The organism is Paracoccus homiensis (assembly GCF_900111675.1).
Taxonomy (GTDB): Bacteria; Pseudomonadota; Alphaproteobacteria; order Rhodobacterales; family Rhodobacteraceae; genus Paracoccus; species Paracoccus homiensis.
In genome coordinates, this window is record NZ_FOHO01000002.1 from 1 (window position 1) to 57,671 (window position 57,671).

Sequence of the window (57,671 nt, forward strand, 5' to 3'; positions counted from 1 at the left end):
GCCCTTTCCGGGCTTTTGCATGACGGGATGACGATCTCGGCCGGGGGGTTCGGTCTTTGCGGGATTCCCGAGCTGCTGATTGATGCGATCGTGGACAGCGGCGTCAAGGACCTGACCATCGCAAGCAACAATTGCGGCGTCGACGGCTTTGGTCTGGGCAAGCTGCTGGACACTAGGCAGATCAGGAAGATGATCAGCTCTTACGTCGGTGAGAACGCCGAATTCATGCGTCAGTACCTGTCGGGCGAGCTGGAGCTGGAATTCAACCCGCAGGGCACGCTGGCCGAACGGATGCGCGCCGGCGGCAGCGGCATCCCGGGCTTTTACACCAAGACCGGCGTCGGCACCCAGATCGCCGAGGGCAAGGAGGTCAAGATCTTTGACGGCGAGGAATATATCCTCGAACGCGGGATCGTCTCGGACCTGGCGATCGTGAAGGCGTGGAAGGCCGACGACACCGGCAATCTGGTGTTCCGCAAGACCGCGCGCAACTTCAACCCGCCCGCCGCCATGTCCGGCCGCATCTGCGTGGTCGAGGTCGAGGAAATCGTCGAACGCGGCAGCCTGGACCCCGATCACATCCACCTGCCCGGCATCTATGTGCATCGCATCATCCAGGGCGATCACGAAAAGCGCATCGAAAAAGTCACCACCCGCAAGCGTGAGGAGGCGTGATCATGGCCAATGAAATGAAAGGCTGGGATCGTGACCAGATGGCCGCCCGCGCGGCCGAGGAACTGGAAGACGGCATGTATGTGAACCTCGGCATCGGGATCCCGACGCTGGTCGCCAATTACACCGGCGACAAGGACATCACGCTGCAATCGGAAAACGGCATGCTGGGCATGGGCCCCTTCCCCTATGAGGGCGAAGAGGATCCCGACCTGATCAATGCCGGCAAGCAGACCATCACCGAATTGTCGCGCACCTCGTATTTCGACAGCGCGACCAGCTTTGGCATGATCCGCGGCGGCAAGATCGCGGCGGCGATTCTGGGCGCGATGGAAGTGGCCGAGAACGGCGATCTGGCGAACTGGATGATCCCCGGCAAGCTGGTCAAGGGCATGGGCGGCGCGATGGATCTGGTCGCGGGCGTCAAGCGCGTGATCGTGGTCATGGACCACACCAACAAGGCCGGCGAATCCAAGCTGCTGAAGGAATGCACCCTGCCGCTGACCGGCAAGGGCGTGGTCAATCGCATCATCACCAATCTGGGCGTTCTGGACGTGGTCGAGGGCGGGCTGAAGATCGTCGAGACCGCCGATGGCGTGACCGAAGCCGACCTCCGCGCCGCCACCGAAGCCACCATCGTCACCTGACCGGCATGATCACAACCAAACGCAAACGGGGGGCAAAGCCCCCCGTTCGCTGTTGTAGCTTTGAATACAGGCATCCCGATGACACCCGACCAGATACAGCAGCTGTTTACCCGCGACGATGGCAGCTATCTTTGCGCGCGCTGGGGTCGCCCCGTCGCGCCGGTGATCTTCGGCCTTGCCGATGAAAGCCTCGATATCTTTCGCGCGGCGCTGAGGGCGGGCTTTGCCCATGCCGGACATCCGGTGATCGATACCGATCCGGACATGGGCAGCAACCTGATGCTGTTCTTCATGCGCGATTGGGACGAATTGACCGGCGTTCCGGATCTGGATCAGCTGACGGGCATCCCCGACCTGCCCGCGCGGCTGGCGGGGCAGGCTGCCGATCAGTACCGCCTGTTCCGTTTTGACACAGATGGCAGCATCCGGGCCTGCCTGTGTTTTCTGCGCATGTCGGGCGCGCTGGCCAACGCCCATCCCGCCGAACTGGCCGAGGCGCTGACCATGCGCAGCTTGCTCAGCTTTGCCCGCGATATCGCCCCATCGCAGGATCTGGCCGCGCTGATCCGGGCGGCCTATGACCCGGTGCTGCCCGCCGTCGCCACAGATCCCAGCCACGCGCTGCGGCTGTCGGCCCGCCTGTCCGCACAGACCTGACATCGACGGTCGCGCCGACCGCGCGCGCAGTGCGCCCCCGGTCCAGCGACAGCGACCGGACCGGGCCATGCCCGGTCCGCCCCCCCTTGGCGCGAACACCCCGCCAACGATAGGATGCCGACATGAGCCATGCCCTGACCCTGCGCGTCTATTACGAAGACACCGACCTTGCCGGGATCGTCTATTACGCCAACTACCTGCGCTTCATCGAACGCGCCCGCACCGAATGGCTGCGCGATCTGGGCATCGATCAATCCACGCTCAAGGCCGAAAGCGGCCATGTCTTCGCCGTCCGCCGGATCGAGGCCGATTACCTGCGCCCGGCCCGTTTCGATGACCTGCTGCAGATCGACAGCCATCTGCATGCCATGACCGCCGCACGCGTCATCATGGATCAGACTGTCAGGCGCGGCGATCAGACCCTGTTCACGGCGCGTGTGACCATCGTCTGCCTCGATGCCGCGGGCCGTCCCGCACGCCTGCCGGCCGCGTTTTCGCAGGCCATCGGGACAGTGTGACCGGAAGGTCAGCCGCGTGCGGCATCGGCGCGTCGCCCACGGCATTGTGTTGCACTGGGGGCTGATACAGCCTTTAAGAACAGGCTAGAAGGCCCCCGAAAACCGGCCCCCGTGACGATGAGGCAGTGACCATGGAACCCATTCAGGCCGCCGAGGCCCTCGATTTCTCGCTGTTGGCGCTGTTCGCCCGCGCTTCGCTGACCGTCCAGATCGTGATGGTGCTGCTGATCGTCGCCTCCTTCTGGAGCTGGGCGATCATCATCCAGAAATTCCTGACCTTCGCCACCGCCCGCCGCGAAGCCGCGCGTTTCGACCGCGCCTTCTGGTCGGGCGAGCCGCTGGACGATCTTTACGACCGCCTCAGCGACACGCCCTCGGGCGCGTCCGAGCGCATCTTTGCCGCGGGCATGACCGAATGGCGCCGCAGTCATCGCGACGATGGCGCGCTGATCCCGGGCGGGGTATCGCGGATCGACCGGGCGATGAATGTCGCCATCCAGCGCGAGGAAGGCCGCCTGTTCCGGGGCCTGTCCTTCCTGGCCACCGTCGGCTCGACCGCGCCCTTCATCGGACTTTTCGGCACCGTCTGGGGGATCAAGACCGCGTTCGAGGGCATCGCCATGTCCCAGAACACCAGCCTCGCCGTCGTCGCCCCCGGCATTGCCGAGGCGCTGCTGGCAACCGCGCTTGGCCTTCTGGCGGCGATTCCTGCGGTGATCTTCTACAACAAGCTGTCGGGCGATGCCGAACGCGTCACCGGCAATTGGGAGGCTTTCGCAGACGAGTTCTCGACCCTGCTGTCGCGCCAGCTGGACGGCGAGGCCTGATCTCATGGCCGATGTCGTCAAACGGGTCTCTCGCAAGGGTCGCGGCCGCCGCCGCAACGCCCCCATGTCGGAAATCAACGTCACACCCTTCGTCGACGTGATGCTGGTCCTGCTGGTGATCTTCATGGTGGCCGCGCCGCTGATGACGGCAGGCGTGCCGCTGAACCTGCCCAAGACCGCGGCGACCGCCGTTCCCAGCGAACCCGAAGAGCCGCTGGTGATCTCGATCCCGACGGCGGGGGCGATCACGCTGATGAACGAGCCGGTTCAGGACGACGCCATCGTTGCGCGCCTGCGCACGGTTCTGGAAGAACGCCAAAGCGACAAGATCTTCCTGCGGGCCGACGGCCAGATCCCCTATGCCCGCGTGGTGCAGGTGATGGGGGCGCTGAACGCGGCGGGCTATACCAATATCGTTCTGGTCACCGATACCGGTGGCCCGCGCCTGGATGGTTGATCCATGGAAGAACGCGAAGGTCGCATCGGTTACTGGGTCTCGGGGGGGGCGCATCTCGCGCTGATCCTCTGGGCGCTGCTGGGCGGGGTGCTGTTCCGGCCTCAGCCCTCGGCCCCGGTGCGCACGACCGAAGTCGCCACCATGAGCGGCGCCGAATTCGAGGCCTATGCCGCCGCATCGCGCGGGGCCGGTCCGGTCAGCGCCGATGCGACCGCCGCACCCGCGATCCCCGAACCCGCGACCGAGGACGGCAACAGCGACGCCCCCGCCACAAGCGATGCGCCGGCGCCGCAATCCACGGCCCAGGCCCTGCCGCCGACACCCGCGCCCGAACCGCGCCCCGACCTGTCGGATTTCGCCGCGCAGGAACCGGTCGCCGTTGCCAGCGATCTGCCGCAACCTCAGCCCGCGCCGGACAGCCCTGAACAGGTGCCCGCCGCGCCGCAGGCCGCCGCCCCGCCCAGCACGGCCGTTCAGCCCACCCGCCCGACCGCGCCGGTGCAGGATCAGGCCGCGACGCCGGTTGCGCCGCGTTCGGCCCTGGCGCTGGATGGGTCCGCACGTCCGCGAAACCGGCCCGACGGGCTGGTCGCGAATTACCGCGCCCGCGTCGCGGAACAGGAAGCCGCGCGTCAGGCCGCCGCCGATGCCGCTCGCCAGCAGGCCGAGGCCCTGGCCGCAGAGCAAGCCGCCCGCGAAGCGGCCCAGCAGGCCGCCGCCGAACAGGCCGAGCAGGCACGCCAGCAAGCCGCCGCACGCGCCGCCGAAGCCGCCCGCCAGGCCGAGGCCGCCGCCCGCGCCGAGGCAGAGGCAGAGGCAGAGCGTGCCGAAGCAGAGCGTGCCGCCGAGGCAGAACGCCAAGCCCAAGCCGAAGCGGAAGCAGAGGCCGCGCGTCAGGCAGAAGCCGAGGAACAGCGCCGCGCCGAAGAAGCCCGCGCCGCGGCCGCGCGTGAGGCCGAAGCCGAGCGTCAGGCGGAGGAGGAACGGCAAGCCGAGGCCGCACGCCGCGCCGAAGAAGAACGCCGCATCGAGGAAGAACGCCGGGCCGAGGAAGAACGTCAGGCCGAAGCGCGTCGCGCCGAGGAACGTCGGGCGGCGGAAGAAGCCGAGCGACGCGAAGCCGAAGCCCGCGCCGAAGCGGAACGCCAGGCCGAAGCGGATGCCGAAGCCGCCCGTCGGGCAGAAGCCGAAGCCGAGGCCGCCCGTCAGCAGGCGCTTGAAGACGCGCTGCGCGAAGCCCAGCAGGGCACGGCAGGCGCCGATGGGCAGGATCAGGCCTCGACCGGGGACACGACCGGCGGCAATCGCCAGCGGATCGAAGGCGGCAGCGGCGCGTCGGCCACGCAGGACGCGCTGGGGGCCGCGCTTGGCGAGGCGCTGTCCGGCTCCGGCTCGGCCCCGGCCCAGCCGACACCCGACCCGTTGCAACTGAACCCAGTGCCGATCACGCCGACGCCGCTGCCGGACCCCGATCAGCGGTCCGACGCAACCGGAACCACCACTGGGGCTGCGCCGCTTGGCCAGCCCCTTTCGCTATCTGAACGCGACGGTTTCCGCCGCGCCATCGAACAATGCTGGAGCCTTGGCGCGATGTCGGTCGAGGCGCTGAACACCTCGGTCTCGGTCGCGTTCCAGCTTGGCCCCGATGCCCGCCCGATCCTGGATTCGGTCCGTCTGGTCAATTCGGCCAATGGTTCGGATTCAGCCGTGCAGAACGCCTATGAGACGGCGCGCCGCGCGATCCTGTCCTGCGGTCGCAGCGGCTATCCGCTGCCGGCCGACAAATACGGCCGCTGGCGCGACGTCATCGTCGATTTCCGCCCCGGCGGCATTTTCGTGAATGACGGCTAGGGAAAGAACCCGACTTTTGCCCGACAGCCGTTCCGTCTAAAGAGGATACCATGTTTCGTAAGCTGACCCTCGCACCGCTGACCCTTGGCCTTGCCCTTGGCTTCGGCACCCTGACCGCCCTGCCGGCCACCGCGCAGGATGGCCCCCTGCGAATCGAGATCACCGATGGCGTGACCGAACCGCTGGCGATCGCGATCCCCACCTTTCATGGCGGCGAAACCGCGGCCAAGGTGCGGCAGGTCGTGGCCGCCGATCTGACCGGCACCGGCCTGTTCCGCGAAATCGCCGCAGACAGCCACAGCATCACGCGCGACAGCTTTGACGATCCGGTTGCCTACGAGGACTGGCGCGCCGCCGATGCCGCCGGCCTTGTCACCGCCGAGGTGCAGGAACTGGGCGATGAGATCAGCGTCAAATTCCGCCTGTTCGACGTCTTTGCAGGCCAGCCGCTTGGCGACGGCATGCAGTTCGACGCCCGCGCCAGCGACTGGCGCCGCGCCGCCCACAAGATCGCGGACCAGATCTATACCCGGCTGACCGGCGAGGATGCCTATTTCGACAGCCGCGTGGCCTTTGTGCAGGAAACCGGACCCAAAGACGCGCGGATCAAGCGGATCGGCGTCATGGATTACGACGGCAAGAACATCCTGTGGATGACCGACAGTTCGTCCCTGGTCCTTGCGCCGCAATTCTCGCCCGATGGTCGCAAGCTGCTTTATACCAGCTTTGACAGCGGCTTCCCTCAGATCCGGGTGCTGGACGTGGCCTCGGTCAGTTCGCGCGCCCTGACGCAGGGCGGCGACAGCATGGCCTTTTCGCCGCGCTACAGCCCGGATGGGCGCTGGATCGTCTATTCACTGGAAAAGGGCGGCAATACCGACATCTATCTGATGGATGCGGCCACCGGCGCCCAACGCCCGCTGACCGATTCGCCCTCGATCGAGACCTCGCCCAGCTTCAGCCCGGATGGCCGTCAGGTCGTGTTCGAATCCGACCGTTCGGGCACGCCGCAACTGTATGTGGTGGGCATCGACGGGGGTGAGCCGGTGCGCATCAGCTTTGGCGAGGGGCGCTATGGCGATCCGGCCTGGTCGCCCAAGGGCGACATGATCGCCTTTACCAAGCAGATGGGGCAGCGGTTCCATATCGGGGTGATGTCCTCGGACGGGACCAATGAAAAAACGTTGACCGATTCTTTCCTTGACGAAGGTCCGACCTGGGCACCCAATGGCCGCGTCGTGATGTTCACAAGGGTCACGCCGGGTGGCAATGGTCAGCCCCGGCTGCATTCGGTCGATATCACCGGTCGCAACATGCGGCCCCTCACACTGGATTTCGCAGCATCGGACCCCTCCTGGGGCCCCGTGCTGCCGTAAGGATGACGCCATGAACGCAAGATTGCCGCTTGTCGCCGCCTGCCTTCTGGGGCTTGCCGCCTGTGCGCAGCCGCCGCAGGCCCCCACGCAGATCGTGAACGACCCCTATGCAAATACCGGCGCGGGGGCGCTGTATCAGGGCCAACTGGCCGGCGGATCGTTGTCCGGCGAGGCTTCGGCCGAATATTTCCGCAGCCAGGTCGGTGACACGGTGCTGTTTGGCGCTGAACAGACCACGCTTGGCGCCGACGCCCGCGCGACCCTGGCGCGCCAGGCCGAGTGGCTGAACAAGCACGCGACCTTCTCGGCCGTGGTGCAGGGCCATGCCGAGGAAACCGGCACCCGCGAATACAACCTGGCCCTGGGCGCGCGCCGCGCCAGCGCGGTGCAGGAATATCTGGTGGCCCAGGGGGTCCCGGCCTCGCGCATCCGCACGCTGAGCTTTGGCAAGGAACGCCCGGCCGAGGTGTGTTCGGATGAAAGCTGCTATGCCAAGAACCGCCGCGCCGTGACCGTGGTCAGCGACAGCGGGGCAGGATCGTGATCCGCCGGGCAGTCACGGCGCTGGCGCTGATCGCCACCGTCGCGCTGCCCGCCTTCGGGCAGCAGCCGTCGCTGGCCGATCTGCGGTCCGAGCTTTCGGGCCTGCGCAAGCAGTTGCAATCGCTGCGCAGCGAAATGGTCGCCTCGGGTCAGGCCGGATTTCAGGCTGCGGGCGGCGACAGCGCCATCGACCGGATGAACACGATCGAACAGCGGCTGATGCAGCTGACCGACCGCACCGAGCAGTTGCAGAACCGCATCAACCGCATCGTCGAGGATGGCACCCGCCGCATCGGGGATATCGAGTTTCGCCTGTGCGAGATGGATGAAAGCTGCGATCTGGCGGCCCTGACCACGCCGGAACTGGGCGGGCTGGCGCAGGGCGGGGCGAATGTGCCCCCGGCCCTGCCGCCGCAGACCGTGCCGGACAATCCCGGCGCGGCCTCGGAATCCGAACAGGCCGATTTCGATGCCGCGAATGCCGCGCTGAATGCCGGTGATTTCGAACGCGCCGCCGATCTGTTCGGTCAGGTCGCCGACAAGCATGCCGGTGGCCCCCTGACCGCCGAGGCGCTGTATCTGCGCGGCGCATCGCTGGACAGCGCCGGTCGCGACAAAGATGCGGCCTCGGCCTGGCTGGAAAGCTTTGCCGCCGATCCCGACGGCACCCGCGCCGCCGAAAGCCTGCTGGGTCTGGCCCGCGTGATCGCCGCCGATGGCGATCCGGTCGCCGCCTGCCTGTATCTGGGTGAAATCCCCGCCCGGTTCCCCGGCACCGATGCCGCGACCGAGGCCGAGCGTCGGATGGTCGTCATCGGCTGCGGCGAACAGCAGCTTGGCTCTTCGGGCGGCGATCCGATGCTGTCACCCGATCAATTGCCCGATGGCGATTTCGGTGATCTGGACCCCGAGGCCGAAGCCGATCTTGGCATCTATCAGTGACGGACGCCGCCGCGCGGATCCACGCCACGCTTGACCGCCTCGCGGGCGATTGTCCGGCGCTGGGGGTTGCCGTTTCGGGCGGCGGCGATTCGATTGCGTTGATGCATCTGCTGGCCGATTGGTCCAAGGGCCGCCGGATCATGGTGGCGACCGTGGATCACGGTCTGCGCCCCGACAGCGCGGCCGAGGCGCAGACCGTTCATCGTGCCGCCACCGCGCTTGGCCTGCATCACACCACCCTGCGCTGGCAACGCGACAATGCTGAGGGAAACCTGATGGCACAGGCCCGCGACGCGCGGCTGCGGCTGCTGTCGGGATGGGCGCTTCGGCACGACCTGCCTGCCGTTGCGCTTGGCCATACACGCGACGATCAGGCCGAGACGCTGATGATGCGGCTGGCACGCGGATCGGGCATTGACGGGCTTTCCGGCATGGCCGAACGCCGTCAGGCCTTTGACGTGACATGGCTGCGCCCGATGCTGGGCGTCGGGCGGCAGGATCTGCGCGACTGGCTGGTGGCGCGTCAGATCGACTGGATCGACGATCCCAGCAACGAGAACGAGGATTTCGACCGCGTCCGCATCCGCAAGGCCATCGCCGCGATGGGACTGGACGCGCAGGCCCTTGCCCGCGCGGCCGATCATATCCGCGATGCCCGTTCCGCGCTGTCCCATTACGCCGCCAAATCCGCCGACAGCGCCACAGCCCGGAACGGCGCCTTGACCCTGCCCCGCGATGCCTTTCGCGACGCCCCGCCCGAAATCGGCCGCCGCCTTCTGATCGCCGGATGCCGCTGGATCACCGGGGCGGATTATCCGCCCCGCCGCGCCACGGTGCAACATGCGCTGGCCGCCATTTCCGCCGGCAGCCGGGTCACGCTGGATGGTGCGATCGTCACACCCAGCGGCGATCGGCTGCGACTGGCCCGCGAACCCGCCGCCGCGCTGCGCAGCGACCCGTCCCCCGGTCCTTTGTGGGATAACCGCTGGCGGATCACCGGCCTTGCGCCCGGACAGGTGATCGCCGCCATCGGCACCGCACCCCTGCCCGACCTCGACTGGCGCAGTTCGGGCCTGCCACGGGACGAGGCCGCGGCCAGCCCCGGCATCTGGCAGGACGGCCGATTGCAGGCCGCCCCGCTGCTGCGCCCGGTGCGACATATCAGCGTCACCCCCCTCAGGGGCGCGGCAGATTTCCGCAGTCTGGTCATCTCTGATTGAACCTGCCGGGATAATCCCTATTTTCTAACCAAACCGAATACCGCCGGAGGACCCGTCTTGGGCAACGCACGTAATCTGGCCTTCTGGGTCGTTCTATTCCTGATGATTCTGGCGCTGTTCAATTTGTTCAGCGACGGAACCGCGAACATGAACAGCCGCCAGATCAGCTATTCCGACTTTGTCCAGCGTGTCGACAATGATCAGGTTTCCGCCGTCACCATCGATGGCGAGGATATCCAGATCACCGGCACCGACGGCCAAAGCTATATCACCGTCCGCCCGCAGGGCGAAGAGATCGCCGACCGCCTGATCGATCAGGGCGTCGATGTGAAGGTGGTCAAGCAGCAGCAATCCGGCTTCATGTCGCTGCTGGGCGTGTGGCTGCCCTTCATCCTGCTGATCGGCGTGTGGATCTTCTTCATGAACCGCATGCAGGGCGGCGGCAAAGGCGGGGCGATGGGCTTTGGCAAGTCGCGTGCGAAGCTGTTGACCGAAAAGCACGGCCGCGTGACCTTTGACGACGTGGCCGGCATCGACGAAGCCAAGGAAGAGCTGGAAGAGATCGTCGAATTCCTGCGCAACCCGCAGAAATTCAGCCGCCTGGGCGGCAAGATCCCGAAGGGCGCGCTGCTGGTCGGCCCTCCGGGCACCGGCAAGACGCTGCTGGCCCGCGCCATCGCAGGCGAGGCCGGCGTGCCGTTCTTTACCATTTCCGGGTCCGACTTCGTCGAGATGTTCGTCGGCGTCGGTGCAAGCCGTGTCCGCGACATGTTCGAACAGGCCAAGAAATCGGCCCCCTGCATCGTCTTCATCGACGAAATCGACGCCGTGGGCCGTGCGCGTGGCGTCGGCATCGGCGGCGGCAATGACGAACGCGAACAGACGCTGAACCAGCTGCTGGTGGAAATGGACGGTTTCGAGGCGAATGAAGGCATCATCATCGTCGCCGCCACCAACCGCAAGGACGTGCTGGACCCCGCGCTGCTGCGTCCGGGCCGCTTTGACCGTCAGATCCATGTGCCCAACCCCGATATCAAGGGCCGCGAGAAAATCCTGTCGGTGCATGCCCGCAAGGTCCCGGTCGGCCCCGATGTCGATCTGCGCATCATCGCCCGCGGCACCCCCGGCTTTTCGGGCGCCGATCTGATGAACCTCGTGAACGAGGCTGCGCTGACCGCCGCGCGGATCGGCCGCCGGTTCGTCAGCATGGAAGATTTCGAGAACGCCAAGGACAAGGTGATGCTGGGCGTCGAACGCCGCAGCATGGTCCTGACGCCGGAACAGAAGGAAAAGACCGCCTATCACGAGGCCGGTCACGCCATCGTCGGATTGTCGCTGCCAAAATGTGATCCGGTCTACAAGGCCACGATCATCCCGCGCGGCGGCGCACTTGGCATGGTGGTCAGCCTGCCCGAAATGGACCGCCTGAACTTCCACAAGGACGAAGCCAAGCAGAAACTGGCGATGACCATGGCCGGCAAGGCCGCCGAGATCATCAAATACGGTGAGGAAGGCGTCAGCAACGGCCCCGCCGGCGACATTCAGCAGGCATCCGGCCTGGCCCGCGCCATGGTGATGCGCTGGGGCATGTCCGACAAGGTCGGCAATATCGACTATGCCGAGGCGCATGAGGGATATTCGGGCAATACCGGCGGCTTCTCGGTGTCGGCCGCGACGAAAGAGCTGATCGAACAGGAGGTTCATGACCTGATCGAGCAAGGCTATGTCGAGGCCCGCCGGATCCTGATCGAGAAAGAGGCCGAATTCGAACGCCTGGCCCAGGGGTTGCTGGAATACGAGACGCTGACCGGCGAAGAGATCGGCAAGGTTATCCGTGGCGAGCAGCTGGGCGGCGATGACGATACCCCAGGCAGTTCGATCCCCTCGGTGACGTCGGTGCCGAAATCCGGCAAGCCCGCGGATCCGGGCGGCGACCCCGCCCCGGCCTGATGACGACCCTGCCCCCGGCCCCGCGCCGGGGGTTTTCTTTTGCGGTCACGCACTCGGGCAAAGGTGGCACTTGATCCCGCGACACGGGCAGTGCATGTCGCAGGGCAACATGGCCAATCTTGATGACATCACCGACATGACCACGCTGCGCGCCGAAATCGACGCGCTGGACCGGGACTTGATCGCGCTGTTCGCCCGCCGTCGTCAGATGATCGACTGCGCCGCACGGATCAAGCAGACCCAGGACCTGCCCGCCCGCATCGACTGGCGGGTCGAGGAAGTGGTGATGAATGCCCGCCGGAACGCCGATGCCGCGGGGCTTGACCCCGACCTGTTCGAAGCCATCTGGCGACGACTGGTCGATGCCGCCATCGAACAAGAGGACCGCCAGTTGAAAGGATCTCGTCCATGACTGCCACGCTGATCGACGGCAAGGCCTTTGCCGCCAGTTTGCGCCAACGTATCGCGACCCAGGTCGCCACGCTGAAGGAAAAGGGGATCACCCCCGGTCTTGCGGTGGTTCTGGTGGGCGAAGATCCCGCCAGCCAGGTCTATGTCCGCTCGAAGGGCAAGCAGACCCTTGAGGTCGGCATGAACTCCTACGAGCACAAGCTGCCCGAGGACACGCCCGAGGCCGATCTGCTGGCTCTGATCGACAGGCTGAACAACGATCCGGCGGTGAATGGCATTCTGGTGCAACTGCCCCTGCCCCGCCATATGGACGAGGCGGCGGTCATCAACGCCATCGACCCGGCCAAGGATGTCGACGGGTTTCACATCCTGAATGTCGGGCTGCTGGCAACCGGGCAGAAGGCCATGGTGCCCTGCACCCCGCTTGGCTGCCTGATGATGCTGCGCGATCAGCTGGGCAGCCTGTCGGGCAAGCGTGCGGTCGTCGTCGGTCGGTCGAACATCGTCGGCAAGCCGATGGCGCAGCTGCTACTGCGCGACAGCGCCACCGTCACCATCGCGCATTCGCGCACCGCCGATTTGCCCGACCTGTGCCGACAGGCGGATATTCTGGTCGCCGCTGTCGGCCGTCCGCATTTCGTGCAGGGCGATTGGGTGAAACCCGGTGCGACTGTCATCGATGTGGGCATCAACCGGACCGATGACGGGTTGGTCGGCGATGTCGATTTTGCCGCGGCACGCCAGATCGCGGGGGCAATCACCCCGGTTCCGGGCGGTGTCGGCCCGATGACCATTGCCTGCCTTCTGGCCAACACGCTGACCGCGACCGCGCGGGCGAATGGCCTGCCCGACCCTGAAGGGCTGACCCCCTAACCGTCGAACAATGTGGCCTGCCCCGGCTGAACCGGGGCGGCCAGACCCAGATGCCGCCAGGCGCGCGGCGCAAGCTGGCGTCCGCGCGGCGTTCGCGCGATCAGACCCTGTTGCAGCAGATAAGGCTCGATCACCTCTTCGATGGCGTCGCGACTTTCCGAAAGTGCCGCCGACAGGGTTTCGACCCCGACCGGCCCGCCACCGTAATGTTCGGCCATCAGGGTCAGATAGCGCCGATCAGCACCGTCCAGCCCCAGATCGTCCACGCCCATCCGGGTCAGGGCCGCGTCCGCGATCTGCCGGGTCAGGCGGCCATCGCCCTCGACCAGGGCGAAATCGATCACACGGCGCAGCAATCGCCCCGCGATTCGCGGCGTACCACGCGCCCGGCAGGCAATTTCGCGCGTCCCCTCGGGGTCGGCATCGATTCCCGACAGGCGCGCGCCCCGCTGAACGATCAGGTCCAGCTCCTCGATCTCGTAGAATTGCAGACGGGTCGGGATCCCGAAGCGATCGCGAAGGGGCGTCGTCAGCAACCCCAGCCGGGTGGTGGCGCCGACCAGGGTAAAGGGCTGCAACTCGATCCGCACGGTGCGGGCGGCAGGACCTTCGCCGATGACCAGATCCAGCTCGAAATCCTCCATCGCGGGGTAAAGCACCTCTTCGACGGCGGGATTCATGCGGTGGATTTCGTCGATGAACAGAACATCGCGGGCTTCCAGATTGGTCAGGATCGCCGCCAGATCGCCGGCTCGCGCCAGCACCGGCCCCGAGGTCATGCGGAAATTGACCCCAAGCTCGCGCGCCATGATCTGTGCCAGCGTCGTCTTGCCCAAACCGGGCGGGCCAAAGAACAGCGTGTGATCCATCGCCTTGCCGCGCATCTTGGCGCTTTCGATAAAGACGCGCAGATTGGCCCGCGCCTCGGCCTGACCGACGAATTCGGTCAGGGCCTGCGGGCGCAGGGCACGATCCTCGCTGTCGCTGTCCATCGGCGCGGCGCGCAGGGTGGGGTCGGGTTGGCTCATCCATGCCCCCAGGGGCCGGGGGCGCGACCAGTCATGGCGCGCAGCCGGGCGATCCGCTGTTCGGTCGGGGGGTGGGTCGCGAACAGCTTGTCCATGCGCAGGCCATGCAGCGGGTTGATGATGAACATCGCCGCCGAGGCCGGGTTGCGTTCGGCAGGGACATTCAGGCTGCGCCCGGCAGCCGTCGCGATCCGTTGCAGCGCCGAGGCAAGCGCATCGGGATTGCCACAGATTTCCGCCCCCTCGCGATCGGCCTCGTATTCGCGGGTGCGCGAGATGGCCATCTGCACCATCATCGCAGCCAGGGGCGCCAGCACCATGGCCAGTATCGCGCCGATCCCGCCGCCGCGATCGTCACGACCGCCTGTGAACAACATCAGGTTGCCCATCATGGCGATGGCCCCGGCCATGGTCGCGGTGACCGTCATGGTCAGCGTGTCACGATTCCGGATATGCGCCAGTTCATGGGCGATGACCCCGGCCAGTTCGTCGCGGTTCAGCGCACGCATCAGGCCCTGCGTCACGGCGACGGCGGCGTTTTCGGGATTGCGGCCGGTGGCGAAAGCGTTGGGCTGTTCGGTCGGCAGAAGATAGACCTTGGGCATCGGCAGGCCCGCGCGACGGGCCAGATCGGCGACCATGTGATACAGATCGCCGCCGTCCTGCGGCCCCAGTTCGACGGCGCCTTGCTGGCGCAGGACCATCTTGTCGCTGTTCCACAGCGCGAACATGTTGCCCGCCCCTGCAAACAGCAAGGCAAAGATCGCGCCCCCGGATCCGCCCATCATCCAGCCCAGCAACATGACGATCGCGGTCAGACCCGCCATCAGCATGAAGGTGCGTGCATTTCCGGCCATCGCTTTTATCCTTTCGGCGCCAGCAGCCTCAGCGCTGCGCGGATCAACGCGGCCGTCTGGGCGTCGGGTTCCCTGGCCTGAACCTCGGCCACCACGCTTGCCGCTTCGGATTGAGCGTATCCCAGATTGACCAGCGCCGACAGGGCGTCAGCCGCCGCGCGCGCCGAGACTATGCCACCGTCGGATGAGGGGTGCGCCTCGGTGCCGGCCATCGAGGCCGGCGCCGAGGCGGCGGCTTCGCCGGGCTCGATGCCCGGCGAAGCCGCACCCCCCGCATCGACCGTCAGATCGCCGCCAAGCGCCATGATCGACGGCCCCTTGTCCTTCAGTTCCAGAACGATCCGCTGTGCCAGCTTGGGGCCGACACCCTGCGCCTTGCGCACCGCCGACCAATCGCCAAGCGCAATGGCACGCGACAACCCGTCGGCGCCCAACGTCCCCAGAATGGCCAAAGAAACCTTGGCCCCCACCCCCTGCACGCTGGTCAGCAGCTTGTGCCATTCCTTTTCCAGCAAGCTCTGAAAGCCGAACAGCTGCAACAGATCCTCGCGCACCAGAAGATCGGTATACAAGGCCACCGCCTGACCCGCCGGCGGCAATCCGGCCGAGGTCCGTTCGCTGACATGAACGACATAGCCCACACCGCGCACGTCGATCAGCACGTGATCCCGCGCCCGGTGAAGAATGATTCCCGCGATCCGACCGATCATGCCGCACCCCTTCCCGTCGCCACGCGACGCCTGTTCTGTCCCTGCATGTGATGCGCGTGGCAAATCGCGATGGCCAGCGCATCCGCCGCGTCGGCCGAGGCGAACTGCACGCCGGGCAATTGCACCCGCACCATGTGCTGCACCTGTTCCTTGCCGGCATGGCCAACACCAACCACGGTCTTCTTGACCGCATTGGGGGCGTATTCCCCGACGCTCAGCCCCGCCTCGGCCGGCGCCAGCAGCGCGATCCCCCGCGCCTGTCCCAGCTTCAGCGTGCCGGTCGCGTCCTTGTTCACGAAGGTCTGTTCCACCGCGGCGGTATCCGGACCATGGGCCGCGATCACCTGCGACAGCCCGCGAAACAGGATCGACAATCGCGCCGCCAGCTCCCCGTCATTGCCCGACTGGATCACGCCATTGGCGACATGCCGCAGACGCGGGCCATCCACCTCGATGACGCCCCAGCCCATATTCCTCAGACCGGGATCGATTCCCAGAACCCGCATCGCTGCCCCTCTTGTCATTTTTCAAAGCGTTAGCACGAAAGGCGAACATCGCCTAGGGGGGACGCCTTGTCGCAGGGCATTCGCTTGACTTGCCGGTCCCGATTGGAAACACAAGAAGTAAAACCCAGAAACATGAACAACAGGATCGAGGCCCCATGTCGCCAGCACTGATCGCGCTATTGCCCTTTATCGGCGCGCTGTTGCCAGGTCTGCTGGTCCGGTCGGGGCGCAGCGTTGCCGCGACCGCCAGCGGCACGACCACGCTGATCGCCCTGCTGGGGTTGTTGCTGCACATCCCCGCCGTCATGCGCGGCGAGGAAATCGTGGCACGGTTCGAATGGCTTCCCCTGATCCAGCTGAACGCGAATTTCCGCATAGACGGGCTGGGCCTGCTGTTCGGGATCCTGATCCTGGGGATCGGCCTTCTGATCATCACCTATGCGCGGTTCTACCTGTCGCGCCAGGATTCGGTGGGCAAGTTCTACACCTATCTGATGCTGTTCCAGGGCGCGATGATGGGGATTGTCCTGTCCGACAACATCCTGTTGTTGCTGGTATTCTGGGAACTGACCTCGCTGTCGTCCTTCCTGTTGATCGGCTATTGGCGGCACCTGCCCGCAGGCCGTCAGGGCGCGCGGATGGCGCTGACCGTGACCGGCATGGGCGGGCTTGCGATGATCGCGGGGATGCTGATCCTGGGCCAGATCGCGGGCAGCTATGACATCAGCCAGATCCTGCAATCCAAGGACGCGATCCAGGCCAGCCCGCTTTACCTGCCTGCGCTGATCCTGATCCTGATCGGCGCCTTTACCAAATCGGCGCAGTTCCCGTTTCATTTCTGGCTGCCTCATGCGATGGCCGCCCCGACCCCGGTCAGCGCCTATCTGCACAGCGCGACGATGGTGAAGGCAGGGCTGTTCCTGTTGGCACGGCTGTGGCCGGTGCTGTCGGGCACGCCGGAATGGTTCTGGATCGTGGCGACGACCGGCCTGATCACCATGCTGCTGGGCGCGGCGATCGCGCTGTTCAAGGACGACCTCAAGGCGCTGCTGGCGTTTTCGACGGTCAGCCATCTGGGCCTGATCACCATGCTGCTGGGCTTTGGCACCGAAGAGGCCGCCATCGCCGCCGTGTTCCACATCATCAACCACGCGACCTTCAAGGCCGCGCTGTTCATGACCGCGGGCATCATCGACCACGAAACGGGCACGCGATCCATCGCGAGGCTGGGCGGGTTGCGCAAGCTGATGCCGGTGACATTCCTGATCGGGACCGTCGCAGCATTGTCCATGGCCGGCATCCCGCCGCTGAACGGGTTCCTGTCCAAGGAAATGATGCTGTACGAAGCCAGCCATCTGGATCAGGCGCGACAGCTGTTCATGGTCGTGGCGACGGTCGCGGCGCTGTTTTCTGTCGGGTACTCGCTGCGCTTCATCTTCCATGTCTTTACCGGGCCCGAGCGTGACGACTATCCCCACCACCCGCATGATCCGGGCTTCGGGATGTGGGCCGGTCCCGCACTTCTGGCGGTGCTGGTCGTGCTGATCGGGCTGTTTCCGAACACCATGGCGGGCTGGCTGGTCGATGCCTCGGCCACGGCGGTCACGCAGCACGCGGCGCATTCGCATATCTACCTGTGGCACGGCGTGAACGCGGCGCTGATCATGTCGATCATCGCCATCGCCGGCGGTGCGGCCCTGCTGGGCGGGCATCGCCCGCTGCTGGCCGCCTGGGACGCCGCCCCCCGACCCGAGGCCAAGTCGATCTTCGACGGGCTGCTGCTGGCCTGTGTCCGGGCCGGGCGCGGGCTGACAGACCGGCTGACCAACGGCTCGATGCCGCGCGCGCTGACCGGCTTTACCCTGGCCGCGTTGTTTGCCGGGTGCTACGCGTGGTATACGGGCGCGGCAGGCAAGGTCACGCGACCGATGCTGCCGATCGAGCCTGTGCCCTTCATCGGCTGGCTGCTGGTGATGACGGCGACGGGCTGCATGGTGTTTTTCCACCGGGTGCGCCTGCTGGCGCTGGTTCTGGTGGCAATCGTCGGCCTGATCACTTCGATGTTCTTCGCCTATTTCTCGGCCCCCGATCTGGCGCTGACCCAGATCTCGGTCGAGGTGGTGACGGTGATCCTGCTGCTGCTGGCGCTGAACTTCCTGCCAAAGCGGACGCTGACCGAAACATCGTCCTCGCGGCGGGGCTGGCATGCCTTCGTGGCAACGCTATCGGGCGTGGGCTTCGGGGCGCTGTGCTATGCCATCATGCGCCGCGACTTCGCCTTTGACCCAATCTCGGGCTACATGCTGCAAAACAGCTACAAGCTGGGTGGCGGCGACAATGTCGTCAACGTCATCCTGGTCGATTTCCGTGGCTATGACACGTTTGGCGAGATCACGGTGCTGGGCATCGCCGCCCTGGCCATCTTTGCGCTGACGCAGACGCTGTTGCAGGGCAATTCGGCGCGTCGGCTGCTGAACTGGAAGCACGATCAGGCCCGTGCGGGCGACCGCCATCCGCTGATGCTGGTGATCGCGACGCGGGTGCTGCTGCCGATTTCGCTGGTGGTGGGGATCTTCATCTTCCTGCGGGGCCACAACCAGCCGGGCGGCGGCTTCATCGCCGGTCTGGTCGTCGCGATCGCGCTGCTGATGCAGTACATGGCATCGGGCTATGCCTGGGCACAGACGCGCCAGACCATCCCCTATCACGCGCTGATCGGCGCGGGTGTGGTGGCCGCGGGCGTCACCGGTATCGGGGCCTGGTTCAACGACAAGCCGTTCCTGACCTCGGCCTTCGGCTATTTCAAGCTGCCCTTCCTCGAAGAGATCGAGCTGGCCACCGCCATGGGCTTTGACCTTGGGGTGTTCCTGTGTGTCGTGGGGGCGGTCATGCTGGCGCTGAATTCGCTGTCGCGGATCGCGCGCCGCGCGGGCGAGACCGTGAACGAGAAGCCGATGGATATCGATCTCAGCACCGAACAACAGAAAGGAGCCCTGTGATGGAGCTTCTGGTAGCGACCGCCATCGGCGCCTGCACCGCCGCCGGGATCTATCTGATCCTGCGCCTGCGGACCTTTGCCGTCGTGCTGGGCATGACCATGCTGACCTATGCGATCAACGCCTTCCTGTTCGTCAGCGGGCGTCTGGTGGTCAACAAGCCGCCGATCCTGCATGGTCATGGCGAGGTCCATCTTGCCGATTATACCGACCCGCTGCCGCAGGCCCTGGTTCTGACGGCCATCGTGATCAGCTTCGGCATGACTGCCGTGGTGGTGATGATGTCGCTTGGCGCCTTCATCGAAGGCGGCGATGACCGCATCAACATGCCCAAGGACGACCGCATCATGCCGCCCTTGAAGACCATCGACGACACCAAGCCCGAGGACGAGACCGCATGAACCACTGGCTAACCGCTCCGGTCCTCGTTCCCGCGCTTCTGGGTCCGCTGATGATCCTGTGGATGCGCCACGACCTGCTGCAACAGCGGGTCTTTGGCATCATCGGCAGCATTCTGACGCTGGGTGTCGCGCTGAAACTGAACGCGATGGCGATGGGGGGCGAGGTCATCGTCTATCGCCTCGGCAACTGGTCCGCGCCCTTCGGCATCGTGCTGATGCTGGATCGCCTGTCGGCGATGATGCTGCTGCTGACGGCGCTGCTGGCGCTGGTGGTGCAGCTTTACGGCATCGGTTCGGGCTGGGATCGCAAGGGCTGGCATTTCCATTCGCTGTGGATGTTCCAGGTCATGGGCCTGAACGGCGCCTTCCTGACCGGCGATGCCTTCAACCTGTTCGTCTTCTTCGAGGTGCTGCTGATCGCCAGCTATGGCCTGATGATCCACGGCGGCGGCCCGATGCGCCTGCGCGCGGGCGTGCAATACATCAACTACAATCTCGCCGGATCGGCGCTGTTTCTGGCCGCGCTTGGCACGCTGTATGCCGTGACCGGCACGCTGAACATGGCCGACATGGCCGAGCGCGTGGCGATGATGCCGACCGAGGATACCGCCCTGCTGCGCACCGGCGCGGTGCTGCTGCTGCTGGTCTTCGCGATCAAGGCCGCGATCTTTCCGCTGCATTTCTGGCTGCCCTCGACCTATGCCAACGCGCCCGGCCCGGTGGCCGCGCTGTTCGCGATCATGTCGAAGGTGGGCGTCTATGCGATCATCCGTTTCTTCACGCTGGTCTTTCCCAATGACTCGGTCGTCGAATCCATTGCGACCGACCTGATCCTGCCGGCTGCGCTGATCACCCTGACACTGGGTCAGATCGGGGTGCTGGGCACGCGCAGCCTGACGCGGCTTGCGGCCTATGCCTCGATCGCCTCGATCGGCACGCTGATGATCGTGATCGCGCGTTTTGACGGTCAGGGGCTGACGGCGGGCCTGTATTACCTGATCCATTCGACCCTTGCGGGGGCGGCGCTGTTTCTGGTGGTCGACCTGATCGCGGCGCGGCGCGGAGGTGATTTCTGGCTGCGCCTGCGGCCGGCGATCCTGAATACCGGGCTGATCTCGGCGCTGTTCTTCGCCACCGCCATCGCGGTCGCGGGCCTGCCGCCCCTGTCGGGCTTTTTCGGCAAGCTGATGATCCTGAACGCCACGCAGGACGATCCGTGGATGGCGACCATCTGGACCGTCATTCTGGCAACCTCGCTGATCGCGATCATCGGTTTCGCGCGCGCGGGGTCGATCCTGTTCTGGAAATCGCACGAAATGGACCCCGAGCCGGGCAATGATACCGATGAGGGCGAACGCCCCCGCCGTGGCCCGATCCCGACCAAGCTGGAAACAGACGAGCCGATTCAGGATGTCGGGGACAGCGCCTCGCCCGCGCTGGCCTTCGTGGCGACGGGCACGCTGTTGGCGGGATCGGTGGCGCTGACGCTGTTTGCCGGGCCGATCACGTCCTATCTGCAACAGACGGCCGATCAGTTGACCCAACCCGAACTGTATTACGAATCCGTGCTGCGCCAGCAGGAGGGCTCGCGATGATCCGCCGCATATTTCCCCATCCCTATCTGTCGGCCCTGCTGGTCCTGATCTGGATGTTGCTGGTCAACCGGTTCGCCTGGGGGTCGCTGGTCTTTGCCGTCATCCTCAGCATCGCGATCCCGGCCCTGACCGAACCGTACTGGCCCGATCGCGCCAGACTGCGCAATCCGCTGAAGATCCTGACCTATTTCCTGCTGGTCATCTGGGATATCGTGGTCGCCAACATCCAGGTCGCGCTGATCGTGCTATTCAAGCCGAACCGCAAGCTGCAACCGGCCTGGATCACCGTGCCGCTTGACCTGCGCTCGCCCGAGGCGATCACGGTGCTGGCCGGAACCATCACGCTGACGCCCGGAACGGTCAGTTCGGACCTGTCGCAGGACGGGCATGCCCTGCTGGTCCATTGCCTGCACGCGCCGGACCCCGAATCCATCATCAGCGACATCAAGTCCCGTTACGAAGCCCGCCTGAAGGAGATTTTCGAATGATCGACTATGCGCTTTGGTTCGCCTTCGGCTGTTTCGGCATCGGTCAGCTGTTCTGTCTGTATCGGGTGGTGATCGCACCGGGGGTCAGTGACCGCGTGCTGGCGCTGGACACGATGACGATCAACCTGATCGCGCTGATCGCGCTGTTCGGGATCCTGCATGACACCACCATGTATTTCGAGATCATGATGCTGTTGGCGATGGTCGGCTTCATCTCGACGGTGGCCTATGCCAAGTTCATCCTGCGCGGCGACGTGATCGAGTAAGGGGACGGATATGGAATTCTTCGCAGAGATCCTGATCTCGGTTCTGCTCGTCTGTGGCGGCATCTTCGGGCTGGTCGGGTCCTTCGGGCTGGTCAAGCTGCCAGACCAGATGACGCGGCTGCATGCCCCGACCAAGGCGGCGACGCTGGGGGTCGGCGGCGTACTGATGGCCTCGATGGCGTGGTTCGCCTTTTTCGGCGACCAGCCCAGCTGGCACGAATTGCTGATCACGCTGTTCCTGTTCATGACCGCCCCAATCACCGGGCTGATGCTGGCCAAGGCGCATATGCATCTCAGCTGGCATCCCGATGAACTGCCCCATTGCGGGCGCGACCATGACTGGGCCACCTATGGCAACTCGGCCGATCGCAGCCTGCTGGATGCCCGCGACGAGGCAGGCAGCCAGCGCGATCACCACGAATGATCCGGGACAGGGGCTCCGCCCTGCCCCGGCTGATCCCATGCCCGGTCAGGCGGTAAAGCTGTCGGTATCGGTCAGCGTCGCATAGGCAAAGCCAAGCGCCGACATCAGCGCCGCATGAACCTGCGCTGCGGGCACCGTCACGCCATCATGTTCCAGATCACGGGTGGCGCAGGCGTCCTGAACCACCGTCGTGTCATAGCCGAAATCGCTGGCCGCGCGGGTGGTGGCGTCGATGCACATATGGCTCATGGCGCCGACGATCACGACCTCGGTGATCCCGTCGGCATCCAGCACCTGTTTCAGATCGGTGTTCAGGAACGCGTTGGGATGGTTCTTCACGATCACCGTCTCGTCCGATTGCGGGGCGACGGTCGGGTTGATCCCGACCCCGTCGGAATCGGGTGTGAAGAACGGCGCGTCCTGACTGGGAAAGACGTGCTGGATATGGATCACCCGGTCGCCCTTGGCGCGGGCGCTGTCGATCACCCGCGCGGCATTTCCCGCGGCGGTTTCGATGCCGACCAGTTCATATTTTCCGCCGGGGAAATAGTCGTTCTGGATATCGACGACGACGATGGCGCGTTTGCTCATGGCTTCACCCTTACAGTTGCGATGCGTGAAAATTCATCGGCGGGATCGACAGGTACAATCCCAAGGCCCTATTCCTCGACCACCTCCAACACGCCGGGCACCGCGCGCAGCGCCTGACGGGCGGGCGTGGTCAGGGGCGCGTCATTGGCGACCTCGATCTCGATCAGTTCGTCGCCCTCGCGGATGCGCAGCAGGACCGGCCCGCGCGACCGCGATGAGACGGTGATCTCGGTCTGGATGCGGCCCAGAACCTCGGCCAGTCGCGGGATCGTGTCGGCGCCCTGCATCTCGACGGCCAGACAACCCGCGCCCGCATCGGCGACGGCATCGTCCAGCCGCGCGACGGAATTGGCCAGCATCTTGACCTGATCGCCCGAAGGTTCGACCTTGACCTGCAACACGACATTTTCGCCCGGTTCCAGCCGGTCGCGGGCCGCGTTCAGCAGGTCGCTGAACACGGTCACCTCGTAAAGGCCGGTCGGATCGGACAGGCTGACAAAGGCGTATTGCGTGCCCTTGGCCGATTTCCGTTCCATCCGCGCCGCCACCGTCCCCGCGATCGAGGTGACCAGCGGCCCACCCGCCGCATCGGCGCTGATTTCGGCCAGCGTCTGCACCTTCTTGCGCTTCAGCGCGGGCAGGTAATCATCCAGCGGATGCCCCGAGAGATAGAAGCCGACGGCCTTGTGTTCCTCGCCCAGCTTTTCGGCGGGCAGCCAGACCTGCGCCAGCGCGGGGCGCGGCGGTGGCAGATCCTCGCCCCCGCCAAACAGCGATGTCTGGGCCGAGGCCGCCTGTTCCTGCACCGCAGCCGACCACGCCACCAGCCCGTCCAGCGATTTCAGCACCCTTGCGCGGTTGTCGTCCAGCAGGTCGAACGCCCCGGCACGCGCCAGCATTTCCAGGGGCCGCTTGCCGACGCGCTTCATGTCGACGCGGCGGGCGAAATCGTTGATATCGCGGAAGGGCTGATCGCCGCGCGCCTCGTGGATCAGGCGCATCGCCTCTAGCCCGACGCCCTTCAGCGCCCCAAGCGCGTAATGGATGCGGCCATCCTTCACCGTGAAGCTGGGGGCCGAGCGGTTGACGCAGGGGGGCACGATCTCGATCCCCATGCGGTCGCATTCGCGTTTATAGACGGCCAACTTGTCGGTCAGATGGATATCGCAATTCATCACCGCGGCCATGAATTCGACCGGGTGGTTCGCCTTCAGCCATGCCGTCTGATAGCTGACCACGGCATAGGCAGCGGCGTGGGATTTGTTGAAGCCGTAATTGGCGAATTTCTCCAGCAGGTCAAAGACCTCGCCGGCCTTCTTTTCGGACACGCCGTTCTCGACGCTGCCCTTGATGAATTTCGGGCGTTCCTTGGCCATCTCGGCGGCGATCTTCTTGCCCATCGCGCGGCGCAGCAGGTCGGCGCCGCCAAGGCTGTAGCCCGCCATGACCTGCGCGATCTGCATCACCTGTTCCTGATAGACGATGATGCCCTGCGTTTCGGCAAGGATATGGTCGATGCTGGGGTGGATCGATTCCAGTTCGCGCGCGCCGTTCTTCACGTCGCAATAGGTCGGGATATTCTCCATCGGGCCGGGACGGTACAGCGCGACCAGTGCCACGATATCCTCGATGCAGGTCGGGCGCATACGCCGCAGCGCGTCCATCATGCCGCTGGATTCCACCTGGAACACCGCGACCGTTCGGGCGCTGGCGAACAGGTCATAGCTGGCCTTGTCGTCCAGCGGGATCGCGTTGATCTGGTTCACCGCACCCTCGGGCGGCTGGTACAGTTTGCGCCCGTCGGCAGCGACATGCAGGGGCCGCCCGCCGCCATTGATCAGATCGACGGCGTTCTGGATGACGGTCAGCGTCTTGAGGCCCAGAAAGTCGAATTTGACCAGACCGGCCTGTTCGACCCATTTCATGTTGAACTGGGTCGCGGGCATGTCGGATGCCGGATCGCGATACAGCGGCACCAGCCGGTCCAGCGGGCGGTCCCCGATCACCACCCCGGCCGCATGGGTCGAGGCGTTGCGATACAGCCCCTCGATCTTTTCGGCGTAATCCAGCAGGCGGCCGACGACCTCTTCCTTGGCGGCCTCGCGCAGGCGGGGTTCGTCGGCGCGGGCCTTGGTGATGCTGACGGGTTTCACGCCCTCGACCGGGATCATCTTGGACAGCCGGTCCACCTGCCCGAATGGCAGTTGCAGCACCCGTCCCACATCGCGCACCGCGGCCTTGGACAGCAGGGCGCCGAAGGTGATGATCTGGCCGACCTTGTCCTTGCCATATTTTTCCTGAACGTATCGGATCACCTCTTCGCGGCGGTCCATGCAGAAGTCGATGTCGAAATCCGGCATGCTGACGCGTTCGGGGTTCAAAAAGCGTTCGAACAGCAGGCTGTAGCGCAGCGGATCCAGATCGGTGATGGTCAGCGCATAGGCCACAAGGCTGCCCGCGCCCGACCCCCGCCCCGGCCCGACCGGGATGTCATGTTCCTTGGCCCAGCCGATGAAATCGGCCACGATCAGGAAATAGCCGGGAAAGCCCATCTGTTCGATGATGCCCAGTTCGAAATCCAGCCGCTTCTGATAATCCTCGACGCTGACCGCGTGGGGGATCACCTTCAGACGGGCCTGCAACCCCTCATTGGCCTGGCGGCGCAGCTCGGCCACCTCGTCATCGGCGAATTTGGGCAGGATCGGCGCGTGCTTGGCAACCGCAAAGGCACAGCGCCGGGCGATCTCGACGGTGTTATCCAGCGCCTCGGGCAGGTCCGCGAACAGCACGGCCATTTCTTCGGGCGATTTGAAGTAATGCTGCGGGGTCAGACGCCGACGCGGCTGCGACTGATCGACATAGGCCTTTTCGGCGATACAGATCAGCGCGTCATGCGCCTCGTAAAGATCCGGCTTGGGGAAATAGACATCATTGGTCGCGACCAACGGCAATTCCTGCGCATAGGCCAGTTCGATCAACCCGGCCTCGGACAGGGCCTCGGGTTCGGGCAGCTTGCCGTTTTCGCCCGGATGGCGCTGCAATTCGACGTAAAGCCGCGTCGGGAACGCCTTGGCAAGCCGATCGGCCAGCAGCGCGGCCTTGTCCTTCTGTCCCTGCGCGATCAACTGGCCCAACGGTCCCTGCGCACCGCCCGTCAGACAGATCAGCCCCTCGGACCTTTCGCACAGCTCATCCAGGGTGACATGCGGCAGGTCCGGCCCGTCGCGCATGTAAAGGCAGGTCGACAGCGACATCAGGTTCAGCCAGCCCTGCTGATCCTGCGCCAGCAGGACGATGGGGCCGGTCACGTCGGCCTGCAGGGTGACCTGACAGCCGATGATCGGCTGCACCCCCTTGTCCATCGCCTTCACGCTGAATTCCAGCGCCGCGAACATGGCGTTGGTATCGGTCAGCGCGACCGCGGGCATGCCCGCATCGGCGGCAAGCGCCGGCAATTTGCCTACGGGAATCGCACCTTCCAGCAAGGAATGCTCGGAATGTGTGCGCAGATGGATGAATCGGGGGGATTTCGTCGCCATGGCCGCAAGGTTATCGCAGCCTGACCAAACAGCGCAATTGCCCAAACGCCAAACGTCACGCTATGGAGGTCAGGGTTTTGACCGGAGGGACAAATTTGACGAAGGCTGCGGTGTTCCGGGCGGAAGGGATCGGCAAGTCCTATCCGGGCGTGCGCGCCAATGACGATGTCAGCTTTTCGGTCGGCAGCGGGCGGATCCACGCGCTGCTGGGCGAAAACGGTGCCGGCAAATCGACATTGGTCAAGATGATCTACGGCCTTGTCCGCCCCGATGACGGACGGATGCTGCTGAACGGCCAGCCGCATGACCCCTCGGACCCGCGTGCGGCGCGTGCGGCGGGCGTGGCGATGGTGTTTCAGCATTTCAGCCTGTTCGATGCCCTGACCGTCGCCGAGAACATCGCGCTTGGCATGGAAAATCCGCCTCCGCGCCGCGAATTGGCCGAAAGGATCAGGAAGGTCAGCCATGATTTCGGCCTGCCCCTGAACCCCGCGCGCCGCGTCGTCACCCTGTCCGCCGGTGAGCGTCAGCGGGTCGAGATCATCCGCTGCCTGTTGCAGGACCCGCGGCTTCTGATCATGGACGAACCGACCAGCGTCCTGACCCCGCAAGAGGCCGACCTGCTGTTCGCGACCCTGCGCAAACTGGCCGATCAGGGCACCGCGATCCTGTATATCAGCCACAAGCTGGACGAGATCCGCACCCATTGCGACAGCGCCACGATCCTGCGTCACGGCAAGGTCGTTGACAGTTGCAACCCGCGCGACCACTCGGCCCGCGAACTGGCGGCGATGATGGTCGGCGGCGAAATGCGCGTGATCGACCGCAGCGGCCGGAATGCGGGCGATGTGCTGCTGCGCCTGTCGAACCTGTCGCTGCCCGCCCCCACGGCCGAGGGTACGGCGCTGAAAAATATTGCGCTGACGCTGCACGCTGGCGAAATTCTAGGCATCGGCGGCGTTGCGGGCAACGGGCAGGAAGAACTGCTGGCCGCCCTGTCGGGCGAACTGCGCAGCGCACCCGGCACCGTGGTGCTGGAAGGTGACGATCTGGGCGGCGCGGGCCCCGAAACACGCCGCAAGGCCGGTCTGCTGGCCGCGCCCGAAGACCGTCTGGGCCATGCCGCCGTGCCGGATTTCAGCCTGACCGAAAACACCCTGCTGACCGCCGGGCCGCGCAAGGGTCTGGTCCGCAACGGCCTGATCGACAATGCCGCCGCCCGCCGCTTTGCGCAGGATGTGATCCGCGAATTCGACGTGCGCACCCCCGGCCCCCATACCGCCGCCCGTGCCCTGTCGGGCGGCAACCTGCAGAAATTCGTCATCGGCCGCGAGGTGATGCAGGCCCCGCGCGTGCTGGTCGTGAACCAGCCGACATGGGGCGTCGATGCCGGGGCCGCCGCCGCCGTGCGCCAATCGCTGCTGGATCTGGCACGATCCGGCGCGGGCGTGATCGTCATCTCTCAGGATCTGGACGAATTGATCGAACTTTCCGACCGCTTCTGCGCCCTGAACGAAGGCCGCCTGTCCGACCCGCGCCCGACCGAGGGGCTGACTCTGGATGAAATCGGCCTGATGCTGGGCGGCGCACATGGCATGGAGGTGGCGCAGATATGATCCGTCTGGTTCCCCGTGCCGAGGCCTCGGCCGCATGGCAATTCGCGACCCCGCTGCTGGCGGTTCTGGCCACGATGCTGACCGGCGGATTGCTGTTCGCGGTGATGGGCTATGATCCGGTCGCGGCCATCCGCACAATTTTCTGGGATCCGCTGTTCGGCATGGCCTCCAGCTATTCGCGGCCGCAATTGTTGGTCAAGGCAGCGCCGCTGATCCTGATCGCCTCGGGATTGGCGATCGGGTTTCGCGCCGGCATCTGGAATATCGGCGCCGAGGGACAATACATCATCGGCGGCATCACCGGCGCCGCCGTCGCACTTGCCGCCTACCCGTCCGAGGGGATGTGGATCTTTCCCGCCATGGTCATAGCGGGAGCGATGGGTGGATGGGCCTGGGGCATGATCCCCGCCTTGCTGCGCAACTGGTTCGGCGCATCCGAAATACTTGTGTCGCTGATGCTGGTCTATGTGGCCGAACGGGTCGCGGCGTGGATGGCCTTCGGGCCGATGAAGAACCCCGAGGGCTTTGGCTTTCCGGGGTCGCGCAACCTGCAACAATATCCTGCTGCGGCGAATCCCGAACTGATTGCCGGGACCGGCGCGCATTGGGGCGTCGTGGCCGCCGCGGCCGCCGTTCTGGTGACGTGGTTCCTGATGAGCCGCCACATCCGCGGATTTCACATCCGCGCCGCCGGGCTGGCCCCCCGCGCCGCCCGCTTTGCCGGCGTGCGTCCCGGAACCCTTGTCGCCTTTTGCCTTGGCCTGTCGGGGGCCTTTGCCGGCATGGCGGGCCTGTTCGAAGTCGCGGGCCCGGCAGGCCAGATCACCGACAGCTTCGGATCTGGCTATGGCTTTACCGCGATCATCGTGGCCTTTCTGGGGCGCCTGAACCCGGTCGGCATCCTGCTGGCGGGGCTGCTGCTGGCCCTGACCTATATCGGGGGCGAGCTGGCCCAGCTGACCCTGCAACTGCCCGCCGCCACGGTTCAGGTCTTTCAGGGGATGCTGCTGTTCTTCCTGCTGGGTTTCGACCTGCTGACCCGGTTCCGCATCGCAAGAAGGATCACGGCATGATCGATCCACTGTCCGTTTTCCTGCTGCTACTGGCCGCCGCCACGCCGATCCTGTTCGCCGCGCTTGGCGAACTGATCGTGGAACGCGCGGGCGTGCTGAATCTGGGCGTCGAGGGGATGATGATCACCGGCGCCCTTGCCGGGTTTGCCGCCGCTCATGCGACCGGAAGCCCGATCATCGGCTTTGTCGCCGCCGCCATCGCCGGCGCGGCGACCGCGATGATCTTCGCGGCCCTGACCCAGTTCCTGCTGGCCAATCAGGTCGCCTCGGGGCTTGCCCTGACGCTGTTCGGGCTTGGCCTTGCGGCGCTGTTCGGCAAACCGCTTGAGGGGATCAAGGCGCCGCCCATGACCCCCGGCCCGTTCCGCGTCAACTGGATCGTCTGGCTGGGCCTGCTGATGGTGCCGGTCGTCTGGTGGTTCCTGAACCGCACCCGCCCCGGCTTGATCCTGCGCGGCGTCGGCGAAAACCACGATGCCGCCCACGCGCTTGGCTATTCGGTGCGCGGCGTCCGCATCGCGGCCATCGGTTTCGGCGGCGCGATGGCCGGGATTGGCGGGGCCTTCATCTCGATCGCGACGGTCCTGCAATGGACCGAAGGGATGACCGCCGGCGCAGGCTGGATCGCATTGGCCATCGTGGTCTTTTCCAACTGGTCCGCACCTGGCGTTCTGGCCGGGGCCTGGCTGTTTGGCGGCGTCACCGTGCTGCAGCTGCGCCTGCAGGCGGCCGGGGTCGATGTGCCGGTGCAACTGCTGTCGATGGCGCCCTACCTGGCGACGATCTTCGTGCTGGTGCTGATCTCGGCCCGGCAGAAATACAGCCGCCGCGCGGGCGGCACCGCGCCCGGTTCGCTGGGGCAGAATTTCCACGCCCTGCGCTAGACGCCGGGCACCAACAGAGAGGGAAACATGAACCGCAGAGATCTTATCGCAAGTGTCGCCGCCATGACCGTCAGTCTGGCCGCCCCAGCCTTTGCACAGGATGAGCCGCTGAAAGTCGGTTTCATCTATGTCGGTCCGGTGGGCGATGGCGGCTGGACCTATCAGCACGATCTGGGCCGTCAGGCGATCGAGGCGGAATATGGCGACAAGGTGGAAACCACCTTCATCGAAAGCGTCCCCGAAGGCGCCGATGCCGAACGCGCCCTGACCCAGCTGGCACTGGCCGGCAACAAGCTGATCTTCGCGACCAGCTTCGGCTTCATGGACCCGGTGATGAATGTCGCCGCAAAATTCCCCGACGTGAAATTCGAACACGCCACCGGCTACAAGCGCGCCGACAACGTCGCCACCTATGACGCACGATTCTACGAAGGCCGCGCGGTGATGGGCACGATCGCGGGCCACATGACCGAATCGAACAAGATCGGCTACATCGGCTCCTTCCCGATCCCCGAGGTCATTCAGGGCATCAACAGCTCGTTCATCCACGCCAGGAAGGTGAACCCGGATGTCGAGATGAAGATCGTCTGGGCCTATAGCTGGTTCGATCCCGCCAAAGAGGCAGACGCCGCGTCCGCCCTGCTGGCAGAAGGTGTCGATGTGATCCTGCAGCACACCGACTCGACCGCGCCATTGGCCAAGGCACAAGAGGCCGGTGCCATCGGCTTCGGGCAGGCATCGGACATGTCGAACTTCGCACCCAGCCCGCGCGTTTCGTCGATCATCGACAACTGGGCCCCCTATTACGTTCAGCGTGTCGGCGCGGTTCTGGACGGCACCTGGGAATCCAAGGCGACATGGGCCGGTATCAACGAGGGCGAAGTCGAGATCGGTGAGATCACCGATGCCGTGCCCGCTGATGTGAAGGATGCGGCGCTGGCCCTGAAAGACCAGATCGCCTCGGGCGAGTATCACCCGTTCACCGGTCCGCTGAACAAAGCCGATGGCAGCGTCTGGCTGGCTGACGGCCAGACCGCGACAGACGAGGAACTGTCCGGCATGAACTTCTATGTCGAAGGCATCGACGCCGAGATCCCGCAATAAGCGACAGAAAAAGGATGGGGGCGCTGCCCCCCGGTCCTGCGGACCTCCCCCCGGGATATTTTGACCAAGGCAAAAAACATGACGCCCCGCTTCCAAAAGGAAACGGGGCGCTTTGCCTTGGACGGTCATCGGCGTCCCCGCCTGTACCGTAAGGTCATTGCTACACGCGAATCATGAATAAGGGCTTAATACAGATTGCCTTGGTCCAAATATCCTGCGGGGGAGTCGCGCGCGCAGCGCGTGACGGGGGCGCAAAGCCCCCTGCCACCGTTGCCGAAATCGTTCAGGCCGCGGGCATCCGCGACTCGACCATGCCTGCATACCAACTGGACCCCGCGGGGATCGCCTCGTCGTTGAAATCATAGGCGGGATGGTGGACCATCGCGGTATCGCCATTGCCTACCCAGATATAGGCGCCCGGCCGTTCGTTCAGCATATAGCTGAAATCCTCGCCTCCCATCATCGGGACCATGTCCATGTCGACCCGGTCGGAAATGGCGCGGGCTACAGCCGCAGCCCATTCGGTCGCTTCTGTGTCGTTCGAGGTGACAGGATAGCCGCGCTGGTAATCGACCGCCGCGGTCGCGCCCATGGCCGCCGCGATATTGGTGGCGACGCGGGTGATCCCCTCTTCCAGCTGGGCGCGAACCTCGGCGTCAAGGCTGCGGGCGGTGCCCTTCAGCTTGACCACCTGCGGGATCACGTTATGCGCCGTCGAATCCGTCGAAACCACGCAGACCGAGATCACCGCATTCTGCAGCGGATCGACATTGCGCGCGACCACCGACTGCAGCGCGACGATGATCTGGGCCGCCGCCAGGGTCGTGTCGATACATTCATGCGGCTTGGCCGCGTGGCCGCCCTTGCCGGTGACGGTGATGTCGAACTGATCGGCCGCCGCCATCATCGCACCGGGTTTGATCGCAAAGCTGCCCACCGGCATGCCGGGCATGTTGTGCATCCCGTAAAATTCCTGAATGCCCCAGCGATCGACCAAGCCGTCCTTGACCATGGCATCGCCACCGGCGCCGCCCTCTTCGGCGGGCTGAAAGATCATGATGGCCGTGCCGTCGAAATTCCGTGTTTCCGCCAGATATTTCGCCGCACCCAACAGCATCGCGGTGTGCCCGTCATGTCCGCAGGCATGCATCTTGCCCGGCGTCTTCGAGGCATATTCGGCCCCGGTCTGTTCATGGATCGGCAAGGCGTCCATATCGGCACGCAGGCCGATCACGCGCCCCTTGCTGTCGGTCTTGCCACGGATCACCGCCACGACGCCGGTTCGGCCCACACCCTCGGTCACCTCATCGCATCCGAACTCTCGCAACAATTCGGCCACACGGCCCGCTGTCCGGTGGACATCGTAAAGAAGCTCTGGGTGTTCGTGGAAATCCCGTCGCCAGGCAGTGATTTCGGGCAGCAGTTCGGCAAAGCGGTTCTTGATCGGCATGATGATCTCCTTCCCGGGAAGGATGGTCAGTTTGTGCAGGCTGTGCAAGCCGCAGCTGCCATGAGGCGGCCCGCTTTCGGCCCGCGTGTCAGGAATGTGTCACCGGGTCGATCAGCACGCGATGGCCCGGTGCGACCTGTCGATAGACAGACGGGCGGGCCACGTGATCGACCGGGTGGATAGGCGAGGGGATCGGGCGGAAATTCAGATCCTTGCTGATCTTGCGCTGACGGGGGTCGGCGACGGGCACTGCCGACATCAGCTGGCGGGTATAGCTGTGCTGCGGGTTCTCGAACACCTGCTGGCGGGTCCCGATCTCGACGATGCGGCCCAGATACATCACGCCGACATGGTGGCTGACACGTTCGACCACGGCCATGTCGTGGCTGATGAACAGCATCGAGATACCCATGTCCTGCTGCAGTTCCATCAGCAGGTTCAGGACCTGCGCCTGAACGCTGACATCCAGCGCGCTGACGGCCTCGTCCGCGACGATCAGCTTGGGGTTCAGGGCCAACGCACGGGCGATGGCGATGCGCTGACGCTGGCCGCCGGACATTTCATGTGGATAACGGCGCATGAAACTGCGCGGCAGTTCGACCCTGTCGAACAGCTGCGCGATGCGGTCCTGCCGCTCGCCGCGATTGCCGATGCCGTAATTCTGCATCGGCTCGGCCACCTGATCATACAGTTTCATATGCGGATCGAGGCTGGCGAAGGGATCCTGAAAGATCATCTGCATATCGCGACGCGCCTTGCGCAGACCCGATTGCGACAGGGCCAGAACATCGGTGCCATCAAGGCTGACATGCCCCGATTGCGGATCGACCAGCCGCAGGATCGACCGGCCACAGGTCGATTTGCCGCAGCCCGATTCTCCGACCAGCGACATGGTTTCACCGGCGTTGATGGTAAAGCTGACATCCTCGACCGCGTGGACATTGGCCACGGTGCGGCGCAGCAGCCCCCCCTTGACGGCAAAGCGGGTGATCAGGTTTTCGACCTTCAACAGCGGCTTGGGATCGGCGACGATGATCGGTTCGGGGGCGCCGACGCTGCCGTCGCGCATCAGGCGCAGCCTTTCGGGCGCGGGCTTTCCGGTCATCTCGCCCAGCCGTGGCACGGCGGCCAGCAACATCTTGGTATAGTCTTCGCGCGGTTCCTCGAAAATCTGTTCGACCGGGCCTTCCTCGACCTTGTCGCCGCGATACATCACGACAACGCGATCGGCCATCTGCGCCACGACCGCCATGTCATGGGTGATGAACAGAACGGCAATCTGCTTTTCGCGCTTCAACCGGTCGATCAGGGCCAGAATCTCGGCCTGGATGGTGACGTCCAGCGCGGTGGTCGGTTCGTCGCAGATCAGCAGGCGCGGCTCGCAGGCCATGGCGATGGCAATGACCACGCGTTGCCGCATGCCCCCCGACAATTCATGCGGATACTGGTCCATGCGCCGTTCGGGTTCAGGGATGCGGACCTGTTTCAAGATCTCCAGCGCGCGGGCGCGGGCGGCCTTCTTGTCCAGGCCGCGATGGGCGATCAATCCCTCGGTCAGCTGATCCCCGACGGTAAAGACCGGGTTCAGTGCGGTCATCGGTTCCTGAAAGATCATGCCGATCTGGTTGCCGCGAATGTCCCGCATCGCGGGTGTCGATTGCTGCGCCAGATCGATGGGCGCGCCATTGCCCGGATCGAACATCAACCGCCCCTTTGCGATGTCGCCGCCGCCGAATTCCACCAGCCGCATCAGAGAAAGCGAACTGACCGATTTGCCGGACCCGGATTCGCCCACGACGCAAACGCATTCACCGGGTTTGATGTCAAAGCTGATATCCTTGACGCCCACCACCACGCCGTCATGCGTCGGGAATTCGACCCGCAGATTCTGTATGGAAACAAGGGGGTTCTGGTCCAGCATCGCGACGGCTCCGACAGGGGGCATTCCGGGCAGGCTAGCGGCGGGTCTGCAAAAGTCAAAGTGGAAAGCAGTGTCACGCAAGCGTGTAATAAAGCTTGCTTTCCAAATTGGCATGGACTGAAATCGACCCATTCCGCAGGGACGACGGGACAGGCCACCCCGCACAAAGACGGGAGACGGGATGACGAACAAGAAGCCGCGAAAGGCTTGGGATCACCACCCCATCACAGTCCTGCGGGTCCAGACACCCAACAGGAGCAAGCGATGAAACTGAAAACCTTGTTGATGAGCGCGGCGGCCACAATGACGCTTGCGCCCGCGGCGATGGCCGAACGAGGTGCCGATGGGCAGGTCAATGTCATCATGTGGCAGGCCCCCTCGACCATGAACCTGTATCTGTCCAGCGGGACCAAGGACATCATTGCCGCCAGCATGGCGTTGGAGCCTCTTGCCAGCTTTACCCCCGATGGCACGCTGGCCCCGCGTCTGGCGACCGAACTGCCGTCCCTGGAAAATGGCGGCATCTCGGAAGATCTGAAAACGGTCACATGGAAGCTGAAGGAAGGCATCAAATGGTCGGACGGCACCGATCTGACCGCCGATGATGTCGTGTTCACCGCCAATTACTGCATGCATCCCGAAGGCGGCTGCGCACAGCTGGCGAAATTCGAGGGGGTCGAAAGCGTCGAGGCGGTCGATCCGCTGACCGTGAAGGTCACGTTCACCGAACCGCATCCTGACCCGTTCTCGGCCTTTGTCGGCGGGCAATCCCCGATCCTGCAAAAGGCGCAGTTCGAACAATGCATCGGCGCGGCGGCCCCGACCTGCACCGAACAGAATTTCAACCCGATCGGCACCGGGCCGTTCAGGGTGGTCGAGTTCAAGACCAATGACGTCATCACCTTCGAGGCCAATCCCGAATACCGCGAGGCCGACAAGCCGTCTTTCGCGACCCTGACCATGAAGGGCGGCGGCGATGCGGCGGCGGCGGCGCGGTCGGTTCTGGAAACCGGCGAATTCGATTATGCCTGGAATACCCAGCTGGCCCCCGAAGTGCTGGCCGGGATGGAAGCGAATGGAAAAGGCCATGTCCAGGCCGCCTTCGGCAGCCTTGTGGAACGTCTGCATATCAACCTGACCGACCCGTCCTCGTCCCTGCCCGAGGGCGAACGCTCGACCACGCAGCACCCGCATCCGTTTCTGACCGACGCGGCGGTGCGCAAGGCGCTGTCCATGGCCATCGACCGCGAATTGCTGACCGAAATCGGCTACGGCCAGGCCGGCAAACCGACCTGCAATCTGGTTCCCGCACCTGCGGCCTGGGCTTCGGACAATACCGAATGCCTGACCCAGGACATCGAGGGGGCCAAGGCGCTGCTGGACGAAGCAGGCTGGGTGCCGGGCGGCGACGGCGTGCGTGAAAAGGACGGCGTGCGGCTGTCGATAGTCTATCAGACCTCGGTCAACGCGGTGCGTCAGGACTTTCAGGCGCTGATCAAGCAGTGGTGGTCGGAAATTGGGGTGGAAACCGAACTGAAGACCGTCGATGCCTCGGTCTTCTTCGGCAGCGACGCGGGCTCGCCCGACACGTTGCAGAAATTCTATGCCGATGTCGAAATGTACGCCAACAACTTCGAGGGCAACAACCCCGAGCCCTATCTGGCCAAGAACACCTGCGACAAGGCCCCCGGCCCCGACAATCAGTGGCAGGGCGAAAACACCAGCCGTTTCTGCGATCCGGCCTATGACGAACTGGTCGCCGAGCTGGGCAAGACCGTCGATCTGGAAGCCCGCGGCAAGCTGGGTCAGCAGATGAACGACCTGATCACCAAGGACAGCAACGCGATCATCCCGCTGGTCTATCGCGGCACCGCCTCGGCCGTCAGCGACACCCTTGGCGGGGTCGAACTGAACGCCTGGGACACCGAATTGTGGAACGTCGCCGACTGGTATCGCAAGACGGAATGATCTGACCCCGACCCTGCCCCCGCCCGCAATCCGGGCGGGGGCATCTGATGACGACAGAAGACGGACCTGGACTTGATGAAGACTGCGCTTATCTCGGCACTTGCGATCATGACGGCGGCCCCCGCCCTGGCCGAACGGGGGGCGGATGGCGATCTGCGTGTCCTTTACTGGCAGGCCGCGTCGGTCCTGAACCCCTATCTGTCAACCAGCGCCAAGGATGTCGAACCGGCTTCGCTGGTGCTGGAACCCCTGGCCATCGTCGCGGCGGACGGATCCTATCAGACCGTGTTGGCCGAAGAGATCCCCAGCATCGAAAATGGCGGTATCGCCGCTGATTACAGCGCGGTCACCTGGCGCCTGAAGCCCGGTCTGACCTGGTCCGATGGCAGCCCGGTCACCGCCGAGGACGTGAAATTCACCGCCGATTACTGCATGGCGCCCGGCTTTGGCTGCGCGGTTCTGGCCGAGTTCGAGGGCATTTCCAAGGTCGAGGTCATCGACGACCTGACCGTACGGCTCAGCTTTGATCAGCCCAGGTTTCAACCGCTTCAAGCCTTTCTGGGTCAGCGCACCCCGATCCTGCAAAAGGCACAGTTTCAGGACTGCCTGGGCGCGGCGGGCGCCAGTTGCAGCGCCCAGAATTTCGGCCCCATCGGCACCGGCCCATTCCGCGTGACGCAGTTCAATCCCGGCGACGTGGTCCAGTTCGACGCGAACCCGAATTACCGCGATGCCGCCAAGCCCGCCTTTGCCCGCGTCACCATCAAGGGGGGCGGCGATGCCATGGCCGCCGCGCGGGCCGTTCTGGAAACCGGCGAGGTCGATTTCGCCTGGAACCTGCAACTGCCCCCAGAGGCGATCGCCCAGATGGAAAGCGCGGGCAAGGGTCAGGTCTATACCGCCTTCGGCACGATGGTCGAACGGATCGAGCTGAACCAGACCGATCCCTCGGCCGATCTGCCTGCCGAGGAACGCGCCACCAGCGCCCACCCGCATCCCTTCCTGTCCGATCCGGCGGTGCGCAAGGCGCTGTCCATGGCGATCGACCGCCCGATCATCGCGGAACTGGCCTATGGCCCCGCGGGTCAGCCGACCTGCACCATCACGCCCACCCCGCAGGAATATGTCACCGATGATGACAGCTGCCTGACCCAGGATATCGCCGGGGCCAAGGCGCTGCTGGATCAGGCGGGCTGGGTGCCCGGTGGCGACGGCGTGCGCGAAAAGGACGGCGTGCGCCTGCAGGTCCTGTTCCAGACCAGCGTGAACTCGGTCCGGCAAGACGTGCAATCTCTGGTCAAGCAATGGTGGTCAGAGATCGGCGTCGCGACCGACCTGAAAACCGTCGAGGGGTCGTCCTTCTTTGGCGGCGACCCGGAAAACCCCGACTCGCTGGCGCGGTTTCTGGCGGATGTGCAGATGTATACCGATGCCTATTACCAACCCGATCCCGCGTCGTTCCTGAACGAATTCACCTGCGCCTCGATCCCGCGCCCCGACACGCAGTGGCAGGGCAGCAATTCGCCCCGCTTCTGCGATCCGGTCTATGATGAACGGATGGACCTGCTGCACCAGACAGCCGCCTCGGCCGACCGTCAGCAATTCGCGCGCGAGATGGTCGCGATGATCACGACCGAAGGCCATGTCATGTTGCCGCTGATCCATCGCGGCATGGTCCTGGCCCGCGCCAACAGCCTGCAGGGCACCGCCCCCAACGGATGGGAAGGATCGCTTTGGAACATCGCAGATTGGTCACGGGCCAAGTAACCCCGCCTTATCGGAGCCGCCGATGCTGACATTCACCATCCGCCGACTTCTGCTGGCGATCCCGACCCTGATTTTCATCTCTCTGGTGATTTTCCTGCTGCTCGAGGCATCGCCCGGCGACCCCTTGGGCGACGTGCCGCTGACAGTGCCCCCCGAGGTCAAGGAAAAGATGCGCGAGGCGCTGGGGCTGGGGCAGGCCTGGTACATCCGCTATGTGCTGTGGCTGAAACAGTTCTTCTGGGTCGAACCGCTGTACTGGTTCGATCAGGCCTTCGGAACCGGCTTCAGCGACGGCATGCAGCGCATCATCAGCTTTCAGTCGCGCAGCCCGGTCTTCGACGTGATCGCGCAGCGCGTGCCGCAGACGCTGATCGTGGTCGGCATGTCCTATCTGGTCGGGGTGATGATCGCGATTCCGATCGGCATCCTGTCGGCCTACAAGCAATATTCCTGGTTCGACCAGCTGGGCACCTTCGTGTCGATGATCGGCTTCTCGATGCCGACCTTCTTTACCGGCGTCGTCCTGATCATCATCTTCGGGGTCAAGCTGCAATGGTTCCCCTCGGTCTATGACACCACATTGGAGGTGCGCGACTGGGACAGCTTTCTGGCGCAGGTGCGGCAGATGGTGATGCCTGTGGCGGTGCTGGCACTGTATAATGCCGCGCAGATCAGCCGTTTCATGCGCGCTTCGATGCTGGACAATCTGGGACAGGATTACGTGCGCACCGCTCGTGCCAAGGGCCTGGGCGAACGAACCGTGGTGCTGAAACATGTGCTGCGCAACAGCCTGATCCCGGTGGTCACGGTGATCGCACTTGGCCTGCCCACGGTCTTTGGCGGTGCGATCATCACCGAACAGGTGTTCAAGGTGAACGGGCTGGGCCAATTGCTGATCAGCGCCATCCACGCCAATGACATCCCGATGGTGCTGACCCTGACCTTCATCTTCGCGATCCTGATCGTGACCTTCACCCTGATCGCCGACATTCTCTATGGCGTTCTGGACCCAAGGATCCGCTATGACTGAGACCGACCGCCAGCGCGCCCTGAACACCGCGGAACTGATCGACGAAACAGCCGCGGCCGCCCCCGTCACATCGGAACTGCCGCCCGAGGACCCGGTTCAGTCAGGTGCCCCACCCCGCAGCCAGTGGCGCGATATCTGGCGCCAGTTCCGCAGCCACCGGGGCGCGATGATCGCGCTGATCCTGTTCGTGTCGATCCTGCTGTTCGTGTCGGTCGGTCCGCTGATCTGGACAGTGGATCCGACCTATGTCGACATCCGCGCGCGCAATTCGGGCTTTACCCCGGCGCATCCCTTCGGCACCGATCAGCTGGGCCGCGACATTCTCGCACGCCTCATGGCGGGGGGGCGCGTGTCGATCGCCGTTGGGCTGACGGCGATGCTGATCGCGATCTTTCTGGGCAGCCTGATCGGAGTTCTGTCCGGCTATTTCCGCCGTCTTGACGCGCCACTGATGCGCCTGACCGAGCTTTTTCTGGCCCTGCCCCTGCTGCCCTTGCTGCTGCTGATGGTCACGCTGTTCCGGGAACCCCTGTCGCAAAGCTTCGGGCCCGCGATGGGGATCTTCATCCTGATCGTCTCGGCCATCGGCGCGACCAGCTGGATGCAATCGGCCCGGATCGTCCGCGGCGATGTCTTGGGCCTGAAGGAACGCGAATTCATCCTGGCCGCCAAATCCATCGGCACCCCGCCCACCCGCATGATCTTGCGCCACGTGCTGCCAAATGTGCTGTCCCCCATCATGGTCGCGGCAACGCTTGGCATCGCCACGGCGATCATCACCGAAAGCGCACTCAGCTTTCTGGGGTTGGGCTTTCCACCCGATTTCCCAACCTGGGGTCGATTGCTGTTCGACGCAGTCGATCAGATGGTCCTTTACCCCAGCAGGGTGATCTTGCCGGGCATCTTCATTTCGATGACGGTGCTTTGCGTGAACTATATCGGCGACGGGCTGCGCGATGCGATGGATCCGCGCATCAGGGGCAGATGAGGGGGCGCCGCCCCCGTCCCTGCGGGACTCCCCCGGGATATTTTTGGCACAGAAGATGGGCATCTCTTGTGCCGAAATATCCTCGGGGGTGAACTGACCGCAGGTCAGGAGGGGGCAGACAGCCCCCTTCCTTCTTTGTCAGTAAGCGGCGCTGCCGCTGCCTGCGGGCAGGGCGCCGTAAGGCAGCCAGATCGTCTTGGTCCGGGTCGCGTGGCGCAAGAACAGCTCGCCCTGTGCGTCATGCTTGGTCCAGTCGCGATGGGCTGGCGACCACACGGGCTTCAGGTTCCCACCGGCGGCCTGTTCGATACGGGTCAACCCGTCACGGCTGCCGACATACCACATGGCCGCGACAGCATCATGGGCAGCTGCGGTCTGGGCCAATTCATCCTTTGCCCCTGTCAGGATGTTGACGACGCCGCCCGGCAGGTCGGAGGTGTCAAAGACCTGATAAAGTTCGGCCAGGGCCAGCGGATCGTCCTGTGCGCCAATCACGACCGTGCTGTTGCCCATGGCAATGGCCGGAAGGACCAGCGACATGAACGCCGCCAGCGGCTGCGCATTCGGGCAGGCGATCGCCATGACACCGTAAGGTTCGGGCAGCACATTGACCAGATGTCCGGGCTTGGCCTGCACATTCGCGCCGTCGAACTTGTCGGCCCAGGCGGCGTAGTGGAACGCCCGGGCGATCGCCGTGTCGATTTCGGCCTTGCTGGTCAGGCGCTGGAAATCGTCGGCGCGGGCCGCAAGGTTCTCGGCGATGTAATACAGCACCTGTGCACGGGCATGGCCGCCCATCGCAGCCCATTTGCCGGATTTCGTCGCCGCCTCGACCGCGTTGCGCATGTCCTTGCGGTTGGCAAGCGGCGCAAGGCCGCCAGGAACCGTGTAGTTCGCACCGCCATCGGGGCGTTTCTGGGCACCACCGATATACAGTTTAGCGGTACGGTCGATCCCGTGCCCCTTGCCGGTCACGTCGTCCATCAGCCGGACGGGTTTCGGGGCGGGTTCCTTGACGACCTTCACCGCCGGTTCGGCCAGATAGTCCAGCATCCCGGCCGCGCCGCCTTCGCGGCCAAAGCCGCTTTCGCGATAGCCGCCGAACGGGGCAGCCGCGTCGAACATGTTGGCGCAGTTGATCCACAGCACGCCCGCCTTGATCCGTGCGGCGATATCCGTCGCGACCGTCGCGCTTTCGGACCAGACCGAACCCGCAAGCCCGTAGCGGGTGTTGTTTGCCAGCTCGACCGCCTCATCCGCCGTGCGGAACGTCGACAGCGTGGCGATGGGCCCGAAGATTTCCTGTTCCATGCCCGGATTTGCGGGCGCGATGTTCTTCAGGTAACCCGGCGCGATAAAGCACCCCTCACCCGGTTGACCGCCGACCAGTTCGGCACCGGCATCTGTCGCGGCCTTGCAGATCGACAGGACCCGATCCTTCTGCACCGGATCGACGATGGCCCCGATATCGGTCGATTTGTCCAGGGGCGCGCCCAGACGCAGCCGCTGCATTCGCGCAGTCAGCAGCGTCTCGAACCGCGCAGCGACCGATTCCGCCACCAGAATACGCGACCCCGCGCAGCAGACCTGGCCCTGGTTGAACCAGATGGAATCGACGACGCCCTCGACGGCGGCGTCCAGATCGGCGTCGTCCATGACGATGAAGGGCGACTTGCCGCCCAGTTCCAGTGTCAGTTTCCTGCCCGTGCCCGCCGTCTGCGCGGCAATCGCACGGCCAACCTCGGTCGAGCCGGTGAAGGCGATCTTGTCGACCTCGGCCGCGACCATTGCCGCGCCGGTTTTACCGTCGCCGGTGACGATGTTCACCACGCCTTCGGGCAGGCCCACCTCGCGGCAGATTTCGGCAAAGGCCAGCGCGGTGAGAGAGGTGTATTCAGCGGGCTTCAGCACCACGGTATTGCCCGCCGCCAGCGCGGGCGCGATCTTCCATGCCAGCATCAGCAGCGGAAAGTTCCACGGGATGATCTGCGCGCAGACACCCAGCGGGGCGTGGCCCGGGAACCGCTCGTCGCGCAGTTCGGCCCAGCCCGCGTGGTGATAGAAATGCCGGGCGACCAGAGGAATATCGATGTCGCGGCTTTCGCGGATCGGCTTGCCGTTATCCAGCGTTTCAAGCACGGACAGAAAGCGTTCGCGCTTCTGGATATGACGGGCAAGCGCATATAGATGCCGCGCCCGGTCGGTGCCCGACAGTTTGGCCCATTTCGGCTGCGCCTTGCGGGCCGCCTTGACGGCCTCGGCGACATCCTCGGCGCTGCCTTGCGACAGTTCGGCCAGAACCTCGCCGGTCGAGGGGTCGCGGCTGGCAAAGCAATCGGCGGGCTTGGTGAAATCGCCCCCGATGAAATGGCCGAACTGCCCACGGCTGGCCAACCAATCGCGGACGGCGCTGCTGTCTTCGACCGAGGGGCCGTATTCCATGCTGGTCATGATCTCACTCACGCGGCTCATACTTGGTCCTCAGGCGATGGCTTGGCGATGGGCGGCGGCATAGCGGCCCGTCACATGATGGCTGATCTGGCGTTCAATATCGCCCAGCAGACTGCTGGCGCCGATGCGGAACAGGTCGGGCGACAGCCAGTCGCGGCCCAGTTCTTCATGCATCATGACCTGCCAGCTGATCGCATCCTTGGCGGTGCGCAGCCCGCCCGCGGGTTTGAAGCCGACGGTGTGGCCGGTCTGATCGCGATAGTCGCGGATCGCGCGGCACATCACCAGGCTGACCGGCAGGGTCGCATTCACGCCCTCTTTCCCGGTCGAAGTCTTGATCCAGTCCGAGCCCGCCTGCATCGCGACATGGCTGGCCTTGGCAACGTTTTCCAGCGATTTCAGGTCACCCGTGGCCAGGATCGCCTTCATCCGGGCCGGACCGCAGGCCTCGCGCATGGCGCGCAATTCGTCATACAGCGCCGACCATTCGCCGCGCAGCACATAGGCGCGGGTGATCACGATGTCGATTTCATCGGCCCCCTGGTCCAGCGCGTATCTGATTTCAGCCAGACGCAGATCCAGCGGCATCAGACCGGCCGGAAAGCCGGTTGCGACGCTGGCGACGGGAATGCCGGAATTGCCAAGCGCGCGTTTCGCCGCGCCAACCATCGTCGGATAGACGCAGACCGCGCCCGTGGTCAGCCCCTCGACGCCCATCGCCTGCAGCAGATCGGGCGCGACCGGTTGGCGGGCCTTGGCGCACAGGCGGGCCACCCGATCCTCGGTATCGTCGCCTGCCAGCGTCGTCAGGTCGATGCAGCGGATTGCGTTCAGCAGCCACGCCGCCTGATGATCCTTCTTCAGGCTGCGCCGCGCGGGCAGTGTCGCGGCGCGGCGTTCGACGGCGGGTGTGTTGATGCGGATATCGGCAAAGCCGTCAATGCGCAGTTCGGTGCCGGGATTGGTGCTCATTTGCGCGGTTTTCCTTTCACACGGTCCAGCCAGCCGCGCATGCGGCCACTGGCCTCGGTCGCCTCGGCGCTGACACGGTCGCTTGCGCGATCCCAGCCATCATCGACGGATTTCAGCGCCGGGTCGATGGTGCGTTCGCGGAACTGGGCCCACATCCGCCAGAACAGCGCCAGCAGCATCAGCAGAAAGCCGCAGATCACCATGGCGGCCCAGTTGCGCGGACGTTCATCGGGACCGGCCAGCGTGTCGATCGCGATGGCGTTGGGATAGGCGGTCAGCCAGGGCAGCCGCCAGCCATAGGCCGTGACGCTGACCCAGGTCGGATCGCTTTTGCCCGATTTCAGATTGGTCGCCTCGGCATGCAGATTGGCGCTGTCATATTTGAAATAGGGCGGCCAGATCCATCCGGTATCCTCGTTGCGATAGACGAAGACCTTGCCGTTCGGGCGCACTGTCTCGATAAAGCGCACGTCGCGCTGCCCGGCCGAATTCTCGACCGTTCCGGCATCGTCGGCGGCATAGAAGATCGCGTTGGACGAGGTGACCGCCGTCAGCCGGTTATAGGTATTGGTGATGCGGACCGTGTTCTTCGAGGGCAGCGCGTAGTCGAGGAACAGAAACACCACGACCCCCAGCAGGACCCCAAGAACGACTTTGACGTAATGCATGATTGCAAGCAGCCCCTTACTGCCAGTTCACCTGAATGACGATCCCGATGATGGCGAACGTCGGAATGATGAAGACCAGCCACAGCAGCCGGGACTTCAATGTCTTGTCGAAGCCGACCATCGCCCTGCGCACGAATTCGTCCCTGTCGCGGCTGTCGCCGGATCGGTCGGGATGACGTTCGTCCCACAGCGTTTCCAGCCGCTCGCGTCTCAGCGACCTGATATAGATACGCAGCAACAGATAAAACATCGCCTCGATCAGAAAGACGAGAACGATCAGGCGGAACAATGCGGCCATGTCACGCCTCCTTCGTCGGCACGGTGCCAACAAAGGCTAGCACGCCGCCGCCGAAAAGGACCAGTGCGCTAGTCCGTGACCTCGCGAAACCAGATCTCGTCGCATTCGGTCGCAAAGCCGTATTGATCGACCGCCATGGCCTGATCCTGCCCGTCCGGGGCGGTCAGCCGCCAATGCGTGGCATCCACGCGCCGCAGCGTCCGCGCCATCGGTTGCAGGCCCCAGTTTTCGCGGTGCAGGCTGACCGTCTGAAGATCGACCTCATCCCCCGGCCGCCCCATCGCCCGGCGCAACGTGAACAGACGGCAGGCTGGCGTGACACAAAGTTCCAGATCATCGGCGGATTCGCTGCCGGGCAGACCGCGGCCGTTCATCCCCCACAGCCCGTCGGCACGACGCCGGATCGACAGATCGACCGGGGCACCCCCGACGATGCCGCGCAGACGCGCCGCCTGCACGTTCCATGCCTGATCCGAGGTCATGTGATAGGACAGCCACGCCGGCTTGCGGTCATGTGCCCAGACGGTCGCGCCATGCACCTGCCATCCCGCATCGGATCGCGTCAGGCTGCAGGCATCATGCCCCGTTCCGTCGGCCCTGCGCCACAAAACATCTACAGAACTCATTAACACCCCACTCCCGGCACGAAATGCCGGTCGCACCCGCCGAACACATACCCAGGAAACAAAGATGGCGGTGCGAATACTGTAGAAGGTTAATCACGAAGAACAAAGTCGTGATGTCAAACAGCTGACAGAATTTGCGTTGTCATGGCCCCCGAACGCCCCTAGCCTGCCACCATGGAACGTCTCAAGGATGCCGTCGACAACCGCCGCGATCAGCTGATCACGCTGACACAGGATCTGATTCGCATCCCGACGTTGAATCCGCCGGGGCGGCACTACCTTGATATCTGCGAATACATTCAGGCACGGATGGCCCCTCAGGGCTGGCGGTGCGACATGGTGCGCGCCAAGGGTGCGCCGGGCGATTGCGAAGAATTTCCCCGCTGGAACATCGTCGCGCGGCGCAGCGGCGCCACCCGTGGCGAGACGGTGCATTTCAACAGCCATCATGACGTGGTCGAGGTCGGCCATGGCTGGACCCGCGACCCGTTCGGCGGGGAACTGGACGGCGACCGCATCTATGGCCGCGGGGCCTGCGACATGAAGGGGGGGCTGGCCGCCAGCATCATTGCCGCCGAAGCCTTTGTCGCGACCTATCCCGACCATGCCGGCACGGTCGAGATCAGCGCCACCGCAGATGAGGAATCTGGCGGCTATGGCGGCGTGGCCTATCTGGCCGATCAGGGCGCCTTTGCGCATGTCGATCACGTGATCATCCCCGAACCGCTGCACAAGGACCGGATCTGTCTGGGCCATCGCGGGGTCTGGTGGGCCGAAATCGAAACCCAGGGACGGATCGCGCATGGGTCGATGCCGTTTCTGGGCGATTGCGCCGTGCGCCACATGGGCGCCGTTCTGGCCGAGATGGAGGCGACGCTGTGGCCCCTGCTGGCCGGCAAGCGGACCGAAATGCCGGTGATCCCGGAAGGGGCGCGATCCTCGACGCTGAACATCAACTCGATCCATGGCGGCGCGGCGGAACAGGCGGCCGACTACACCGGACTGCCCGCGCCCTGCGTGCCCGACCGCGCGCGCATCGTCATCGACCGCCGCTTTCTGATCGAAGAGGATCTGGCCGAGGTGAAGGCCGAGGTCACCGCCCTTCTGGAACGGGTCAAGGCACAGCGGCCCAGTTTCCGCTACGAGGTGCGCGACCTGTTCGAGGTCGTGCCCTCGATGACCGAAAAATCCGCCCCGGTCGTGACCACCACCGCCGATGCGATCCAGCAGGTGCTTGGCCGCGAGGCGGGCTATGTCGTCAGCCCCGGCACCTATGACCAGAAACATATCGACCGCATCGGCAAGCTGAAAAACTGCATCGCCTATGGTCCGGGGGTGCTGGACCTTGCCCATCAGCCTGACGAATGGGTCGGCGTGCAGGACATGTCCGACAGCGCCAAGGTGATGGCACTGGTGCTGGAAAAACTGCTGACCTAAGCCGCCCCGCGCAACCCACGCGATAAATCCGGGCCGAAATTCACGATCCCGTGTTACCCTTTTGCGGCGCATTTGTCGGAGTGTGGTCGTGCAGCGTAACCTGGTTCTGGTGGTTCATGGGATTGGCGAACAATCTGCCGGGCAGACGATCGATGCGCTGACGGGGGGCGCGATCCGCGAGATGGGGCTGTCCGGACCCGTCGACAGCCGCACCGAAATGATCGCCGAGGATCTGCCGGACGCGCGCCAGTTGCGCCTGTTCCCCTGCACCATCCGGCAGACCTGCATCCGCGCCGATGATCGCAACGGCTTTGCGCAGGATCAGGATATTCTGGCTGCCGAAGTCTATTGGTCGGACCTGTCGCCCGCCCCGCGCGGCGCGGTCGCCACCTGTTTCGACCTGCTGCGCACCGTGCTGACGCTTGGCTATCTGGCGCTGGACAATGTCGCGCAGGGGCGGGCACCGACGCATCGGCTGATCCGGTCTCTGGTGCATCTGTTCGTCTGGATCTTCTACGCGCTGATCGCGCCGATGAACGCGCTGTTGCTGCTTGGCTCTTTCGCGGTGCTGACCGACAGCCTGCTGGTGCCGCTGGGGCCGGACGGGCTGCGCGACAGCAGCCTGATCGCCATCATCGGCGCGGTGGCCCTGGCGGCGCATCTGCTGTGGCGCCTGTGGATCCGCCGCCCGCAGGCCTCGTATCTGGAACGCAGCTTCATGGCCGGGATCGGCGGGCTGGGCCTTGTCACCTTTCTGACCGGTGTGATGCTGCGCATGGCACCCCAGGCCCCGCCGCCGGGCTGGCTGGACTGGCTGTATCGCATGTCCTGCAACGATGTCGCGCTGAACGCCTGCTGGAACCCCGCCTATCAGAACATCGCCGCGGTGATCTGGGCCTTTGTGCTGGTCATGGCGGTGACGTGGCTTGTCTCGGTCGCGGTGCTGATGGCGATCTTCGTCACCTCGATCACGACCGAGATGGGGCCGCTGCGGGCGCTGGCCGCGATCGGCCTGCCGATGGTGGTGATCCTGGCGCTGCAATCGGCGCCGGGACCGTTCTGGATGGCGCTGCTGGTGGCCGGGCTGGCCATCCTTGCCGCGCTGGCTGCCCGAAGGCTGCGCGCCCAGGGCGTCACCGCGCTGGGACACCTGACGCGGGTGCTGGGTCAGCGCGACCGCATCTATCTGCCGGTCTGCAATGCGATGCTGTTTCTGTGGATGCTGTTCTCGGCCGCGCTATGGTCGCTGTTCTCCGAGGTGATCGGCACGCTGGACGGTGTGGCCGACGGGCAAAGCCTGCTGACGCAGCTCTACGGCGACTATTCGGACCTGGCGATCAGCACCATGTCCTATATCGTGTTCGGACTGGCCGGTCTGGTGGTGATCGGCGCGGTGCCGCTGGCGATCAGGCTGCGTCACCGCAAGCATCTGGCACAGGATCCCGACGGCTGGCTGGATGTCTGGTGCGGGCGGGTGATCCTGAACCCGGTGCTGAACCTGCTGCTGATGCTGCTGGTGCTGTGGATCGCCTTTGGCGGTGCGTTTCAGGCCGTGACCACCGGGCTGCAACTGCTGGGCATCGCCTATTACCCGTGGAACACAGACACGCTGCTGGGCCAGTTGAACAGCTTTCACGAAACGGTCAATCGTCAGAACACGCTGGCGATCACCATTGTCGGCGTGGCCGGGGTGCTGGCCTATCGCGGCTCGGCCTTCGTTTCTGCCGCGCTTGGCGTGGCGCGCGATATTAGCGTCTATTCCGCGCGCACGCTGGCCTATACGCCAACCGGGCCAGAAGGCCGCAGCAGCTATGCGGCGCGGCAACGGATCAAGGCGCGGTTCCGGCGCGTTCACGACCACCTGTCGCAGCAATATCCCCATGACCGGCTGATCGTGATCGCCCATTCGCAAGGCACCGTCATCGCCGCCCAGTCGCTGCAAGAGGGTGATTTCGGCGCCCTGCCCACCTATCTGGTCACGCTGGGATCGCCGCTGACCCATATCTATGCCCAGTATTTCACCAGAGGCTTCGAGATGGCCGATCTGCGCCACAGGTTGCGGCGCTGGATCAACATCTATCGCTGCGACGATTTCGTCGGCACGCAGATCACCCTGCCCGACGCGCCGGTCGAGAATCACCGCGTTCCGCCCGCAGGCCATACCGGATACTGGACCGACCGGCATGTCTGGCAGGCGGTGCAGCAGATCCTTGGACGGCCCGGCTGATCAGAACGGCACGTCCTGATCGTCGCCCGCGACCGGCTGGACATAGGCGGCCTTGATCGTCTTGAACCCTGTCGCGAACTGCACGGTCAGGGTATCTTCGGCGATCCCCATGATCTGACCCTCACCGAATTTCGCATGCGTCACCTGATCGCCCACGCTGAATTTCGCGGCGGGTGCGGCATCGATGGTGATCGGGGCGCGATGCACCGGTGCCTTGCGTTCGCTGGCCCGCGCCTGCATCCGCTTCCACCCCGGCGAATTGTAGACATCGGCCTTCGAGGCGCGGTCATGCATCTGCGTGCCGGGATTGGCCCCGGCATAGGCCATCGCCGCGCCATAGCCGCCGCCATACAGCCCCGGCGGGGTCAGAACCTCGATCTGGTCCTGCGGCAATTCGTCAATAAAGCGTGAGGGCATCGAGCTTTGCCACTGACCGTAAAGCCGCCGGTTGCCCGCAAAGGTGATCGTCGCCAGACGTTCGGCACGCGTGATGCCGACATAGGCAAGGCGGCGTTCCTCTTCCAAACCCTTGGTGCCGTTTTCATCCATCGCCCGCTGGTTGGGAAACAGCCCGTCTTCCCAGCCCGGCAGAAAAACCACCGGAAATTCCAGCCCCTTCGCGGCGTGCAGCGTCATGATGCTGACCTGTTCGCCGGTCTCGTCGCTGTCGCGATCCATGACCAGTGCGACATGTTCCAGAAAGCCCTGAAGATTGTCGAAATCCTCAAGCGCCTTGACCAGTTCCTTCAGGTTGTCCAGACGTCCCGGGGCGTCGGGCGACTTGTCGTTCTGCCACATCGCGGTATAGCCGGATTCGTCCAGAATCCGTTCGGCCAGTTCGACATGGCTGATGGCGTCGTCCGTGGCATCGACGTGCCAGCGCCCAACCCCGTTCACGAAATCGCGCAGATTGGCCAGCCCCTTGCCGCCAAGCTGCTTGTCCTCGACCGCGATCCGCGCGCCTTCCAGTAGCCCGACACCGTTCTGGCGGGCAATGGACTGGATGGTCTGGATCGCCTTGTCGCCCAGCCCGCGCTTTGGGGTGTTCACGATCCTTTCAAAGGCCAGATCGTCATCGGGGCTGACGACCAGACGGAAATAGGCCATCGCATCGCGGATTTCCTGCCGCTCGTAGAAACGCGGGCCGCCGATGACGCGGTAAGGCAGACCGATCGTCATGAAACGATCCTCGAAGGCCCGCATCTGGTGCGAGGCGCGCACAAGGATCGCCATGTCGTTCAAGCCGACCGGTCCCAGCGCCGCGCGATGGCCGCCCTGAAACGCCTCGATCTCTTCGCCGATCCAGCGCGCCTCGGCCTCGCTGTCCCAATGGCCGATCAGGCGCACCTTTTCGCCCGCCTCGGCATCGGTCCACAGCGTCTTGCCCAGCCGCCCGGAATTGGCCGCGATCAAGCCCGACGCCGCCGACAGGATTTCCGGGGTGGACCGGTAATTCTGTTCCAGCCGGATCACCTGCGCACCGGGAAAATCCTTTTCGAACCGCAGGATGTTGCCCACCTCGGCGCCGCGCCAGCCATAGATCGACTGGTCGTCATCGCCCACGCAGCAGATGTTCTGATGCGCCTGCGCCAACAGCCGCAGCCACATGTATTGGGCGACATTGGTATCCTGATATTCATCCACCAGAATATAGCGGAACCGATCCTGCCACCCCTTCAGGATATCGGGATGGGCCTGAAACAGGGTGACGCAATGCATCAGCAGATCGCCGAAATCGACCGCATTCAGCGTCAGCAGACGATCCTGATAGGCCTGATACAGCCGCCCGCCCCAGCCATCGAAGGTCGCCTCTTCGCCCTTGGGCAACCTGCCGGGCGTCAGGCAGCGGTTCTTCCAGCCGTCGATCAGATGCGCCAACTGCCGCGCCGGCCAGCGCTTTTCATCCAGATTCTCGGCCTTGATCAGCTGTTTCAACAGCCGGATCTGATCGTCGGTATCCAGAATCGTGAAGCTGGGCTTCAGATGCAGCTGCCCATTGCCGATCAGTTCGGCGTGACGGCGCAGGATCTTGACGCTGATGCTGTGAAATGTGCCCAGCCAGGGCATTCCTTCGACCGTCTCGCCCAGAAGGCGGGCGATGCGGTCCTTCATCTCGCGTGCGGCCTTGTTGGTAAAGGTCACCGCCAGGATCTGCCCCGGCCGCGCCCTGCCCTGCATCAGCAGATGCGCGATCCGCGTGGTCAGCGCCCGCGTCTTGCCGGTCCCCGCCCCCGCCAGCATCAGCACCGGCCCGTCCAGCGTTTCGACCGCCGCGCGCTGTGCCGCGTTCAGCCCGTCCAGATAGGGCGTCGGTCGCGCCGCCATCGCGCGTTGCGACAGCGACAGCCCATCGAAATCGTCGGAATCGTCCACAAGGTTCATCCCGCCAACATAAGCCTTCGCCCGCGCCAAGGAAAGCCCGCGTTCCCCTTATGTTCGACACGATCTGCGACTGGTCAGCGCCGCGCCCTGTCGTTACCCTGCCCGCAAACCGAAAACAGGAGAGTGCGATGAAACTGACATGGCTTGGCCATTCCGGCTTCCGGCTTGAAATCGAAGATGCCGTCATCCTGATCGACCCGTGGCTGTCGGGGAACCCGGTCTTTCCCGAAGATCAACGCGCCCAGGCGATCGGCGGGGCCACCCATATCTTGCTGACCCACGGTCATGGCGATCACTCGGGCGATACGCTGGCCATCGCCAAGGAACTGAAGATCCCGGTCGTCGGCATCTTCGATCTGGTCAACAGCTGGGCCACCCATCAGGGGATCGACGGCATGGGCTTCAACAAGGGCGGCACGGTCGATCTGGGCGGGGCCAAGGTCACGATGGTGAATGCCAGCCACTCCAGTTCACTCGACGGGGCGGACGGGCCGATCTATGCGGGCCATGAATCGGGCTACATGATCGCGGGCGAAGGGCATGTGATCTATGTCAGCGGCGATACCGACATTATGGCCGACATGGATTGGATGGGCGAATACCATCAGCCCGATATCGGCATCCTTTGCGCGGGTGGCCATTTCACCATGGACATGCGTCGCGCGGCCTTCGCGGCCAGGAAATATTTCGACTTCAAGACCGTGATCCCCTGCCATTACAAGACCTTCCCGCTGCTGGAACAATCGGCCCAGCCGCTGATCGACGGTCTGCCGGGTGTCGACGTGATCGAACCGCAAGTGATGAAGGCCATCGACCTGTGAGCTTCCAGACCTTCGAAGACCCCGCGGGCGGCGACAATCATGCCGCCCGTCTTGCCGATCTGCGCGCCCGGATGCGTCAGCTGGATCTGGACGCCTTCATCATCCCGCGTGCCGACGCCCATCAGGGCGAATATGTCGCCGATGCCGATGCGCGGCTGGCCTGGCTGACCGGCTTTACCGGCAGCGCGGGTTTTGCCATCGTCACCGCTGATCGGGCGGGCGTGTTCATCGACGGGCGCTATCGCGTGCAGGTGAAATCCCAGGTCGATCTGGCGCATTTCAGCCCCGTGCCCTGGCCCGAAACCCGTCCCTCGGACTGGCTGGCGCAGGCGCTGCCCGCGGGCGGACGCGCCGGGTTCGATCCCTGGCTGCACACCCGCAAGGAAATCCGCGCGATGGAGGCCGGCCTGCTGGGCAGCGGCATCGGCCTGATCGCCACGCCCGACAATCCGGTCGATGCGATCTGGACGGACCGTCCGGCACCACCGGTCGGCGCGGCGCGCATCCATCCCGATGCGCTGGCGGGCGAAACCGCTGCGGCGAAACGCGGTCGCATCGCGTCGGAACTGAAACAGGCCGGGCAGGCCGCCGCCTTCCTGTCGCTGCCCGACTCGATCTCGTGGCTTCTGAACATCCGGGGCAGCGATGTCCCCAAGAACCCGATTCTGCAAGGCTTTGCGGTGCTGTCGGATGACGGTCGCGTCGCCCTGTTCAGCGATCCGCAGAAATTTGATGCCGCCACCCGCGCGCATCTGGGCGATGATGTCACCGTGCTGCACCCGAACGGGCTGACCCCGGCGCTGCTGGATCTGGAAGGCCCGGTCCGCATCGACCCCGGCTCGGCCCCCGAAGCCGCGTTCCGCCTGCTGGAACAGGCCGGCACCGGTATCGCCGAAGACAGCGATCCGGTCGTCCTGCCCAAAGCCCGCAAGAACCCGGCCGAGCTTGCAGGCATGCGCGACGCCCATCTGCGCGACGGCGTGGCCATGGTGAACCTGCTGTCATGGCTTGACGCTCAGGACCCCGCCACCCTGTCCGAAATCGACGTGGTCCGGAAACTGGAAACATTCCGCCGCGAACAGGGCGCCACCGATATCAGCTTCGATACGATCTGCGGCGCGGGTCCGAATGGCGCCATCGTCCACTACCGCGTGACCAAGGGCACCAACCGCCGCCTCGCCCGCGATCAGATGCTGTTGATCGACAGCGGCGGCCAATATCCCGACGGCACCACCGACATCACGCGAACCCTGCCCCTCGGCTCGGCGCCCGAACAGGCCATCGGGCCGTATACCGCGGTCCTGCGCGGCATGATCGCGCTCAGCCGGACCCGCTTTCCAAAGGGCGTGGCCGGCGCGCATCTGGATGCGGTCGCGCGGCAGTTTCTGTGGCAACAGGGGCTGGATTACGACCACGGAACCGGCCATGGCGTCGGCGCGGCCCTTTGCGTCCATGAGGGACCGATCCGCATCAGCCGGGTCAGCGACCTGCCCCTGCAAAACGGCATGATCCTCTCGAACGAGCCCGGCTATTACCGCGAAGGCGACTTCGGCATCCGGATCGAGAATCTGGTCGCGGTAACTGACGCCCCTGCCGAGGCTGGCCGCGACATGCTGGGCTTCGAAACCCTGACACTCTGCCCCATCGACCGGCGCTGCATCGATATCGACGCCCTCGCGCGCGACGAACGCGACTGGCTCGACGCCTATCACGCCCAGGTTCGGGCCGCACTTGGCCCATGGGTGACCGGTGCCGCGCGGGACTGGCTGGATCAGGCCACACGCCCGCTCTGACGCTTGCCTTGGGCAAATATCCCCGGGGGGCGCGGGGGGCAGGCAGCCCCCCGCCATCGCGGGACGCAAACAGCGCCGCGGATCTTCCGCGGCGCCGCCCTTTCAATAATCCTGCAACAGCCGTTCGGCCTCATCGCGACAGGGCGTCAGCACGGATCGATCCTCGCCCGGAAAGAACCGCGCCCGAACCGCCGTCGGCATGGGCTGCGGCTCGGCAATGACCACCTTCGGGCCGGTGCTGGCATTCTCGGCCTGCCAGCTGCGGGCAAGTGCGATCTGCGCGGCCTTGCTGGCCCCATAGGCGCCAAAGAATTTCCGACCGCCGCGCGCATCGTCAAAGAACATCGCCGTGCCGCCCCGCAACCGCAGAGCCGGCTCCAGCAGGGCAATCAAACCGCGCACCACTTCGGCATTCAGCAACAGCGATTTCGCCCAGTCCTTGCCATCGACATGCGGCGCGGGCGCCAGCGGGGCGGCGTGAACGGCCGTATGCGCCCAGAAATCCAGCCCGCCCCAACGTTCGACGATCGCCTCGGCCATCTGCTGCATCGCGCCGGCTTCGGTCACATCCATCGGCGCCAGCGTGGCCGCGCCGCCCGCGGCGCGGATCCGGTCGTCCAGTTCCTCCAGTGCGCCCACCGTGCGCGCCACCGCCAGCACGTGATAGCCCCGAACCGCCAGCGCCTCGGCCATGGCGGCGCCCAGACCGCGCGATGCGCCGGTCACCAGCGCCAGTTTCTGTGTCGTATCGCTCATGGGTTCTCCATTGCCACCGCGCCCCGGCGCGCGCAAGTCTGCACGAAAAAAGGGCCCCCGAAGAGGCCCCTTGATCATCTGTCATCGCGCTCAGCGCTGGCCGACGGATACGTAGTCGCGCTTTTCCGACCCGACATACAGCTGACGCGGACGGCCGATCTTGTTCTGCGGATCGCCGATCATTTCCTTCCACTGCGAAATCCAGCCGACGGTGCGCGACAGCGCAAAGATCGGCGTGAACATCGAGGTCGGGAAGCCCATCGCCTCCAGGATAATGCCCGAATAGAAATCGACATTCGGATACAGCTTCTTCGAAACGAAGTAGTCGTCCTCCAACGCGATCTTCTCCAGCTCCTTGGCAACCTGCAGCGTCGGGTTGTCGTGGATGCCCAGCAGATCCAGAACCTCGTCCGCCGATTCCTTCATGACCTTCGCGCGCGGGTCGAAGTTCTTGTAGACGCGGTGGCCAAAGCCCATCAGGCGGAAGGGATCGTCCTTGTCCTTGGCGCGGGCGATGTATTCCGGGATGTTTTCCACGCTGCCAATCTGGCGCAGCATTTCCAGACACGCCTGGTTGGCGCCGCCATGCGCCGGGCCCCACAGGCAGGCAATGCCCGCGGCGATACAGGCAAAGGGATTGGCCCCCGACGACCCTGCCAGACGCACGGTCGAGGTCGAGGCGTTCTGTTCGTGATCCGCATGCAGGGTAAAGATGCGGTCCATCGCCTTGGCCAGCGCCGGATCGACGTTGTATTTCTCGGCCGGAACCGAAAAGCACATGTTCAGGAAGTTCGACGCATAGTCCAACTCGTTGTTGGGATACACGAAGGGCTGCCCGATCGAGTATTTATAGGCCATCGCCGCGATGGTCGGCAGTTTCGCGATCAGCCGGATCGAGGCGACCTCGCGCTGCCACGGATCGCTGATATCGGTCGAATCGTGGTAGAACGCCGACATCGCACCCACGACGCCGACCATGGTCGCCATCGGATGCGCATCGCGACGGAAACCACGGAAGAAGTTGTGCATCTGCTCATGCACCATGGTGTGACGGGTCACACGGCTTTCGAAATCGGCCAGCTGCTCTGCCGAGGGCAGTTCCCCGTAAAGAAGCAGATAGCAGACTTCCAGGTAATGCGACTGATCCGCCAGCTGTTCGATCGGGTAGCCGCGATACCACAGCTCGCCCTTGTCGCCGTCGATATAGGTGATCGTGGAATCACAGCTTGCGGTCGAGGTGAAGCCGGGGTCGTAGGTGAAGACACCTGCCTGACCATACAGCTTGCGAATATCCAGAACGTCCGGCCCTTGGGTCGGGGACAGCACCGGCAGGTCGAATTCCTTGTCATCCAGTAGCAGTTTTGCTGCCTTCGCGTCGGCCATTGAAAGGTCCTTTCCGGCTAGGCCGGGTCAGACACCGAAATGGGCGACGGACCCGGGCAAGTAAGGGCGGGGCTCAGCCCGCCGAATCCAGTTGATCCTGCAACCGGGCCAGCGATTCCTCGCGGCCAAGCGCCGTCATCATGTCGAACACGCTGGGGGTGGCGGTCCTTCCGGCCAAAGCGGCCCGCAAGGGGCCTGCCAGCTTGCCAAGTCCGACGCCGTTCTCCTCCGCCACGATCTTGGCCGCCTGCTCCAGCTCGTCTCGCGACCAGCTAGCATTCTGCACCGCGGCAGTCAATGATTTCAGCATACCACGGGATACCGTATCCAGTGCCTTGCCCGCCTTTTCGTCGACATCGACAGGCCGCTCGATCAGTGCAAACCGCGCCTGTTCCAGCAGTTGAGGCAGCGTTTTTGCCTTTTCCTTCAATGCGGGCAGCGCCGGAACAAGCCGATCTTCCTGACGTTGCGTCAGCGGTTCTGACCCGGTTTCGGCAAGGTAATCGGCCAGCGCCTGCAGCAGCGCAGCATCCTCCATCCGGCCAATATGGAAACTGCTGACATGTTCCAGCTTCTTGAAATCCAGCCGCGCGGGCGCGCGACCGATTCCGTCCAGCCCGAACCAGTCGCGGGCCTGCTGGTCATCGAACAATTCGTCGTCGCCATGGCTCCAGCCAAGGCGGGCCAGATAGTTGCGCATCGCCGCGGGCGGATAGCCAAGCGCGGCGAATTCGTGCAGCCCGACGGCGCCGTGACGTTTGGACAGCTTCTTGCCATCCTCGCCATGGATCAGCGGGATATGGGCAAAGACCGGGCGATCCCAGCCCATCGCGTCATAGATCTGGATCTGGCGGGCGGTGTTGGTCAGGTGATCGTCGCCACGAATCACATGGGTCACGCCCATGTCGTGATCATCCACCACCACCGCCAGCATATAGGTCGGCGTGCCGTCGCTGCGCAGCAGGATCATGTCGTCCAGCTGATCATTGGCCACGCGCACCGCGCCCTGAACCTGATCCTCGATGACGGTTTCGCCGGTCTGCGGCGCCTTCAGACGGATCGCATAGGGCGCATCGGGCAGATCGGTCGCATCGCGCCACGGGCTTTTGAAGGGCGCGCGCGGGTTCGCCTCGCGCCAGGCGGCGATTTCCTCGGTCGTGGAAAAGCACTTGTAGGCACGGCCCGCCGCCAGCATGTCGCGGGCGATCTCGGCATGACGGTCCTTGCGGGCGAACTGGCTGATCGGTTCGCCATCCCAGTCAAGGCCCAGCCATTCCAGCCCTTTCAGGATCGCGGCGGTCGCCTCGGGGGTTGATCGGGCGCGGTCGGTATCCTCGATCCGCAGCAGGAACTGACCGCCATTGGCGCGGGCGAACAGCCAGTTGAACAGGGCAGTCCGGGCCCCGCCGATATGCAGATAGCCGGTGGGCGAAGGGGCAAAGCGGGTGACGACGGGGGTATCTGACATCTCGGCCTTCTTGGTCGAATTACGTGACAGAGGCATTGCAGGATTAACACTTTGGTAAGCCGCAAATGCCATCATTCGCGGCAAGAAATAGAGAACCGCCGTGGAAAGGACAAGAATGCCGCCGCCCTCTGGCACCCTGTCGCATGTCGTGGCGCAGCCGGGCGGGGGCGCATCGCCCGGATTTTCCATGTCGGCACAGGCAACGCGCACCCGCAGGCCACGGCCAGCCGCCGCCGGTCGGGC

The 57,671-nt window shown here is 64.7% G+C and carries 50 protein-coding genes (1 of these 50 running past the window's edge); 33 read left to right on the forward strand and 17 right to left on the reverse strand.

The annotated features are described in order from the left end of the window. The 14 genes from BMX67_RS02285 to folD form a co-directional block, all read left to right on the forward strand. The coding region (locus BMX67_RS02285) for a CoA transferase subunit A (protein WP_090738025.1) at positions 1-675 on the forward strand (675 nt) is incomplete at its 5' end. A gap of 2 nt (positions 676-677) precedes the next feature. Next, positions 678-1,319, forward strand: a complete 642-nt coding sequence (locus BMX67_RS02290) for a CoA transferase subunit B (protein ID WP_175479789.1) — start codon at positions 678-680, stop codon at positions 1,317-1,319. Between the two features lie 78 nt (positions 1,320-1,397). Continuing rightward, positions 1,398-1,976: a hypothetical protein gene (locus tag BMX67_RS02295; RefSeq protein ID WP_090732227.1), complete on the forward strand. Its 579-nt coding sequence runs from the start codon at positions 1,398-1,400 to the stop codon at positions 1,974-1,976. Between the two features lie 122 nt (positions 1,977-2,098). Continuing rightward, positions 2,099-2,494 carry a tol-pal system-associated acyl-CoA thioesterase gene (ybgC, locus tag BMX67_RS02300; protein WP_090732228.1) on the forward strand — a complete coding sequence of 132 codons (396 nt, stop codon included), beginning with the start codon at positions 2,099-2,101 and terminating at the stop codon, positions 2,492-2,494. Positions 2,495-2,625: 131 nt separating this feature from the next. Next, positions 2,626-3,321 carry a protein TolQ gene (tolQ, locus tag BMX67_RS02305; protein WP_090732230.1) on the forward strand — a complete coding sequence of 232 codons (696 nt, stop codon included), beginning with the start codon at positions 2,626-2,628 and terminating at the stop codon, positions 3,319-3,321. Positions 3,322-3,325: 4 nt separating this feature from the next. Continuing rightward, the gene (locus BMX67_RS02310; protein WP_090732231.1) at positions 3,326-3,778 is read left to right on the forward strand and encodes an ExbD/TolR family protein; all 453 of its coding nucleotides are present in this window, start codon (positions 3,326-3,328) and stop codon (positions 3,776-3,778) included. A 3-nt stretch (positions 3,779-3,781) separates the two neighbouring features. Then, complete coding sequence (locus BMX67_RS02315) at positions 3,782-5,629, forward strand: hypothetical protein (protein WP_090732232.1); 1,848 nt, start codon at positions 3,782-3,784, stop codon at positions 5,627-5,629. Positions 5,630-5,679: 50 nt separating this feature from the next. Further along, positions 5,680-7,005: a Tol-Pal system beta propeller repeat protein TolB gene (tolB, locus tag BMX67_RS02320; RefSeq protein WP_090732234.1), complete on the forward strand. Its 1,326-nt coding sequence runs from the start codon at positions 5,680-5,682 to the stop codon at positions 7,003-7,005. Positions 7,006-7,015: 10 nt separating this feature from the next. Beyond that, on the forward strand, positions 7,016-7,549 hold the full coding sequence (gene pal, locus BMX67_RS02325; protein ID WP_090732235.1) for a peptidoglycan-associated lipoprotein Pal: 534 nt from the start codon (positions 7,016-7,018) through the stop codon (positions 7,547-7,549). Next, positions 7,546-8,490, forward strand: a complete 945-nt coding sequence (locus tag BMX67_RS02330; RefSeq protein ID WP_245739107.1) for a tetratricopeptide repeat protein — start codon at positions 7,546-7,548, stop codon at positions 8,488-8,490. Before pal ends, BMX67_RS02330 begins: the two co-directional genes overlap by 4 nt. Next, on the forward strand, positions 8,487-9,710 hold the full coding sequence (tilS, locus tag BMX67_RS02335; protein ID WP_090732237.1) for a tRNA lysidine(34) synthetase TilS: 1,224 nt from the start codon (positions 8,487-8,489) through the stop codon (positions 9,708-9,710). Before BMX67_RS02330 ends, tilS begins: the two co-directional genes overlap by 4 nt. Positions 9,711-9,767: 57 nt before the next feature. Further along, positions 9,768-11,660 carry an ATP-dependent zinc metalloprotease FtsH gene (ftsH, locus tag BMX67_RS02340; RefSeq protein ID WP_090732238.1) on the forward strand — a complete coding sequence of 631 codons (1,893 nt, stop codon included), beginning with the start codon at positions 9,768-9,770 and terminating at the stop codon, positions 11,658-11,660. A gap of 109 nt (positions 11,661-11,769) precedes the next feature. Beyond that, positions 11,770-12,072 carry a chorismate mutase gene (locus BMX67_RS02345; RefSeq protein WP_245739108.1) on the forward strand — a complete coding sequence of 101 codons (303 nt, stop codon included), beginning with the start codon at positions 11,770-11,772 and terminating at the stop codon, positions 12,070-12,072. Next, positions 12,069-12,944: a bifunctional methylenetetrahydrofolate dehydrogenase/methenyltetrahydrofolate cyclohydrolase FolD gene (gene folD, locus BMX67_RS02350; RefSeq protein WP_090732239.1), complete on the forward strand. Its 876-nt coding sequence runs from the start codon at positions 12,069-12,071 to the stop codon at positions 12,942-12,944. Before BMX67_RS02345 ends, folD begins: the two co-directional genes overlap by 4 nt. On the opposite strand, the gene ruvB is transcribed toward folD, so the two are convergent. Genes ruvB through ruvC form a run of 4 tightly spaced genes read right to left on the reverse strand, consistent with a single transcriptional unit; the run spans position 12,941 to position 16,045 of the window. Continuing rightward, a complete protein-coding gene (gene ruvB / locus BMX67_RS02355) occupies positions 12,941-13,972 on the reverse strand; it encodes a Holliday junction branch migration DNA helicase RuvB (RefSeq protein ID WP_090732241.1) in 1,032 nt (343 codons plus the stop codon). The genes folD and ruvB overlap by 4 nt on opposite strands. Next, a complete protein-coding gene (gene htpX, locus BMX67_RS02360; protein ID WP_090732243.1) occupies positions 13,969-14,829 on the reverse strand; it encodes a zinc metalloprotease HtpX in 861 nt (286 codons plus the stop codon). The genes ruvB and htpX overlap by 4 nt, the downstream gene beginning before the upstream one ends. A gap of 5 nt (positions 14,830-14,834) precedes the next feature. Further along, positions 14,835-15,539, reverse strand: a complete 705-nt coding sequence (ruvA, locus tag BMX67_RS02365) for a Holliday junction branch migration protein RuvA (RefSeq protein WP_090732244.1) — start codon at positions 15,537-15,539, stop codon at positions 14,835-14,837. After that, a complete protein-coding gene (gene ruvC / locus BMX67_RS02370) occupies positions 15,536-16,045 on the reverse strand; it encodes a crossover junction endodeoxyribonuclease RuvC (RefSeq protein ID WP_090732246.1) in 510 nt (169 codons plus the stop codon). Before ruvC ends, ruvA begins: the two co-directional genes overlap by 4 nt. A 155-nt stretch (positions 16,046-16,200) precedes the next feature. Here ruvC and BMX67_RS02375 point away from each other — a divergent pair, with 155 nt between their 5' ends. From BMX67_RS02375 to BMX67_RS02400, 6 genes are read left to right on the forward strand one after another with little or no spacing between them, the layout of a single operon-like run. Continuing rightward, positions 16,201-19,044 carry a monovalent cation/H+ antiporter subunit A gene (locus BMX67_RS02375; protein WP_090732247.1) on the forward strand — a complete coding sequence of 948 codons (2,844 nt, stop codon included), beginning with the start codon at positions 16,201-16,203 and terminating at the stop codon, positions 19,042-19,044. After that, a complete protein-coding gene (locus BMX67_RS02380) occupies positions 19,044-19,442 on the forward strand; it encodes a Na+/H+ antiporter subunit C (protein WP_090732248.1) in 399 nt (132 codons plus the stop codon). The genes BMX67_RS02375 and BMX67_RS02380 overlap by 1 nt, the downstream gene beginning before the upstream one ends. Next, positions 19,439-21,037, forward strand: a complete 1,599-nt coding sequence (locus BMX67_RS02385) for a monovalent cation/H+ antiporter subunit D (RefSeq protein ID WP_090732250.1) — start codon at positions 19,439-19,441, stop codon at positions 21,035-21,037. The genes BMX67_RS02380 and BMX67_RS02385 overlap by 4 nt, the downstream gene beginning before the upstream one ends. Then, positions 21,034-21,525, forward strand: a complete 492-nt coding sequence (locus BMX67_RS02390) for a Na+/H+ antiporter subunit E (RefSeq protein ID WP_090732251.1) — start codon at positions 21,034-21,036, stop codon at positions 21,523-21,525. Before BMX67_RS02385 ends, BMX67_RS02390 begins: the two co-directional genes overlap by 4 nt. Further along, entirely contained in the window at positions 21,522-21,791 is a 270-nt protein-coding gene (locus BMX67_RS02395; RefSeq protein ID WP_090732253.1) for a K+/H+ antiporter subunit F, read from the forward strand. Before BMX67_RS02390 ends, BMX67_RS02395 begins: the two co-directional genes overlap by 4 nt. A 10-nt stretch (positions 21,792-21,801) precedes the next feature. Continuing rightward, a complete protein-coding gene (locus BMX67_RS02400; RefSeq protein ID WP_090732254.1) occupies positions 21,802-22,215 on the forward strand; it encodes a Na+/H+ antiporter subunit G in 414 nt (137 codons plus the stop codon). 45 nt (positions 22,216-22,260) lie between these two features. On the opposite strand, the gene BMX67_RS02405 is transcribed toward BMX67_RS02400, so the two are convergent. Continuing rightward, positions 22,261-22,806 (reverse strand): cysteine hydrolase family protein, encoded by a 546-nt coding sequence (locus BMX67_RS02405; protein ID WP_090732255.1) that lies wholly within the window; start codon positions 22,804-22,806, stop codon positions 22,261-22,263. 68 nt (positions 22,807-22,874) lie between these two features. Then, positions 22,875-26,345 carry a DNA polymerase III subunit alpha gene (dnaE, locus tag BMX67_RS02410; RefSeq protein WP_090732257.1) on the reverse strand — a complete coding sequence of 1,157 codons (3,471 nt, stop codon included), beginning with the start codon at positions 26,343-26,345 and terminating at the stop codon, positions 22,875-22,877. A 62-nt stretch (positions 26,346-26,407) separates the two neighbouring features. Here dnaE and BMX67_RS02415 point away from each other — a divergent pair, with 62 nt between their 5' ends. The 4 genes from BMX67_RS02415 to BMX67_RS02430 are packed head-to-tail and all read left to right on the forward strand — an operon-like array spanning position 26,408 to position 31,022. After that, positions 26,408-27,961 (forward strand): ABC transporter ATP-binding protein, encoded by a 1,554-nt coding sequence (locus BMX67_RS02415; RefSeq protein WP_090732258.1) that lies wholly within the window; start codon positions 26,408-26,410, stop codon positions 27,959-27,961. Then, a complete protein-coding gene (locus tag BMX67_RS02420) occupies positions 27,958-29,034 on the forward strand; it encodes an ABC transporter permease (protein WP_090732260.1) in 1,077 nt (358 codons plus the stop codon). Before BMX67_RS02415 ends, BMX67_RS02420 begins: the two co-directional genes overlap by 4 nt. Beyond that, positions 29,031-29,918, forward strand: coding sequence for an ABC transporter permease (locus BMX67_RS02425; protein WP_090732261.1), 888 nt, complete (start codon positions 29,031-29,033; stop codon positions 29,916-29,918). The genes BMX67_RS02420 and BMX67_RS02425 overlap by 4 nt, the downstream gene beginning before the upstream one ends. Positions 29,919-29,945: 27 nt before the next feature. Beyond that, complete coding sequence (locus BMX67_RS02430) at positions 29,946-31,022, forward strand: BMP family ABC transporter substrate-binding protein (protein WP_090732262.1); 1,077 nt, start codon at positions 29,946-29,948, stop codon at positions 31,020-31,022. A gap of 283 nt (positions 31,023-31,305) precedes the next feature. Here the strand turns inward: BMX67_RS02430 and BMX67_RS02435 are convergent, their stop codons facing one another. Continuing rightward, on the reverse strand, positions 31,306-32,472 hold the full coding sequence (locus BMX67_RS02435) for a M20 aminoacylase family protein (RefSeq protein WP_090732840.1): 1,167 nt from the start codon (positions 32,470-32,472) through the stop codon (positions 31,306-31,308). A gap of 88 nt (positions 32,473-32,560) precedes the next feature. Beyond that, positions 32,561-34,393, reverse strand: a complete 1,833-nt coding sequence (locus BMX67_RS02440) for an ABC transporter ATP-binding protein (RefSeq protein ID WP_090732264.1) — start codon at positions 34,391-34,393, stop codon at positions 32,561-32,563. Positions 34,394-34,657: 264 nt separating this feature from the next. Between BMX67_RS02440 and BMX67_RS02445 the strand changes: the two genes are divergently transcribed. The 4 genes from BMX67_RS02445 to BMX67_RS02460 all read left to right on the forward strand — a co-directional run bounded on the left by BMX67_RS02445 (position 34,658) and on the right by BMX67_RS02460 (position 40,146). Further along, positions 34,658-36,361 (forward strand): peptide ABC transporter substrate-binding protein, encoded by a 1,704-nt coding sequence (locus tag BMX67_RS02445; RefSeq protein ID WP_090732265.1) that lies wholly within the window; start codon positions 34,658-34,660, stop codon positions 36,359-36,361. A gap of 75 nt (positions 36,362-36,436) precedes the next feature. Next, positions 36,437-38,128: a peptide ABC transporter substrate-binding protein gene (locus BMX67_RS02450; protein ID WP_090732266.1), complete on the forward strand. Its 1,692-nt coding sequence runs from the start codon at positions 36,437-36,439 to the stop codon at positions 38,126-38,128. Between the two features lie 22 nt (positions 38,129-38,150). Beyond that, complete coding sequence (locus tag BMX67_RS02455; protein ID WP_090732268.1) at positions 38,151-39,158, forward strand: ABC transporter permease; 1,008 nt, start codon at positions 38,151-38,153, stop codon at positions 39,156-39,158. Further along, the gene (locus BMX67_RS02460) at positions 39,151-40,146 is read left to right on the forward strand and encodes an ABC transporter permease (protein ID WP_090732270.1); all 996 of its coding nucleotides are present in this window, start codon (positions 39,151-39,153) and stop codon (positions 40,144-40,146) included. Before BMX67_RS02455 ends, BMX67_RS02460 begins: the two co-directional genes overlap by 8 nt. Before the next feature lie 138 nt (positions 40,147-40,284). Here the strand turns inward: BMX67_RS02460 and BMX67_RS02465 are convergent, their stop codons facing one another. From BMX67_RS02465 to BMX67_RS02485, 5 genes are all read right to left on the reverse strand, one after another. Beyond that, on the reverse strand, positions 40,285-42,618 hold the full coding sequence (locus tag BMX67_RS02465) for an aldehyde dehydrogenase family protein (RefSeq protein WP_090732271.1): 2,334 nt from the start codon (positions 42,616-42,618) through the stop codon (positions 40,285-40,287). A gap of 9 nt (positions 42,619-42,627) precedes the next feature. Beyond that, positions 42,628-43,569 (reverse strand): deoxyribose-phosphate aldolase, encoded by a 942-nt coding sequence (gene deoC / locus BMX67_RS02470; protein WP_090732273.1) that lies wholly within the window; start codon positions 43,567-43,569, stop codon positions 42,628-42,630. Further along, a complete protein-coding gene (locus BMX67_RS02475; RefSeq protein ID WP_090732274.1) occupies positions 43,566-44,237 on the reverse strand; it encodes a DUF1523 family protein in 672 nt (223 codons plus the stop codon). Before BMX67_RS02475 ends, deoC begins: the two co-directional genes overlap by 4 nt. Positions 44,238-44,253: 16 nt before the next feature. After that, positions 44,254-44,535, reverse strand: coding sequence for a hypothetical protein (locus BMX67_RS02480; protein ID WP_090732276.1), 282 nt, complete (start codon positions 44,533-44,535; stop codon positions 44,254-44,256). 68 nt (positions 44,536-44,603) lie between these two features. After that, positions 44,604-45,161 (reverse strand): putative glycolipid-binding domain-containing protein, encoded by a 558-nt coding sequence (locus tag BMX67_RS02485; protein WP_090732278.1) that lies wholly within the window; start codon positions 45,159-45,161, stop codon positions 44,604-44,606. Positions 45,162-45,335: 174 nt separating this feature from the next. Between BMX67_RS02485 and BMX67_RS02490 the strand changes: the two genes are divergently transcribed. Continuing rightward, positions 45,336-46,598: an acetylornithine deacetylase/succinyl-diaminopimelate desuccinylase family protein gene (locus tag BMX67_RS02490; protein ID WP_090732279.1), complete on the forward strand. Its 1,263-nt coding sequence runs from the start codon at positions 45,336-45,338 to the stop codon at positions 46,596-46,598. A gap of 88 nt (positions 46,599-46,686) precedes the next feature. Further along, on the forward strand, positions 46,687-48,825 hold the full coding sequence (locus tag BMX67_RS02495) for a hypothetical protein (RefSeq protein ID WP_090732281.1): 2,139 nt from the start codon (positions 46,687-46,689) through the stop codon (positions 48,823-48,825). Here BMX67_RS02495 and BMX67_RS02500 read toward each other — a convergent pair whose 3' ends face one another. Beyond that, positions 48,826-51,207 (reverse strand): ATP-dependent helicase, encoded by a 2,382-nt coding sequence (locus BMX67_RS02500; protein WP_090732282.1) that lies wholly within the window; start codon positions 51,205-51,207, stop codon positions 48,826-48,828. Between the two features lie 128 nt (positions 51,208-51,335). Between BMX67_RS02500 and BMX67_RS02505 the strand changes: the two genes are divergently transcribed. Beyond that, the gene (locus tag BMX67_RS02505) at positions 51,336-52,028 is read left to right on the forward strand and encodes a metal-dependent hydrolase (RefSeq protein WP_090732284.1); all 693 of its coding nucleotides are present in this window, start codon (positions 51,336-51,338) and stop codon (positions 52,026-52,028) included. After that, a complete protein-coding gene (locus BMX67_RS02510) occupies positions 52,025-53,821 on the forward strand; it encodes an aminopeptidase P family protein (protein WP_245739121.1) in 1,797 nt (598 codons plus the stop codon). Before BMX67_RS02505 ends, BMX67_RS02510 begins: the two co-directional genes overlap by 4 nt. A 102-nt stretch (positions 53,822-53,923) precedes the next feature. On the opposite strand, the gene BMX67_RS02515 is transcribed toward BMX67_RS02510, so the two are convergent. The 3 genes from BMX67_RS02515 to gltX form a co-directional block, all read right to left on the reverse strand. Next, entirely contained in the window at positions 53,924-54,577 is a 654-nt protein-coding gene (locus tag BMX67_RS02515) for an SDR family NAD(P)-dependent oxidoreductase (protein ID WP_090732285.1), read from the reverse strand. Between the two features lie 90 nt (positions 54,578-54,667). Continuing rightward, the gene (gene gltA / locus BMX67_RS02520) at positions 54,668-55,960 is read right to left on the reverse strand and encodes a citrate synthase (RefSeq protein WP_090732287.1); all 1,293 of its coding nucleotides are present in this window, start codon (positions 55,958-55,960) and stop codon (positions 54,668-54,670) included. A 73-nt stretch (positions 55,961-56,033) separates the two neighbouring features. Next, positions 56,034-57,428, reverse strand: a complete 1,395-nt coding sequence (gltX, locus tag BMX67_RS02525; RefSeq protein ID WP_090732288.1) for a glutamate--tRNA ligase — start codon at positions 57,426-57,428, stop codon at positions 56,034-56,036. A 115-nt stretch (positions 57,429-57,543) separates the two neighbouring features. On the opposite strand from gltX, the gene BMX67_RS02530 reads away from it, so the two are divergent. Beyond that, positions 57,544-57,671 carry the 5' portion of a ComEC/Rec2 family competence protein gene (locus BMX67_RS02530; RefSeq protein ID WP_090732290.1) on the forward strand. It continues 2,056 nt past the right edge of the window, so 128 of the gene's 2,184 nt are visible here — the first part of the coding sequence; its start codon is at positions 57,544-57,546; its stop codon lies off the right edge, out of view.

What these genes read in the sequence shown, in the direction of transcription:
- BMX67_RS02450 (WP_090732266.1), top strand. Translation starts at nt 36,437, where the DNA reads ATGAAGACTGCGCTTATCTCGGCACTTGCGATCATGACGGCGGCCCCC.
- BMX67_RS02310 (WP_090732231.1), top strand. Translation starts at nt 3,326, where the DNA reads ATGGCCGATGTCGTCAAACGGGTCTCTCGCAAGGGTCGCGGCCGCCGC.
- BMX67_RS02455 (WP_090732268.1), top strand. Translation starts at nt 38,151, where the DNA reads ATGCTGACATTCACCATCCGCCGACTTCTGCTGGCGATCCCGACCCTG.
- BMX67_RS02460 (WP_090732270.1), top strand. Translation starts at nt 39,151, where the DNA reads ATGACTGAGACCGACCGCCAGCGCGCCCTGAACACCGCGGAACTGATC.
- BMX67_RS02380 (WP_090732248.1), top strand. Translation starts at nt 19,044, where the DNA reads ATGGAGCTTCTGGTAGCGACCGCCATCGGCGCCTGCACCGCCGCCGGG.
- BMX67_RS02500 (WP_090732282.1), bottom strand. Translation starts at nt 51,207, where the DNA reads ATGAACCTTGTGGACGATTCCGACGATTTCGATGGGCTGTCGCTGTCG.
- BMX67_RS02375 (WP_090732247.1), top strand. Translation starts at nt 16,201, where the DNA reads ATGTCGCCAGCACTGATCGCGCTATTGCCCTTTATCGGCGCGCTGTTG.
- deoC (WP_090732273.1), bottom strand. Translation starts at nt 43,569, where the DNA reads ATGAGCACCAATCCCGGCACCGAACTGCGCATTGACGGCTTTGCCGAT.
- BMX67_RS02290 (WP_175479789.1), top strand. Translation starts at nt 678, where the DNA reads ATGGCCAATGAAATGAAAGGCTGGGATCGTGACCAGATGGCCGCCCGC.
- ruvB (WP_090732241.1), bottom strand. Translation starts at nt 13,972, where the DNA reads ATGAGCCAACCCGACCCCACCCTGCGCGCCGCGCCGATGGACAGCGAC.
- tolQ (WP_090732230.1), top strand. Translation starts at nt 2,626, where the DNA reads ATGGAACCCATTCAGGCCGCCGAGGCCCTCGATTTCTCGCTGTTGGCG.
- folD (WP_090732239.1), top strand. Translation starts at nt 12,069, where the DNA reads ATGACTGCCACGCTGATCGACGGCAAGGCCTTTGCCGCCAGTTTGCGC.
- BMX67_RS02430 (WP_090732262.1), top strand. Translation starts at nt 29,946, where the DNA reads ATGAACCGCAGAGATCTTATCGCAAGTGTCGCCGCCATGACCGTCAGT.
- BMX67_RS02445 (WP_090732265.1), top strand. Translation starts at nt 34,658, where the DNA reads ATGAAACTGAAAACCTTGTTGATGAGCGCGGCGGCCACAATGACGCTT.
- BMX67_RS02515 (WP_090732285.1), bottom strand. Translation starts at nt 54,577, where the DNA reads ATGAGCGATACGACACAGAAACTGGCGCTGGTGACCGGCGCATCGCGC.
- BMX67_RS02475 (WP_090732274.1), bottom strand. Translation starts at nt 44,237, where the DNA reads ATGCATTACGTCAAAGTCGTTCTTGGGGTCCTGCTGGGGGTCGTGGTG.
- BMX67_RS02485 (WP_090732278.1), bottom strand. Translation starts at nt 45,161, where the DNA reads ATGAGTTCTGTAGATGTTTTGTGGCGCAGGGCCGACGGAACGGGGCAT.
- pal (WP_090732235.1), top strand. Translation starts at nt 7,016, where the DNA reads ATGAACGCAAGATTGCCGCTTGTCGCCGCCTGCCTTCTGGGGCTTGCC.
- BMX67_RS02440 (WP_090732264.1), bottom strand. Translation starts at nt 34,393, where the DNA reads ATGCTGGACCAGAACCCCCTTGTTTCCATACAGAATCTGCGGGTCGAA.
- gltX (WP_090732288.1), bottom strand. Translation starts at nt 57,428, where the DNA reads ATGTCAGATACCCCCGTCGTCACCCGCTTTGCCCCTTCGCCCACCGGC.
- BMX67_RS02385 (WP_090732250.1), top strand. Translation starts at nt 19,439, where the DNA reads ATGAACCACTGGCTAACCGCTCCGGTCCTCGTTCCCGCGCTTCTGGGT.
- BMX67_RS02465 (WP_090732271.1), bottom strand. Translation starts at nt 42,618, where the DNA reads ATGAGCCGCGTGAGTGAGATCATGACCAGCATGGAATACGGCCCCTCG.
- BMX67_RS02405 (WP_090732255.1), bottom strand. Translation starts at nt 22,806, where the DNA reads ATGAGCAAACGCGCCATCGTCGTCGTCGATATCCAGAACGACTATTTC.
- BMX67_RS02345 (WP_245739108.1), top strand. Translation starts at nt 11,770, where the DNA reads ATGGCCAATCTTGATGACATCACCGACATGACCACGCTGCGCGCCGAA.
- BMX67_RS02505 (WP_090732284.1), top strand. Translation starts at nt 51,336, where the DNA reads ATGAAACTGACATGGCTTGGCCATTCCGGCTTCCGGCTTGAAATCGAA.
- gltA (WP_090732287.1), bottom strand. Translation starts at nt 55,960, where the DNA reads ATGGCCGACGCGAAGGCAGCAAAACTGCTACTGGATGACAAGGAATTC.
- BMX67_RS02425 (WP_090732261.1), top strand. Translation starts at nt 29,031, where the DNA reads ATGATCGATCCACTGTCCGTTTTCCTGCTGCTACTGGCCGCCGCCACG.
- BMX67_RS02395 (WP_090732253.1), top strand. Translation starts at nt 21,522, where the DNA reads ATGATCGACTATGCGCTTTGGTTCGCCTTCGGCTGTTTCGGCATCGGT.
- BMX67_RS02415 (WP_090732258.1), top strand. Translation starts at nt 26,408, where the DNA reads ATGGAGGTCAGGGTTTTGACCGGAGGGACAAATTTGACGAAGGCTGCG.
- ybgC (WP_090732228.1), top strand. Translation starts at nt 2,099, where the DNA reads ATGAGCCATGCCCTGACCCTGCGCGTCTATTACGAAGACACCGACCTT.
- BMX67_RS02480 (WP_090732276.1), bottom strand. Translation starts at nt 44,535, where the DNA reads ATGGCCGCATTGTTCCGCCTGATCGTTCTCGTCTTTCTGATCGAGGCG.
- BMX67_RS02490 (WP_090732279.1), top strand. Translation starts at nt 45,336, where the DNA reads ATGGAACGTCTCAAGGATGCCGTCGACAACCGCCGCGATCAGCTGATC.
- dnaE (WP_090732257.1), bottom strand. Translation starts at nt 26,345, where the DNA reads ATGGCGACGAAATCCCCCCGATTCATCCATCTGCGCACACATTCCGAG.
- BMX67_RS02435 (WP_090732840.1), bottom strand. Translation starts at nt 32,472, where the DNA reads ATGCCGATCAAGAACCGCTTTGCCGAACTGCTGCCCGAAATCACTGCC.
- ruvA (WP_090732244.1), bottom strand. Translation starts at nt 15,539, where the DNA reads ATGATCGGTCGGATCGCGGGAATCATTCTTCACCGGGCGCGGGATCAC.
- BMX67_RS02390 (WP_090732251.1), top strand. Translation starts at nt 21,034, where the DNA reads ATGATCCGCCGCATATTTCCCCATCCCTATCTGTCGGCCCTGCTGGTC.
- htpX (WP_090732243.1), bottom strand. Translation starts at nt 14,829, where the DNA reads ATGGCCGGAAATGCACGCACCTTCATGCTGATGGCGGGTCTGACCGCG.
- BMX67_RS02295 (WP_090732227.1), top strand. Translation starts at nt 1,398, where the DNA reads ATGACACCCGACCAGATACAGCAGCTGTTTACCCGCGACGATGGCAGC.
- BMX67_RS02315 (WP_090732232.1), top strand. Translation starts at nt 3,782, where the DNA reads ATGGAAGAACGCGAAGGTCGCATCGGTTACTGGGTCTCGGGGGGGGCG.
- tolB (WP_090732234.1), top strand. Translation starts at nt 5,680, where the DNA reads ATGTTTCGTAAGCTGACCCTCGCACCGCTGACCCTTGGCCTTGCCCTT.
- BMX67_RS02420 (WP_090732260.1), top strand. Translation starts at nt 27,958, where the DNA reads ATGATCCGTCTGGTTCCCCGTGCCGAGGCCTCGGCCGCATGGCAATTC.
- ruvC (WP_090732246.1), bottom strand. Translation starts at nt 16,045, where the DNA reads ATGCGGGTTCTGGGAATCGATCCCGGTCTGAGGAATATGGGCTGGGGC.
- BMX67_RS02400 (WP_090732254.1), top strand. Translation starts at nt 21,802, where the DNA reads ATGGAATTCTTCGCAGAGATCCTGATCTCGGTTCTGCTCGTCTGTGGC.